The sequence below is a fragment of the Bacteroides uniformis genome, from assembly GCF_025147485.1.
Taxonomy (GTDB): Bacteria; Bacteroidota; Bacteroidia; order Bacteroidales; family Bacteroidaceae; genus Bacteroides; species Bacteroides uniformis.
The window spans coordinates 3,618,652-3,676,322 of the sequence record NZ_CP102263.1; the positions used below are offsets into that span (position 1 = coordinate 3,618,652).

Sequence of the window (57,671 nt, forward strand, 5' to 3'; positions counted from 1 at the left end):
AAACATTGGGAGAGGAGACTTGCCTTTCACATCTGCTGAATTCTCCGGGCAACTTCACGGCCTCCAAACTGGCTTGGATTAAGGAGAATGAGCCTTCCGTTTACGAAAAGATTCATAAGATAATGCTGCCGGGCGACTATATCGCCATGAAGTTGAGCGGTACCATCTGTACCACGGTGTCCGGTTTGTCCGAAGGGATGTTCTGGGATTTCAAGAACAACCGGGTTGCCGACTTTCTGATGGACTATTATGGATTCGACTCCTCTCTGATTGCCGACATCAAACCGACTTTCTCCGAGCAGGGACGTGTCAATGCTGCTGCAGCCGCAGAGCTGGGTCTGAAAGAAGGTACGCCTATCACTTACCGTGCCGGCGACCAGCCCAACAATGCCCTTTCCCTGAATGTATTCAATCCGGGTGAAATAGCTTCCACCGCCGGAACGTCCGGCGTGGTATACGGCGTGAACGGTGAGGTGAACTACGACCCCAAGTCACGTGTCAACACCTTTGCACACGTCAACCATGCTGCCGGGCAAACCCGTCTGGGTGTTCTGCTGTGCATCAATGGTACGGGCATTCTCAATTCATGGGTAAAACGCACCGTTGCTCCCGAAGGCATCTCCTACAGCGATATGAATCTGCTGGCGGCGCAAGCTCCCATCGGCAGTGCCGGTATCAGTATCCTGCCCTTTGGAAACGGTGCGGAGCGTATGCTGGAGAACAAGGAAATAGGCTGCTCCATTCATGGCATCAACTTCAACCAGCACGGCAAACAGCATATCATCCGTGCAGCGCAGGAAGGTATCGTTTTTTCCTTTAAATATGGAATCGACATCATGGAACAAATGGGCATTCCCGTGCAGAAAATTCATGCAGGCAAGGCTAATATGTTCCTCAGCCCGCTGTTCCGCGAGACATTGGCCGGTGTGACGGGAGCTGTCATCGAACTGTATGATACCGACGGCTCTGTAGGTGCCGCCAAAGGCGCCGGAATCGGTGTGGGCATATACAAGGACAACAACGAAGCATTTGCCACGCTTGAGAAGCTCGAGGTGATAGAGCCGAAAGTGGCAGACCGCCAGGCTTATGCCGACGCATATGCGCGCTGGAAACACTGGGTAATGTGCTAATGTGCACATTAAAACGTTAGCACGTTAAAACAATAAATTAATAATTAACCCCGTGATGAATGTGTCTGTCATTGGCACATTCTCACATTAAAACATTAAATTCTTATGGCAACAAAAGAGTATTTTCCCGGAATAGGAAAGATTAAATTCGAAGGTAAAGAGAGCAAGAACCCGATGGCATTCCGTTATTACGATGCCGATAAAGTAATCATGGGTAAGAAAATGAGCGAATGGCTGAAGTTCGCCATGGCATGGTGGCACACTCTTTGCGCAGAAGGTGGTGACCAATTCGGTGGCGGAACAAAGAAATTCCCCTGGAACGGTGAGGCTGACAAGGTTCAGGCTGCCAAGAACAAAATGGACGCCGGCTTTGAATTCATGCAGAAAATGGGTATCGAATACTACTGCTTCCACGATGTAGACCTCTGCGAAGAAGCCGAGACCATTGAAGAATACGAAGCCAACTTGAAGGAAATCGTAGCGTATGCCAAGCAGAAACAAGCAGAAACCGGCATCAAACTGTTGTGGGGTACTGCCAACGTATTCGGCCATGCCCGCTACATGAATGGTGCAGCCACCAATCCCGATTTCGATGTTGTGGCACGTGCCGCCATCCAAATCAAAAACGCCATCGACGCTACTATCGAACTGGGAGGCTCAAACTATGTATTCTGGGGCGGTCGCGAAGGCTACATGTCATTGCTGAATACAGACCAGAAGCGTGAGAAAGAGCACCTCGCACAGATGTTGACCATCGCCCGCGACTATGCACGTGCCCGCGGCTTCAAAGGTACCTTCTTGATTGAACCGAAACCGATGGAACCTACAAAACACCAGTATGATGTAGACACCGAAACCGTTATCGGCTTCTTGAAGGCTCACAATCTGGACAAAGATTTCAAGGTGAACATCGAAGTGAACCACGCTACTTTGGCGGGCCACACCTTCGAGCACGAACTCGCAGTAGCCGTAGACAACGGTATGCTCGGCTCCATCGACGCCAACCGTGGTGACTACCAGAACGGCTGGGATACAGACCAGTTCCCCATTGACAACTTCGAACTGACCCAGGCAATGATGCAAATCATCCGTAACGGAGGCTTTGGCAATGGCGGTACAAACTTCGATGCCAAGACCCGTCGCAACTCCACCGACCTGGAAGACATTTTCATTGCCCACATCGCCGGTATGGACGTGATGGCACGTGCACTGGAAAGTGCAGCCAAACTGCTTGAAGAGTCTCCTTACAAGAAGATGCTGGCCGACCGCTATGCTTCCTTCGACAGTGGTAAAGGCAAGGAATTTGAAGATGGCAAACTGACGCTGGAGGATTTGGTAGCTTACGCAAAAGCCAACGGTGAGCCGAAACAGACCAGCGGCAAGCAGGAATTGTATGAGGCAATCGTGAATATGTACTGCTAATAATGATCAATGTTTAGTGATTAGTGGTTAATAAGTTGCGCATGAGGTGTTTCAATATTAATCATTAATCGCTAATCATTAATCGCTAATCATTAACCATTAATCATTAATATCATGAATTATACAGAAAAAGGCAGTAAACTCTACCTCTTCTCTATTGTGCTGGTAGCCGTCATCGGGGGCTTGCTTTTCGGCTACGATACAGCAGTCATATCCGGTGCCGATAAAGGGCTTCAGGCATTTTTTATGGGTGCCTCCGATTTTGTCTACACAGATACGATTCACGGCATTACCTCTTCCAGTGCACTTATCGGATGTATCATCGGTAGTGCTCTTTCGGGATTCTTCGCATCCAATCTGGGACGTAAGAATTCTCTTTTCATAGCCGGCGTCTTGTTCTTTCTGTCGGCATTGGGCTCCTACTACCCGGAATTCCTTTTCTTCGACTATGGTGTTCCTTCCTATTCCTTGCTCGTGGCATTCAATTTCTACCGTGTATTGGGAGGAATCGGCGTAGGTTTGGCATCGGCCATCTGCCCGATGTATATTGCGGAAATTGCGCCGAGCAACATTCGCGGGACTCTGGTATCATGGAATCAGTTTGCCATTATCTTCGGCCAGTTGGTGGTTTACTTCGTGAATTTCCTTATTCTGGGCGAGAATTCAAATCCGGTGATAAAGGCCATTGAAGGAGTCAACCAGATTCTGAATCCCGAAGCGGCAGCATGGACCACAGAGATAGGATGGCGTCTGATGTTTGTCAGTGAGGCTGTTCCTGCAGGAGTCTTTGCGTTGCTCGTACTGTTTGTTCCCGAAACGCCACGCTATCTTGCCATGAGTGGCAAGGATGATAAGGCACTCCAGGTGTTAAGCCGTATCAACGGCTTGGCTCAGGCAAAGGTTATTCTGTCTCAAATCAAAGCCACGGCAGAGGAAAAGACGGAAAAGCTTTTCACTTATGGCTGGATGGTTATCTTTATCGGTATCATGCTGAGTGTATTCCAGCAAGCGGTAGGTATCAACGCCGTACTCTATTTCGCACCGCGTATCTTCGAAACGATGGGAATGGGCAACCCGATGGTTCAAACCGTCATCATGGGTATCATCAATATTCTGTTCACGTTGCTGGCTGTCTTTACAGTCGAGAAATGGGGACGTAAACCGCTGCTCATCTCGGGGTCTATCGGCATGGCGATAGGTGCTTTCGGAGTAGCTCTTTGCAACGTTGTGGCAGGGCTTCCTCCCATGTTGGCTGTTGTCAGCATCATGGTCTACAGTGCTTCGTTCATGTTCAGCTGGGGCCCCATCTGCTGGGTACTGATTGCTGAAATCTTCCCGAATACCATCCGTGGCGCTGCAGTAGCCATTGCCGTAGCCTTCCAATGGATATTCAATTTCATTGTATCTTCCACCTTCGTACCTATGTACAATATGAGTTTGGGAGATATGGGAGACAAGTTCGGGCACATGTTTGCTTATGGCTTATACGGAATCATCTGTGTGGTGGCTGCTCTGTTTGTCTGGAAGCTTGTTCCCGAAACGAAAGGCAAGACACTGGAAGACATGACCAAGCTGTGGAAGAATAGAAGAAACAATAGATAAGACCGTCATTGAAACTGTCCATATAAAACGGGAAAGAGGAGGCCTGATGAATGCCTCCTCTTTTTGTTATCAATTCCGTATCTTTTCCCTTATCCGTTCAAGATGGGAAAGAAAAATCTTCGGAGGGGAAGATAACATGTAAGGATAAACCGTACCTTTGCACTGTTTTTAATCAGGAATAGCAAGAAAGTTATGGATTCAATGAAAATCAATAAGGTGCAGATACGCAATCTGCAGATTGAAGATTATGACCAGTTGGCACAATCGTTTACGCGCGTTTATTCAGACGGAAGCGATGTGTTCTGGACGCACAAACAAATAGAAAAACTGATACGCATCTTCCCCGAGGGGCAGATTGTGACGGTGGTTGACGAGAAAATCGTGGGCTGTGCGCTTTCCATCATAGTGAACTACGATGATGTGAAGAACGACCACACTTACGCCCAGGTTACGGGCAAGGAGACTTTCAACACCCACAATCCGAAAGGCAACATACTTTATGGCATCGAAGTCTTTATCCATCCCCAATACCGTGGCCTGCGTCTGGCACGCCGTATGTATGAATACCGCAAGGAACTTTGCGAGACATTGAACCTGAAGGCAATCATGTTTGGCGGACGTATCCCCAACTACTACAAATATGCCGATCAAATCCGCCCCAAGGAGTACATAGATAAGGTGAAGCAAAAGGAAATCTTCGACCCGGTGCTGACCTTTCAGCTCTCTAACGACTTCCACGTGCGCAAGGTGATGCGCAACTACCTTCCCAATGATGAGGAGTCCAAGCACTACGCCTGCCTGCTGCAATGGGACAATATCTACTATCAGGCTCCCACACAAGACTATGTAAACCCCAAAACCACTGTCCGCGTAGGCTTGGTACAATGGCAGATGCGTACCTACAAGACACTGGATGACCTTTTTGAGCAAGTGGAATTTTTTGTGGATGCCGTGAGCGACTACAAGAGTGACTTTGTCCTTTTTCCCGAATACTTCAACGCACCGTTGATGGCAAAATTCAACAACGAGGGCGAGTCGCAGGCTATCCGCGGGCTGGCGGCCTATACCGAGGAAATCAAGGAGCGTTTCGTCAAGCTCGCCATCAGCTATAACATCAACATTATTACGGGCAGTATGCCGCTTATCAAGGAAGACGGGCTGCTATACAACGTAGGATTCCTCTGCCGACGTGACGGAAGTTATGAAATGTACGAAAAGATACATGTCACTCCCGACGAGATAAAGTCCTGGGGACTGAGCGGAGGCAAGTCCATCCAAACTTTCGATACGGACTGTGCTAAGATAGGCGTGCTGATATGCTACGATGTAGAGTTCCCCGAACTGAGCCGCATCATGGCGGACCAAGGCATGCAGATACTCTTTGTTCCTTTCCTTACCGATACGCAGAATGCTTACAGCCGCGTAAAGGTGTGCGCCCATGCTCGTGCCATCGAAAACGAGTGCTTTGTAGTGATAGCCGGCAGTGTAGGCAATCTTCCCCGCGTGCACAACATGGACATCCAGTATGCCCAGTCCGGTGTGTTCACTCCCTGCGACTTCGCTTTCCCCACAGACGGCAAGCGTGCGGAAGCCACTCCGAATACCGAAATGATTCTTGTGTCGGATGTGGATCTGGACTTGCTGAATGAACTGCATACCTACGGCAGTGTACGCAACCTGAAAGACCGGAGAGGCGATTTGTACGAGGTGAAGATGAAAAGATGACTTTCCCGAATGCCACACTCGGTTGCCTCCAATACCACACCTTATTCTCCGAAATGCCACACTTCATCGTCCGGAATGCCATAGGTTTCGGACAACGGAGTGTGGCATTTCAGCTGCTGAAGTGTGGCATCCGGGACGATGAAGTATGGCATTTCGGATGGTAATTCCATAGTTTATCCGTATCTTTACAAAACTTTTATTCTAAAAAACAGAAACAATGGCCAAGAAAGCTCTCTCTGCTCCCGAAATACCTCTCTGCATCAATGTGTTGCGATTACTTAACTACCGTCTGGCTCCCGACGAGCTGATTCTGTTCGACTGGCTTACAGTAAAACAGATTTCTTTTAAATACAAGCCTTTCCATTACTCCCAGGCGCGTGTAGAGGAAGAAACCCGTATCCGCCGTACCCGGCAGGAAGTCATCATTAAGCAATTCTCGGCCTTGGGCTTCCTGAAAACCGACATAAAGGTCAATTCCGTCACCCGTGGACGTGTCCGCTATTACTCCGTGGACTTCAGTGTACTTGCCGACGTGGATGTCCTGGTAGAAATCATCATGCCCCAAACCACGCTCTTCCGTGACTTCATCCTCTACTTTGCCTACCACGCCACTATGCAGAAGAAGAGCAAGGAAGAACAACTGAAGCCTGCCTCCGCCATAAATCACGAGGCTGCCGCCCGAATCTATCAACTGTTGAGCCAAGTCTATGACGAGCGCCGCCAATACTATAATGATGGGGGACTGACCGGAGATGTGAAGCCTGAACGCTCGAAATCTGCCATGCAATTGCAGCATAACAAACCCATAGAACGTAAACTGGCAAAGTTGGCAGACTACTACAACGATAACAGCATCAAAAACGCCTTTCTTGCCTATGTGGACGAAATCCTGACCCAAAAGAAAGAACCCGAAAACCTGATGTATTACTTTCTCTCTTTCGATGAGACATCGGATTGTTTCGGAGTGGTGAATCATTACCTTAATTATTTCACCTTGCATTATAGTTACAGCAGCAACAGTTGAAGTCTATCCGCTGATGATGCTGTTATTAATTCTTTTAATATAATACTTTATTATTCTTTCCCATGCTGTTCTCTGCACGCTTATTGCTGATTGCGGCAATAGCATTCGCAGAATTCTACATACCATTTGTTGAACTCAGCAAAATAGCCCTCTCATTTGTTGTTTTCAACGTAGTTTTCAGGTCGCTTGTTTGAGCTAAATTTACGTTTTTTGCCGTTTTTGCTTAGGGAACCCGTGGATTTTGGCTTATTTTGAGAAACGTGATTCGCTCAAACTAAAACGGCAAATCATAAATGGAGACTTCTTTTTCGTGTACTGACATTCTCTCTGCATTATTCAAAAGAGAAATATCTTTAATCTTTTTATGATATAGAGAAAATTTTGCAATTTGTTCTATTTCTTTTTTACGGTTTTTACTAAGGATTAGATATTCTTCTTCTCTATCAATTCCTAAAAAACGGCGTCCCAAAAGATTGGCTGCAATTCCTGTAGTGCTGCTGCCTGTAAATGGGTCGAGAATCCACGCACCACCACGAGTTGATGCCAAAATAATACGCGACAATACAGATAAGGGTTTCTGAGTAGGATGTTTGCCACATGATTTTTCCCAACGAGCTATGGCCGGTAATTGCCATACGTCCGTCATCTGCTTGTTGCTGTTGATTTGCTTCATGATACTATAATTATAGTAGTGTGTTATTTTAGCAGACTTGCGTGCCCAAATAATGAACTCTGTTGAGTGTGTAAAATAACGACATGAAATATTAGGTGGCGGATTGGTCTTTGCCCATGTCACTACATTCAAAATCTTAAATCCTAATTCAGTCAGGATATTGGCTATTGAAAAAATATTATGATATGTACCGCTAATCCATATTGTTCCATTTTCCTTCAGTTTATTTTGGCATTCGCTTATCCATGCTCGATTGAACGAATCTATGTATTCAGGAGTACCTCCTTTATCCCATTCCCCTTTATCCACGCATACCATCTTCCCACTTTGCACACTTATCCCTCCATTACTGAGAAAGTAAGGAGGATCGGCAAATATCATATCGAACTTGAAACTGAATTGCTTTAATAATTCGATGCAGTCACCATGCAGGAGGGTAAAGGCACGGTCGGAGGATTTGAAATAAGGAATCATAATTTAGCAATAATCTCTTGATATTCCTTCCAGGACATTAACCGACCTTCTCCAGTGGGATAATTGACATCTTCCTGCCCCCATATCCATTTATATACTTTTATTAAAGCCTCAGGAGTTTCACCGGAAGCGAAATTTAAAGCTCTTATTTCATTTATAAAATCGGAAGGTTCTTCTCCATTATATGTTTTTTCCATTAAAGTCAGAAATACTTTTGCTTTATCTTTGTTTTCCTGAACTTTATTTATTACATCTTCTAAGATTTGTTTGTGAGATATTTGCCATAGTGTATTATCATTGGGATTATAGATGAATACTAAAAAATCTTCTTTTTTAGGTCTTCCATATACAGATTTACCACCAGGCTTCGTGATAACGATTTTCCTACCATCAGAGAGTTCTTCGACTTCATAACCTCGATATGGTAAATCTATAAGTTTTTGTGAGAAAGTAGCTTTATCCGCATTGTTTATACGAATAGGCTCTAGTTCTATATTATGTTGATAGATGTTTTTCATCGTTCTATTTATTTCATGATTTTACTTATAATGCCGTTCTCCATATCATTAATATTGTATATATGTTCAAGTACATCAAAAGTTTCTTCCAAATTTCGACGCGCACTATTCCATCCTTTTCCATCCGTAAACCAGACAAATGTAAAATCTGTTAGGTCTTTGGTTTCCAAGGTTATCGTTTTGTAACTTCTTGCTGTTTCGTTAAGCTTAGAGCCACTACTTCCATAAAAATTGGTTTCTATACCATATACCATGGTAGGTGTTTTTACGACAAAATCAAATCGTTTCTCTGCCTTACCTTGGTTAGATATTGAAGATAAATCAATACCCCATTTCTTTTCGATAGCATGAATATACATTTCTTTGAAGTAGGTGATACCTTTTACAAACCCAGCCTTCTGTATATATGATTCGACGAGGTTCTCCATCAGGTGTCCACCTCTATTTTTTCTTCCATTAGAATCAAGCCCAGTTTCTATTCCTGTAACATAATCTACAAGACTTCCGATAATGCGATTCTCAATCAAGTTGAAAATACCAGTTTTGCGCATAAATATTTTATATTGCTCTACACTATAGTTCATTTTTTTGAAATTATAACAGAAGCTGCCTTCTTCATCTATAGCTTCTATATCCATTTCACGCTTTGCTATCAGAATAGGAATACACTTTAGAATACTAGGGTATTTACATAATAAATTATCAAAATCGTTTTCTATATTTTTGCTGCCAATAAGAGAATTCATAATATTCAATTCCACTTTAATAGCATCAACATTAGAGAAAACTTTGTCAAAGTATGTATAATATTGGTAGTTCGCAATACTTGTACGAAACAGTGCAAGCCATTGTTTAAAATCTCTTTCCATACAAATTTATCTATAATTCATGCTAATATTAGAAATCATAAGTTCGGACAGTTTCCCTCTTTTTTCAGGATTGGCATTAACCATTCGCGTAGCCATTACTCGCTGAATATGGTATTCGTTATAAATCTCATCAAAGAAATTATCATTTTCGTCTTTGCCTTTCACATCCGAATTACTTAAGATGAAATTAGTTTTATATTGAACTATCTTGTGACAAAAATCGCGTAGCCGTATTTGTTCATTATCGTCAAACTCATCTTTGGCATACGAGTTGAAAGAAGAAGTTTTGCTTAAAGGTTTATATGGAGGATCAAAGTAGAATAAAGCATCAGGAGAAGCGTAAGCTATTGTTTTCTCGAAATCCCCACACAAAATATCTACCTTTTGCAAAATCTTAGAATCTGCAAGAATTGTATCTTCATCACAAATTCTAGGATTGGCATATTTTCCATGGGGAACATTGAATTTTCCTTTAGAATTTACTCTATACAACCCATTGAAGCATGTCCTATTTAAAAAAATGAATAAAGCGGCGGTCTCTATTTCAGACAAGGATGAAGCGTTATATATGTCGCGCTTATTTAAATAATACTCTTTTCTGTCTTCTTCTCCCAAGGGGATATACTTTTCTTGAAGTTCTTTTAATTGTTCAATCAATTTATATGGTTGTTCCTTAATAACTTTATATGTAGTTATCAAATGGGGATTTATATCATTAATCACAGCTTTTTGAATATTGGGAAATTGCTGTAATATCCAAAATAAAACAGCCCCACCTCCAACGAAAGGTTCTACATAAATAACGTTTTTTTTCTGTGAGAAGTCAGATGGTAAGGTACGCTCTATATCTCCTAAAAGCTGCGTCTTTCCACCTACCCATTTTACAAAAGGTTTTGCAGTTCTATATATTCTATGTTGCATATTTGGTCTAAATATCATTCTTCTAATGGCAAAGATAGTGAATCTCTTCAAGTTGTGCGAATATATTAGGAGTCTTTCTTTTTATTTTTTGAATTCTATGTCTAAAAGGATATTAATCACTCTTATTATCCCTCTTTTCATCCTTAAATAAAACATTTTACTGCACTTATCCAGCTTTTTCTACCTAAAAAGTCTCTTGTATTTAAGTTTTTTGTAAATTTGCACCCTTAAAATGGAGAAGGTAGCTTTTGACGTACCAAATGCCTATCAAGAGTATCTTCAATCGTAAATTGTAAATTGTCAAATAGTAAATATCAAGATGGGTAAGAAGTTTGCCGAATATTCGAAGCTCGACCTTTCCGAAGTGAACGGAAAAGTGTTGAAGAAATGGGACGAAAACCAGGTTTTCGCCAAGAGTATGACAGAACGTGAAGGTTGTCCTTCTTTCGTATTTTTCGAAGGACCTCCCTCGGCCAATGGTATGCCGGGCATTCACCACGTAATGGCTCGCTCCATTAAGGACATTTTCTGCCGTTACAAAACGATGAAGGGGTTCCAAGTAAAGCGTAAGGCCGGATGGGATACTCATGGACTGCCCGTGGAACTGGGTGTGGAAAAAGCACTCGGCATTACGAAAGAGGATATTGGCAAGACTATTTCCGTAGCAGAATACAATGCTGCCTGCCGCAAGGACGTCATGAAGTTCACCAAGGAATGGGAAGACCTGACGCACAAGATGGGCTACTGGGTGGACATGACGGACCCGTATATCACCTACGACAACCGCTACATCGAAACCTTGTGGTGGCTGCTGAAACAGCTCTATAAGAAAGGACTCCTTTATAAAGGGTATACCATACAACCTTATTCTCCTGCTGCCGGAACCGGACTCAGCTCGCACGAGTTGAACCAGCCCGGATGTTACCGTGACGTAAAAGACACGACCATGGTGGCACAGTTCAAGATGAAGCATCCGAAACCGGAAATGGCAGAGTGGGGAACTCCTTACTTCCTGGCATGGACCACTACTCCGTGGACGTTGCCCAGCAACACTGCGCTCTGCGTCGGTCCCAAGATAGACTACGTGGCCGTACAGACTTACAACGGATATAGCGGTGAGAAGATGACTGTTGTCTTGGCAAAAGCACTGCTCTACACTCACTTCAACAAAAAAGCGGAAGGCATTGCATTAGAGGATTATAAGCCGGGTGATAAGCTGATACCTTTCAAGATAGTAGGTGAGTACAAAGGCCCCGATTTGGTAGGTATGGAGTACGAACAGCTCATCCCTTGGGTGAAACCGATAGACGTTGCCGAAGACGGTAGCTGGACTCCCAGCGACAAAGGTTTCCGTGTAATTTCTGGTGACTATGTGACGACTGAAGACGGTACGGGTATCGTACACATTGCCCCGACCTTTGGTGCGGACGATGCTTTTGTGGCACGCGCTGCAGGTATACCGTCCTTGTTCATGATAAACAAGAAGGGTGAGACCCGCCCGATGGTAGACCTCACCGGTAAGTTCTTCTTGATTGACGAACTGGACGAGGATTTCGTAAAGGCATGTGTCAACGTAGACCTCTATAAGGACTATCAGGGCAAGTGGGTGAAGAATGCCTACGACCCCCAATTCACTGTAGACGGCAAGTACGACGAACAAGTCGCACAAGCTGCCGAATCGCTGGATATTGAAATCTGCATGATGATGAAAGCCGCCCGCCAGGCATTCAAGATAGAAAAGCATGTACACAACTATCCGCACTGCTGGCGTACGGACAAACCCGTATTGTACTATCCGCTGGATAGCTGGTTCATCCGCAGCACCGCTTGCAAGGAACGTATGATAGAGTTGAACAAGACCATCAACTGGAAGCCGGAAAGCACCGGTACGGGACGTTTTGGCAAGTGGCTGGAAAACCTGAATGACTGGAACCTCAGCCGTTCGCGCTATTGGGGTACTCCGCTGCCCATCTGGCGCACGGAGGACAATAGCGAGGAAAAATGTATCGAGTCTGTAGAAGAGCTCTACAACGAAATAGAGAAATCCGTGGCTGCCGGCCTGATGCAGTCCAACCCTTACAAGGAGAAGGGCTTCCAGCCGGGTGTATATACCAAAGAGAATTACGACAAGATAGACTTGCACCGTCCTTACGTGGACGATGTCATCCTTGTTTCTAAAGACGGCAAGCCGATGAAACGCGAAACGGACTTGATTGACGTTTGGTTCGATTCCGGTGCCATGCCTTATGCACAGATACACTATCCGTTCGAGAATAAGGAACTGCTGGATAGCCACCAGGTATATCCTGCCGATTTCATCGCCGAAGGGGTGGACCAGACACGCGGTTGGTTCTTCACGTTGCACGCCATCGCTACAATGGTGTTCGACAGTATTTCTTATAAGGCTGTCATTTCCAACGGCTTGGTGCTCGACAAAAATGGTAACAAGATGTCCAAGCGTCTGGGCAATGCCGTAGACCCCTTCTCGACCATCGAGAAATACGGGTCCGACCCGTTGCGCTGGTACATGATCACCAACTCTTCTCCGTGGGACAATCTTAAGTTCGACGTGGATGGAGTGGAAGAGGTGCGCCGCAAGTTCTTCGGAACACTCTATAACACCTATTCATTCTTCGCCCTCTATGCCAATGTAGACGAATTTGACTACAAAGAAGCCGATGTGCCCATGGCAGAACGCCCTGAGATAGACCGTTGGATTCTCTCTGTACTGAATACGTTGGTGAAGAACGTGGATACCTGCTACAATGAATACGAGCCCACGAAAGCAGGACGTCTCATTTCCGAATTCGTGAACGACAACCTCTCCAACTGGTATGTCCGCCTGAACCGCAAACGTTTCTGGGGCGGTGGTATGACGCAGGACAAGCTCTCTGCATTCCAGACACTCTATACATGCCTCGAAACCGTGGCTAAGCTGATGGCACCCATCGCTCCGTTCTATGCTGATATGCTCTATTCCGACCTGATTGCAGCTACGGGACGCGACAATGTGGTTTCCGTACACCTTGCCAAGTTCCCCGAATATAAGGAGGAAATGATAGACAAGGAATTGGAAGTCCGCATGCAGATGGCACAAGACGTCACTTCCATGGTATTGGCATTGCGCCGCAAGGTGAACATCAAAGTCCGCCAACCGCTTCAGTGCATCATGATACCGGTAGTGGATGAAGAACAGCGTGCACACATCGAGGCTGTGAAAGCACTTATCATGAACGAGGTGAATGTAAAAGAAATCCAGTTTGTGGACGGTGCTGCCGGTGTACTGGTAAAGAAAGTGAAATGCGACTTCAAGAAGCTGGGACCGAAATTCGGTAAGCAGATGAAAGCCGTGGCTGCTGCTGTGGCGGAAATGTCCCAGGAAGCCATTGCCGAGCTGGAGAAGAAAGGCTCTTATACGTTCAATCTGGACGGTGCAGAAGCCGTGATTGAAACGGCAGATGTGGAAATCTTCAGTGAGGATATTCCGGGATGGCTGGTTGCCAACGAGGGCAAACTGACCGTGGCTCTGGAAGTTACCGTTACCGAAGAGTTGCGCCGTGAGGGTATTGCACGCGAGCTGGTAAACCGCATTCAGAATATCCGCAAGTCGAGCGGTTTTGAGATAACAGATAAAATAAAGATTACATTATCAAAAAATCCTCAAACAGATGATGCGGTAAATGAATATAATGACTATATTCGCAACCAAGTTTTAGGAACTTCACTGACGCTGGCAGACAACGTAGAAAATGGTACAGAACTGAACTTCGACGATTTCTCGCTGTACGTGAGCGTAGTGAAAGAATAATTAAATACTAACCCTGATTAACACGTAAAAGTTATGGCAGAAAAGACAAGATACTCAGATGCTGAATTGGAAGAATTCCGCGCTATCATTATGGAGAAGTTAGAGTTGGCACAACGTGACTATGAACTGTTAAAGGCCAGCCTGACGGGTGCAGACGGTAATGACACCGACGATACATCTCCTACGTACAAAGTACTGGAAGAAGGTGCCAACACCTTATCCAAGGAAGAAACCACACGTCTGGCCCAACGCCAGTTGAAGTTCATCCAAGGATTGCAGGCTGCTTTGGTGCGCATTGAGAACAAAACATATGGCATTTGCCGCGAAACCGGCAAACTGATACCGGCAGAGCGCCTTCGTGCAGTGCCCCATGCCACTTTGAGCATCGAAGCTAAAAACAACGGCAAGAAATAAAAATGGGTAAATTCTTTACGAAGGGCCGGATAGCCTGCCTTATCATATTTTCGGTATTGGTTATAGACCAAATTATCAAGATTTGGATAAAGACCCACATGTACTGGCATGAGAGTATCCGGATTACGGATTGGTTCTATATATACTTTACCGAGAATAGTGGTATGGCTTTCGGTATGGAAATATTCGCCAAACTGTTCCTGACCTTGTTCCGCATTGCTGCAGTCACGGTCATTGGCTGGTTTCTGTACAAGTTCGTGAAGCAAGGCATGAAGACCGGATTTATCATCTGTGTGTCTTTGGTCTTGACGGGAGCCTTGGGAAACATTGTCGACAGTGTGTTCTATGGCGTGCTGTTCAACGAAAGCACCCATTCGCAGATAGCCTCCTTCATGCCTGAAGGAGGGGGATATGCCCCGTGGTTCCATGGCAAGGTGGTGGATATGTTCTATTTCCCCATCATTGATACAAACTGGCCCGCATGGATGCCGTTTGTCGGTGGAGAACATTTCATTTTCTTCAGCCCGATATTCAATTTTGCGGATGCAGCAATCAGTTGCGGTATCATTGCTTTGCTGTTGTTCTACGGCAAGGACTTCAATGATGCCTATCATGCTGCCATAAAGAAATCATGAAAGGAATAAATCGAATTCAATGGTGTAGCGTAGTCCTTCTGGTGTTCAGTCTGACGGCTTGTAAGGTGAAAAGACCTGAAACCGTCCTTCCGGATGCCAAGATGGAAAACGTGCTTTATGATTATCACATAGCCAAAGCTATGGGTGAAGAAGTGCCGTATAACGAAAGTTATAAGCGGGTGCTATACATTGAATCGGTTTTCAAGAAATATGGCATTACTCAGGCCGATTTTGACTCTTCTATGGTCTGGTTTGCCCGTAACCCGGAAGTACTTACCAAAATCTACGAGAAAGTGAATGTACGGTTGAAAGCCGAGAGAGACGGTATCAACCACTTGATTGCCCTGCGTGACAACAAGCCGAAAGAATCACTTCCCGGAGACAGTATCGACGTGTGGATATGGCAGCATATCTATCAGTTGACGGGTATGCCCCTGGACAACAAGATAACGTTTACGTTGCCATCAGACACCAATTTCCACGACCGTGACACGCTGCGCTGGAGCGTGCGCTTCCGTTTCCACAACGGTGCACCGGACAGCATACATGCTCCGTTGATGGCGATGCAGATTCTTTACGAAAAGAATGACAGTGTCATCAGTGCCATTCGGAAAGTACAAGACACAGGTGTGGAAACGCTCACCTTGTTTGCCGATACTTTAGGAGAAATCAAGGAAATACGCGGGTTCATCTATTATCCGCAGCAGGAGACTCCACAGCCTTTGCTGGCAGACCGTATCTCACTGATGCGCTATCACGCCACGGACAGCTTGGTCATTGCCCCAAAGGACAGCCTTCAGCAGGCGACAGACTCCCTTCGCAAAGACAGTATCGGAAAACCTGAGAAATTGAAACCTCTGGAAATTCAGGAGCAGGAAAATACCACGACTCCCAGAACCATACGTCCCCGTCCGAAAGCATGAAACGCTACGCTTCCCATTTTCTGTTTCTTCCCGGGCATGGCTATCTGAAACAATATGTGGTGGAGATAGGTGAAGGACAATGTGTATCACGTATCTTCCCATTGACAGAAGAGGTGGAGAATACGGAATGGCTACCGGGAGTCATAGCTTTGCTTACGGAGGTGGAAACAGACTATCCTCATTTTGATACGTGCTGCAATATACTGACGGCAATCCCTCCGGTTATCGAGGAAGAATTGCCTTATTTGATTCCCTGGTTGTTTTTTCCTTTTGATTTTACTACAATGCAGCCTGGCGCCGGAACTCAGCGCAAACTACTGCTGTGGCAATAGCCACGTTCAATGACTCCGAGGTCTCACGGCTGGCGGGATAATTCGGTATGTATAGTTTGCGGTTGATGAGTGCCTCCACTTCTTTTCCGATGCCATTTCCTTCATTACCCATCACAATCAGCCCATTTTTCGAAAGCGGTTGTCCGTACATATTCTCTCCGTCCAGGAAAGTGCCGTAAACGGGAATATCCTTCAGTGAGCGGATGAACTCGGGTAGGGGAGTATAATGCAGTCTGACGCGTGCGATACCTCCCATCGTGGCCTGCACAGTTTTGGGATTATAGATATCCACCGTGTTGGGCGAACAGAAAATATGCTCTATCCCAAACCAATCAGCAAGGCGGACAATCGTTCCCAGGTTACCGGGGTCTTGCACATCATCCAAAGCCAGACAGAGGGAGTGACTGATGACGGAAATATCCGTCTCCTCATCCGGCTGCCGGAACACAGCCAGCACTTGTTGGGGAGTTTTCAGCAGGCTGGCACGCGAAAGTTCCTCCTCCGATACTTCCGTGGCATCCGCTACGGTGGAGAGAGGGCGGTTCCGGGAAAGCCATTCTGAAGTTGCCAGCAAGAACTGACAAGGAAAATGTCCCAACAAATCCCCTACGAGTTTAGGTCCTTCTGCCAGAAATACCTTGTCGGCCTTCCGGTTCTTTTTCTGCTCCAACGAGTGGATATATTTAATGCGATTTTTACTTAATGCCATAGGACACACATGTTATCATTTGACAAAAATACGTGATTATTTCAATATAATCAAAAACTCTGCACTCTTCCGGCGTTTTTTATTTCGGGAACAAAAAAATACAAGTATATTTGTAGCTGTTTATGCGCAATTAATGACTCGGTATGAATAAAGGTTTCCGCTACGCGATACTTACTACTATCGTACTTTTGTTGGCTTCCTGTTCTTCTACCAAATATGTGCCGGACGGCTCGTATTTGCTGGATGAAGTGCGCATACATACTGATAATAAGGAAGTAAAACCATCCAATCTCTCCATGTACATCCGCCAGAATCCCAATGCGAAGTGGTTCAGCCTGATAAAGACCCAGTTGTATGTCTACAACTGGTCCGGACGGGACTCTACACGCTGGATAAACCGTACATTGAGGAAATTAGGTGATGCCCCGGTCATATACAGTGAGGAGGAAACCAACCGGACCAGGGAAGAAATCACTAAGGCTGTGCAGAATATGGGCTATATGGGCGCCCTGGTGGAACCGGTACGCCAAGTCAAGAAGAAAAAGATGAAGTTGGTCTATAAAGTGACAACCGGCAAGCCCTATAAAGTTCGTACCTTGAAATATGATATCCAGGACAGTAAAATAAAGGAATACATGCGGCAGGATTCCGCAGTAACCTTATTATCCGAAGGCATGTATTTTGATGTCAATGTACTGGATGCAGAACGCCAGCGCATCACAAACAAACTGCTTCAGAATGGATATTACAAGTTCAATAAAGAGTACATATCCTATACTGCGGATACTGTCCGTAATTCTTATCTGGTAGATTTGACACTGCATTTGGCTCCATACAGACAGCATAACGAGGATACGCCGCAAAATCACCGGCAATACACTATCAATAAAGTGAGTTTCATTACCGATTATAATGTGTTGCAGGCATCCACCCAGAACAGCATCGAGGTGAATGATTCATTGCATTACAAAGGCTTTCCCATCTACTACAAAGACAAGCTTTATCTGCGCCCCAAAGTGCTGACCAACAATCTGCGCATCACTCCGGGAACTCTCTATAACGAGCAGAACGTGCAGCGTACCTACTCCAACTACGGACGCCTGCAAGCCCTGAAATATACCAATATCCGTTTTTTTGAAGTGCAACAGAGTGACAGTGCAAAGCTCAACGCCTATGTGATGCTGACCAGAGGCAAGCATCAGTCCGTATCTTTTGAGGTGGAAGGCACAAACTCTGCCGGCGATTTGGGAGCTGCCGCTTCGGTGGCTTTTCAGCACCGCAACATGTTCAAAGGTTCCGAAACATTCATGTTCAAGCTACGTGGGGCATACGAGGCTGTGTCCGGTTTGCAGAGCTCCTTGAATCAAGACTACATAGAATTAGGTGCGGAAGCAACCATCAACTTCCCACGGTTTATGTTTCCCTTTGTATCCAGCGATTTCAAGCGGAGGATAAGGGCTACTACAGAATTCGGATTGCAATATAACTACCAGATGAGACCCGAATTCACGCGCATTGTAGCATCTGCCGGATGGAGCTACAAATGGGGGGTACAACAACAGCGTTCGCAGCATCGCATTGATTTGCTGGACATCAACTATCTGTATATGCCCAGCATAGACCAGACATTCAAAGAGGATTATCTGGAGAAAGACGAGAACTACATCCTCAAATACAATTATGAAGACCGCTTTATTGTCCGCACCGGCTATAGCTATATCTACAACAGTGCCGGAAGAGCATTGATGAATAACTCCGGTATCGGAAATTCCTATACCATCCGCCTCAATTTTGAATCGGCGGGTAACTTGTTGTATGCTGTGGCAAAGCTCGGAGGAATGAAGAAGAATGCATCGGGGGAATACACTTTGTTGAACATTCCTTTTGCCCAATACCTGAAAGGCGATTTTGACTTTGCCAAGAATCTGGTCATTGACAACCGCAATTCATTGGCATTTCATTTTGGTGCCGGTATTGCCATTCCATACGGCAATGCAACAATGCTTCCATTTGAGAAGCGCTACTTCTCCGGCGGCGCCAACAGTGTGCGCGGATGGTCTGTACGTGATTTGGGGCCCGGTTCTTTCCCCGGCGATAATAACTTCATGAACCAGTCGGGAGACATCAAGCTGGATGCCAGCATTGAATACCGCACACGGTTGTTCTGGAAATTCAGAGGAGCCCTCTTTGTAGATGCCGGGAATATCTGGACAATACGGAATTATAAAGACCAGCCGGGAGGTCAGTTTGAATTTGACAAGTTCTATAAACAGATTGCCGTGGCATATGGTTTAGGATTGCGTCTTGACTTGGATTTCTTTGTATTGCGTTTCGACGGGGGTATGAAGGCCGTCAATCCGGCGTATGAGAAGAAAAAAGACCGTTATCCCATTATCCATCCTAAATTCAGCCGCGATTTTGCCTTCCACTTTGCTGTGGGATATCCGTTCTAATGGGAAGTGGAAAGGTGAAAATGGTTATTGGGCATCTATGCACCCAGCCATTTTCAACTTTCACCTTTCCATTTTCAACTTTTAATTAAAAGCGTAATAGCTGTCAATCATCGTCGCTTGACGTGCTGCTGCCACACCTTGGGCATCCAGCGTCACTGTCATTTCCTCACCGTTCGGAAGGGTCATTTGTGCAGTGCCGTCATTGTTCATTTGCAGCAATTCTGTGCTGACACCATCGGCAACAACATTCCAAGTATTCAACTCTTTGTTGTAAATGAGTTCCATAGAAGCAGTCTCACCTTCTTTGGTGATAGAATAGCCGTTTTCAAGTGTCTCTACCAGGTAGTCACCGTTTTCGCCTTTCACTTTCTTTACATCACCAATGCTGGCCATAGGGTTTGAACCACTCCAGAATTCGATGGAGTTGATGACCAATGCATCGGCCAGATAGCAAACGCCATATACCGGGATAATATTGAATGCCAGATAAACCAGTTCGTTTACAAACTTGGTACCAATACCTTGATTCCAGCTGACCAGTTTACTATGCAGTCCAAAAGAACCGATACAAGAACTGAAAAGAAACGAGCCGCAAATCATTACGGTCGCAGCCATCTTCAAATTGAACTTTTTCATAATCACTCTTTTTTATTTTACTGTGTTTAATTAGCTTTATAGCTCATCGAGTTATTTTAAGCATCCGCAAATATAGGATTTTTTACGAAAATACATCCTATTTGAGCTTAAAATCTGTTTTCAGTAAAACGGAAGTGTCTATTTACGAGCCTTTTGGAAAAGAGCTTTTCTTATCCAGCGGTCAACGGCAAACTTGCCCGGACCTATGATATACATCAATATGAACACTACCAGATATACAAAAGCCAACTCTTTCGTGGCAAACGGGTCATTGCCATGAATTACAAAAAAGGCAACAGCCATTGTAAACACCATTGGTATCATAGCCAAACGATAGAGAAAACCTATAATGAATGCCATGGAACATGCCAATTCACCAAAGATAGCCAGTCCTAAAGACAGCGGACTGCCTACACCCAGCGGGTCAGGGAAAACGGCCGACAGCTCTTGAAAGTTAGTCCACTTCTGGATACCGTGGTTCATTAATAATATACCGAATACAATTCTTGCAATCAATAGCATAGCAGATGTTGCCGTTCCGTCCGGTTTGGCGGGAAATAAAAGTTGTTTTAACATATTCATTCGTTTTTAAGTTCGTATATGAACTATAACAAATATTACTCAATAAAAGTTTACTCCCGCTTCAAGGGTTTGATGATAATCCGTAAAGACGGGTCATAGGTAAAGTAACTCCACATCCAGTCTACGAAGATGAAAAGACGGTTCTTTACACCCACAATACTCATCAAATGGATGAATAGCCACACAGCCCATGCCGGAAAACCGCCAAAACGCAGTTTCTTAAGCTCGACTACGGCATGATTGCGGCCAATGGTCGCCATGGAGCCTTTGTTTTGATATATAAACGGCTGTAACGGCAGGCCTGTTTCTGCACGCTGCAAGTTCCTTATCAAGTTGCGGGCCTGCTGGATGGCTGGTTGCACCACTTGCGGGTGTCCTTTGGGATACTCCTCAGAAATCATAAGGGCCGTATCCCCGATAGCGAAAATATTGGGATATTGAGAAAGACGGTTATAAGTGTCCACCTTCAAGCGGTTTCCCGGTCCATAGGCATCGGCAGGCAATCCTTGAAGGCTGTTTGCCTTGACACCGGCCACCCAGAATACATTTTTGGTATCGATGGCAGTCCCGTCATTCAATGCCAATTGATAATTCTCGTATCCCATCACCCGTTGGTTCAATTTGATTTCCACATCACGCTTCTTCAGATAATCGGCCACTTCTTTGGAAGACTCTTCTGAAAAAGCAGACAAGAGCCGGGAAGAGCCATCCAACAAGATGATACGCATCTCATTGATATTCAAGTCCGGATAGTCTTGAGGAAGGACAAACTTCCTCATCTCGGCCAAAGCACCAGCCAACTCTATTCCCGTAGCTCCACCGCCTACAATGGCAAAGGTCATCAGACGCCTGCGATCTTCTTTATTACCGGTGTTCTGGGCTTGTTCAAAACTATCCAATATCTGGTTTCGGTTGAACAAGGCTTCCGAAGTATTCTTTAGTGCCATGGTCTGTTTCTCCAGCCCGTCGTTTCCAAAATAATTTGTGTTGCAGCCGGTGGCAATGACCAAATAGTCGTATGCCAGCGTGCCGATGGAAGTCTCCAGCAGATTGTGTTCCGGGAAGACTTGCTGTGCTTCACAAATACGTATATGGAAATGCTCTCTTTTTTTGAAGATTTTTCGGTATGGGAATGATATGGCACTCGGTTCAATACCTGCTGTGGCCACTTGATAGAGTAACGGTTGGAAGATGTGATGGTTATTCTTATCCAGTAAAACTATCTGAAACTTGTTGCTTTTCAATTTTCGTGCCAGCTTTAATCCGCCAAAGCCGCCGCCTACGATTACCAGTCGTTTCTGTCCCTCTTTATCGGGAATGTCCATTGCTGTTTTCATAATTCAATATCATGTTGTTCTTTGTAATATTAAAATAACAGTATAAATCGAGGAAAGTTCTATAAATGATGTAGTTAAAAAGAGTAAACCCCACATGCAATGTAGAAATGAACATTAAAAGAGAAAAATTGGAAACAAAAAGAACAGTAACATTGTTGTAATGAAGAACATAAAAACTAACTTTGCCACGGAAGTTTTCTACAAGTAAATGGACACTAAATTGACAAAATGGATATTACCAATATTGATGCTGATTACAGAAACGGCTGTTCATGCACAAACACACCTTGCAGAAGCAAAAAACTCTGTGGACTCAATTTCTACGTATCCGATAGACTCGCTTCCCAAGAAACGCAGTTTTTTCGGAAAAATTTTGAATTACTTCAACGATGCCAACAAAGAAAAGAAAAACAAGAAATTTGATTTCAGCATTATAGGCGGGCCTCATTATTCCAGTGACACCAAATTTGGAATCGGACTGGTGGCGGCAGGACTCTACCGTACCGACCGGAACGATAGTATTCTCCCTCCGTCCAATGTCTCTCTGTATGGGGATGTCTCCACAGTGGGATTCTATTTGCTGGGAGTACGTGGAAACCATCTGTTTCCCCAAGACAAATACCGGTTGAACTACAATCTGTATTTCTATTCTTTCCCAAGCCTTTACTGGGGACAAGGATATGACAATGGAGCCAATGATGACAATGAGAGTGAATACGATCGCTTTCAGGCGCAGGTTAAGGTGGACTTCATGTTCCGGATGGCACGTAACTTTTATATCGGTCCGATGACAGCATTTGATTACGTGTATGGACATGACTTTGAAAAACCGGAATTATGGAAAGGAATGAAAGCGCGTAGCACCAACGTGAGCTTGGGGTTTTCCTTGTTGTATGATTCACGCGATTTTCTGACAAATGCCTATAAAGGATATTACCTACAGATAGACCAGCGCTTCAGTCCGGCCTTTTTGGGAAATAAATATGCATTCAGCAATACGGAACTGACGACCAGCTATTACCAGTCCGTGTGGAAGGGTGGGGTGTTGGCAGGCCAGTTCCATACTCTGCTGAACTACGGAAATCCGCCCTGGGGACTGATGGCAACATTGGGAAGTTCCTATTCTATGCGTGGCTATTATGAGGGGCGCTACCGTGACAAGTGTGCAATGGATGCCCAGCTGGAACTACGCCAACATGTATGGAAGCGAAATGGAGTTGCCGTATGGGTAGGGGCGGGAACCATATTCCCGAATTTCTCGGAATTGGAGGCCAGGCATATTCTTCCTAATTATGGTTTCGGCTACCGCTGGGAGTTCAAAAAGAGAGTAAACGTACGTTTGGATTTAGGTTTTGGCAAACACCAGACCGGATTTATATTCAATATCAATGAAGCTTTTTAGAGACATAAAAAAATGGTTCGACAATCAGGAACATTTGTTCTATCTGTTTCTGGTCATTCTGATAGTGCCCAATGTAGTGCTATGCTTTACAGAACCCATATCATGGACGGCAAAGATATGTAATATCCTGCTACCCCTTTCTATATATTATGCTGTAATGGCTTGGTCGAGAAACTGTGGCAGGACATTCTGGCTGCTATTTCCGTTCATCTTCTTCGGAGCCTTCCAGCTTGTATTGCTGTATCTTTTCGGTCAGTCCATTATCGCAGTGGATATGTTTCTGAATCTGGTGACAACCAATTCGAGCGAGGCGCTGGAACTGCTGGACAATCTGATACCTGCCATCGTTATTGTGGTAGTGCTCTATATACCTGCATTAATTCTGGCAACCATATCCATTGTACACAAACGCAGACTGTCCGAAGCATTCATCCGGCAAGCTCGCCGTCGCACTCTGTATGTGTTGTCTGCCGGAATATTATCCTTAGGCACTGCTTATTTGACAGATGACCGGTATGAGCCGAAATCCGAACTGTATCCTGCCAACGTATGCTACAACATAGCACTTGCTTTTCAACGGACGGCCCAGACGCGGAATTATCACAAGACCTCTAAAGATTTTACCTTTCATGCTAGAAGTACTCATCAGGCTGATGAAAGGGAAGTATATGTAATGGTGGTGGGAGAAACCTCACGGGCATGCAACTGGGCTTTGTACGGCTACGAACGGGAGACTAACCCGGGACTGTCGGGCATTGGCGGACTGACAGCTTTCAGCCATGTGCTGACAGAATCAAACACTACCCACAAGAGTGTTCCGATGTTGCTGTCACCGGTCAGTGCTTCCAGTTTTGATTCCATCTATTATCAAAAAGGGATTATCACAGCATTCAAGGAAGCCGGTTACCAGACCGCCTTTTTCTCGAACCAGCGCTATAACCACTCATTTATAGACTTCTTCGGCAAAGAAGCCGACACGTATGATTTCATTAAAGAAGATGTGGGGGATTCCAATTACAACCCCTCTGATAACGAACTGTTGAAACTGGTAGCAAAAGAACTGGGCAAAGGAGTTTCCAGGCAATTTATAGTTCTCCACACTTACGGTTCTCATTTTAATTATAAAGAGCGCTATCCGGCAGAGCAGGCTTTCTTCCTGCCGGACATGCCCGTTGATGCGGAAGTGAAATACAAAGACAACCTGATTAATGCCTATGACAATTCTATCCGCTACACGGATAATTTTCTGGTTCGTCTGATAGATATGCTTCGAGAACAACATGTCAATTCTGCCCTGATATACACTTCAGACCATGGAGAAGATATTTTCGATGACAACCGGCATCTCTTTCTGCATGCTTCACCGGTACCTTCCTATTATCAGATACATGTGCCATTCTTTATTTGGATGTCCGAAAACTACCGGCAGAGATACCCATCGTTATTGGAGGCCGCACAAGCCAATAGGCAGAAGAATGTATCTTCCAGTGCCTCATTCTTCCAGACAATGCTGGAAATAGGTGGAGTGGAGACCCCATACCGGAATGACTCTTTATCTGTCACCAGCGCTCTGTTTATCGAAAGACCCAGAGTCTATCTGAACGACCACAATGAAGCCCGCACACTGGATGATGTCGGTATGCTCAAGGAAGACTTCAAGATGCTGGAAGAGAAAGGCATTAGGTAATCAGGGAAAGAGAGCAGGCTGTTGCTATTTTGCCCTGATTCTTGATATAAAATTCTGAATCACCGGATACATCTCCTCTACCGTATTCAGCTCCATGCAAGCCGTCTCCAACGGGCACCAGCCGGTCTTGTCACGGTTAATGATATGGGGAACCTCTTGGGCAAAAGTCGTTTCAATTCCTGCTTCGCACAGCAATGCCAGCGCAGGAGTGCTGATTATATCGGCATAGACCGTTTTAAAGCCTCCCAGTACCATCAAAGCAGCGGCACCTTTCCCTATAACCTTATCGGCAATGGCAGCCCCCTTCATAAATGCAGAATCTGCCTGGTACAAATCATACAAATCCGCTACTCCCCGTTGGGTGAAAGTACGGACTTCCTCCCGGTTCTTCATAACACAAGAGTATCCTCCCTTGTGCAGTATGTCAATGATACTCTCCATTTTATAAAGTCTCTTGTTTCAACTGTTCTACAAATTTGTCAATACGATGCAGTTCTTTGGGAATATCAATCGTTTGCGGGCAATGCGGAGAACACTGGTTGCACCCGGTACAATGGTCGGCCTGCCTCAGTTTGGGTACACTTCGGTCATATCCTACGAGAAAAGCACGGCGTGCTTTCCGATAATTCTCATCCTGGCTGCTTTCCGGCACATTTCCTTCATTGACACATTTATTGTAATGTATCAATATGGCAGGAATGTCAATTCCATACGGGCAAGGCATGCAGTACTTGCAGTCGTTGCAAGGTATGGTGGGGTACTCCATCATCAAATCTGCCGTATCATACAGATACTGAGTTTCCTCTTCCGTGAGTGGTACCAATGGAGAGTAAGTACGGATGTTATCCTGCAAATGTTCCATATAAGTCATGCCGCTCAGCACTGTCAGTACATCCTGGGGAGAACCGGCATAACGGAATGCCCAAGACGCCACACTGCGTTCGGGTTCGCGCTGCTTCAGCCGTGCCACAATATGGTCGGGGACATTGGAGAGCCGCCCACCCAGCAGAGGCTCCATAATGACAGCAGGGATCTTACGCTTGGCCAGCTCGTCATACAGATACTCTGCCTTGAAGTTGCTGCCCGAAGCATGTTTCCAGTCCACATAATTCAACTGTATTTGTACAAAGTCCCAATGAACTTCACCACGGTCATGCATCTGCAAGGCATAGTCATAGACTTCGATATCTCCGTGGAACGACCATCCCAAACGGCGGATGCGTCCTGCTTCACGCTCCTTGACAAGAAAATCAATCATACCGTTGTCTATGTAGCGTTTGCGGAATTGCTCCATGCCACCGCCACCAATCATGTGTAGCAGATAGTAGTCTATATAGTCCACCTGCATATCCTCGAACGACTTACGGTACATGGCGATGGAACCCTCGCGAGTCCAGGTATCAGGATGAAAATTGGATAGTTTGGTGGCAAGATAGAACGATTCGCGTGGATGGCGTTTCAGAGCTATTCCCGTAGACTTCTCACTCCATCCTTGTACATACATCGGAGACGTATCGAAATAATTCACGCCATGGGCAATGGCATAATCCACCAGTTCGTTTACAGCATCCTGGTCTATCATTTCCCCTTTTCCATCCGGAGCAGGAACGGTAGGCCAGCGCATACAGCCATATCCTAAAATAGAAACTTTGTCACTCCCCAAACCAGGAAAACTACGATAGGTCATTTTATCCGTCGGAATGGGGCCCAATACTTTACTGCCTTCACTGCTTCCTTCCTTAGAACCACATCCATAGAGGGCAGCAGTAGATGTGGCGGCTGTAATTCCCACTATCTTCAAGAAATCACGACGGTTCATATTGTTTTTATGATGTTCTTCCATACTTATAGAAATTCTACTTTGTTATATAATTCGATGTCTTTCATGTCCTTCCACATAGATGGCACTGAACGGACGGGCCGGACAAAGATTCTCACATGCCCCGCAGCCGATACAACGCTCCACATTGATTACCGGAATCTTTGGAGAATCCTTGTCTTCAGGTATACTCGGCACCATTTGTATGGCTCCCGTCGGACAATGGCGTGCACAGTTGCCACACTGCACACCATCCGTCAGTGGTATGCAATTTTTCTTTACCCACACGGCATGCCCTATCTGAACGGATGATTTATCAGCTTTGGTTATCGGACGGATAGCCCCTGCAGGACATACCTCCGAACATTTTGTACATTCCGGTCTACAATAGCCGCGTTCGTATGACATTTCCGGTTGCATCAATTTCCTTAAGTCTGCAGAAGGACGAAGAACCTGATTGGGACATGCCGACACACAGAGCTGGCAGGCCGTGCAGTGTTGCGCCATATTGCAGGCACTCAATGAGCCGGGAGGAGTGAGGGGAGTGCTTCGCTCAGGAATCTTCTTATCTTCAATGGCTGCCAGTCCTCCGTCTACTTTCTTTTCCTGCGCTTTTAAAACAGAAGTGGCTGCAACCAGAGCCGTTGCTGTGAAAAAACTGCGGCGGGTTTCGTTTATCTGTTCCGAATCTGCCTTGCCCGCAGCAGGTTTACCGAAAGGATGATACTTGTAGGAAATGGCTCCATGCTTGCACTTCTCAATGCAGTTCATGCAAACCACACACCGGCTTGCATCAATCTGATGCTCCTTAAAGTTGATGCAGGCTGCCTTGCAGTTGCGTGAACAAAGACTGCATTGGTTGCACTTTTCCGAATCTATTGTGATGCGGAAAAGCGAATAACGTGAAAGGAAGCCCAAGACCGTTCCTACCGGGCAAATCGTATTACAATAGGTTCGTCCGTTGCGTCCGGCCAGAACAACAAGCACAGCCAAAGTAGCGGCAGCAATAATAAAAGTCGGCAGGCTCTTCAACCATACATCCGTTTCATAAAAGGCATAACTGTCTGCCCGTTCAGCCAGATAAGCAAGCAGATTGTTGCCCCATTGCCATATAGGTTGAAAAAGATTATTGGCAATACGTCCGTATGCACTATAGGGTGCAAGTAGAGCAGCCAATGAACCAATTCCGGCAATCAAAGCAATGATAAACACACCCAATACGCCATAGCGCAGCCAAGATAAGGCCGGAGAATAAGAGTAAGGAAGCTTCCTGCGTTTTTTAGGTTGCCGGCCCAGCCATGCCAGTATATCCTGAAATACCCCTAAGGGGCAAATCACAGAACAATAGATACGCCCGCATACCAAAGTGAGAATTACAAGAAACAATATCACTCCCACATTTAGCGCCAATACAGCCGGCAAAAACTGGATTTTGGCCAACCAGCCGAACCACCCATGCAACGTTCCCGTAAAATCAAGGAACAACAAGGTGATGAGTACAAAGCAAATCATTGCAAAAGTCAGTCTAATCTTCCGTAACATGATAATCCTTTATTTTGAGTTCCTAAACTATATCAGCGATATGAGTACAAAACAACTGCCGAAATAGTGAAATTTTATTTATGCAAAAATACATAAAAAAAGAAAGGTATCATCATTCAATGGAATTAAAAACGAAAGAAAGAAGGACAAATACAAAATGCTCCCATTTGCAGTATTAATTAAGTTCCCCTCCTCGTTACGGCCGGATAAAAGCCAATCTCTTATTTTCTTCTGCAAACAGAATAGCCGTATTGACTAATGCCAAATGCGAATAAGCTTGTGGAAAATTCCCCAGTTGTTCCTTCGTATTAAAATCAATATCCTCACTGAATAACCCCAAATGATTGGAATATGTCAGAACATCATCAAACAAACAACGGGCTTCTTCCTTTTCTCCGATAACAAAAAGCGCACGTATCAGCCAAAAAGTGCAAATGGTAAAAGCCGAAGAAGGAAGCCCGAAATCATCTTCGCTGTTATACCGGTACATCAATCCCTTATGCAAAAGAGCTTTTTTCACAGCCTTCACTGTCTTATGGTATCGGATATCGTCTGCTGCAATAAAACCGTAAGGTTCCATCAACAGCAAAGAGGAATCCATTGCCATATTATCATAAGTCTGCGAGAAACTTTGAAGTTCTTCCTTCCATCCATATGTCATTACATCCTGCCATACCTTGTCAGCTTCCTTTTGCCAACGTTCACTATAACCGTATTTATTGAGCATGGAAGCTATCTTTGCACCACGGTCCAAAGCCACCCAACACATCACTTTGGATGAAACAAAATGGCGGCTTTCTCCTCTGATTTCCCATATCCCCTTATCTGGTTTCTTCCAATCTTCCATTACCGTGGAAAGAATGCTCTTTACCATTTCCCACATATCCTCTATTTCGTCTAATGTACCGGGCATCAGCCGATAGTACTGGTAAATCAAATCCATCAGATAACCGAACGAGTCATTCTGCTTTTGATGGTAAGCATCATTACCTATCCGTACTGGTTTGGAATTCTTATATCCGGACAAATGCTCCAGAATAATCTCGGTCAGCTGCCTTTCTCCCCGAATGCCGTACATTATCTGATAGGATTCGTGCTTGGATACGAAAGTGGACTGTATGAACTTCATAAAACGTCTTGCTGCCCCTATATGGCCTATCTGGAACAAAGTTTCGATAGACATGGAGGCATCCCTCAACCAACAGAACCGATAATCCCAATTACGTACTTCGCCGACGGATTCGGGCAAACTGGTAGTAAGGGCGGCCAGTACGGCTCCGTTATAGTAAGACATCAGTTTCAAAACCAGCATGCTTCTTTCTATCACATCATTATAGAGAGAATATTTCTTAGTACGGTTGGTCCAATTAAGCCAATAAACCAAAGTACGGCAATATTCAATTTTTTCCCGTTCAATGTCCACCGGAATGACCTTTTCATTGTATGACAAAAGAAAGAACTCATCTTTTTCCAATATAATTTCTTTTTTCTGTTCGATGTTCTGCAAAGGAAGGGAAGAATACAAATATTGTCTATCTTTATTATCAGAAGAACAATAGCTTTCTATAAATTCAGAAGTGACATTATGAATCACTTTACCTTGCGCATAATTGGGAGCAGGGACATAGTTTACTTTGAAACGGGGCTTACCTTTTATCCACCTCACATATCGATACAATTCTGCCGGAAGATAATGGGCATTTTCGCAGGAACGGTAATAAGGCATGTAATCAAGTACGACAAATTCTCCCTCTTTCGAAGAAAAAGAAGTAGACAATATGTTAGTGTGAGGAACGTAAGATTGTGAGATATGATAGTCTTCTGTAACGTCAAATCCAAAACTTCCTCCTCTTTCCCGATCAAGTAGTGATGCAAAGATAGACGGAGAATCAAAATCGGGAAAACACAACCAGTCTATGCTGCCTTTTTCGGATATAAGTGCGGCAGTCCGACAATTGCCTACTACCCCATAATTTAAATTACTCATTTTTACTATTTTGTTTTTAACAAGTCTCTGAAAAAATCGAATACCCCTTTCAAGCTCGTTTTGACATTCTCGCCAATGGGTTGTTTCATGTCTTTCTTGTTCGCCAGAATTTGAAGAAAAGGCAGGACTTCCGTTTGTGATGGCATATTATAGCTTGCTGCCTCCGACACATATCCCACCTTGATTGTCACTGCATTCACCGGCAAAGCTTTGAACATATCTTCATCCGTAGTATCATCTCCCATAGCTATGATAAAGTCATAATGTTTCTTTTCCAACTGGCGTCTCACTTCGGAACCTTTATTATAATCGGGAGACTTAATCTCCACCACTTTATCTCCTTGTATGATTTGCAGCTTTTGCTGTATACAGATGTTAACCAGCACATTGATAAGTTGCTGTGCCCGCAAAGCTCCTAACCATGCATCACTTTCCCGGTAATGCCATGCCAAAGTCGTTTCCTTGACTTCAAGGTGGGAACGAGGCGTCTTTTCGACAAAAAGCTTCAAGATGGACACCAATCCGGAACTCCATTCCGCTTTGTTTATGTTTTTGTGCCAGATGCCATTTTCCTTATAGAAAGCACCATGTTCCGCAGCCATTGCAATAGGTAAATTTCCCAACCATTTTTCTAAAGTAAAATGGTCGCGACCACTATTCACAACAACATGGTTGGCCGGGTCGGAAACCAGCTTCTGCAATGTGGCAATGAGTTCAGGGGTGGGCTTAGCATTTTCCGGTCGTGTATTGAGCGACGCCAACGTTCCGTCATAATCCAGCAAGATAAGCCGTTGCTTAGCCTGGTTATATTTCATTTTGATGGCACCAATAATACCGGCGGATATCCTTTTCTTACGAAGCTGTTCATTCTTACGGCACGTATCGCTCCATTCACTTACAAAGTCTGCCGCCCACTTATTAACCGTTTGTACGGAAATAATTTTCTGCATGTGTTGCAAGCGTTTCAGTTGTTCCTGTTCGGGCATCTCCAAAGCCCGACAAATGGCCTGCTTTATCTCCTCAGTGTCATTGGGGTTAATCAACAATGCATCCGTCATCTCAATAGCTGCACCTGCCATTTCACTCAAAATCAAAACACCCGGATTATTATTTTTCGAGGCTACATATTCCTTGGCAACCAAATTCATGCCATCACGAAGTGGAGTTACCAAAGCTACATCAGCTATATAGTACATTGCCACCAGTTCTTCAAATGAAAAACCGTGATAGAAATAGCAAACCGGAGTCCAGTCCATCGTAGAATACTGTCCGTTTATAGAACCTATTTCTTCGTCAATCTTGGTTTTTAGCTCAGCATAACTATCTACATGGTCACGTGATGGAACAATGACCATTGCCAATGTAACTTTTCCACAATATTCAGGATGACATTCTAAAAAAGCAGCAAATCCCCATAAACGGTGCAGAATGCCTTTGCTATAATCCAAGCGGTCTACAGAAAGAATCAACTTATGATTCCCGAAAAATTTCCGTGTACGGTCTATCGCCCGCCGTACTTCCGGTCTGGAAGAAGCATTGTGATACAGTCCGTAGTTGATTCCCATAGGAAGAGCATCGGTCCTAACTACTCTATTCCCGAGTTGTGCTTCGTCCAGTTTAAAGTCAATACGCAATACCCGTTCGACAGCACTGATAAAATGCCGCATATAGTCATGAGTATGGAAAGCTATAAAGTCAGCACCCAATAATCCTTTCAGGATTTCTGCACGCTCCGGTAATATCCGGAAAAGTTCATAGGAAGGGAAAGGGATATGATGGAAATATCCGATATTCAAATCCGGGTAAACCTTCCGAAGCATTCCGGGAAGCAGCATTAGCTGATAGTCTTGAATCCACACCTTGTCACCTGGACGTATCACGCGGCAAATGGCATCGCAGAACAACTGGTTCACTTCCTGATACGATTGCCAGAAAGAGTTCCGATACAGCGTATAAACAAAAAAGTAGTGACATAATGGCCAAATAGTACTATTACTATAGCCTTCATAATAATTCTTTATCTGTATTTCGGACAAGAATACTGGGTGGAAATTTATTCCTTCCAATCTAGAAGTGATTTCCTCTTTACTTTCTTCGTTGTCAACGCATATTCCAGGCCATCCAATCCAATGTTTTTCGTAGGAAATCTGAAGTGAGTCCAAACCGGTAGCCAGTCCACCTTCACTTCGTGAAAACACGAACGTTTCATCCTCTTTGGTAACCTTAACGGGTAATCTGTTTGATATAATATAAAGTTTCATGTATGAGTTAACACAAGAAATATGCCAATTCATACAATATTTTATTTATTGCTTAAAATCAGTATTTTAGAAAAAGATAAAGAGAAAAACAAACATTCAAAAATGAAAAAGAATGTTCCATTTCGATATGGTCCTACTATTACCAATTATCACTGAAAATGTCTTTCTTCACCAATGCTTCAATTCTTTGCTTATAGCAATTTATCCCTTCTGCTATATTTTTACTAGCTTCCGAAGTCCCCATTCCATAGACTACAAGAGGAGTTTGCCATATCATTCCAGCATGTACAGCACTTGCTTGATAAGGTCTTAACAACTCATCCACCGTAAAACGATTTCTTCCTCCGCTTCTATAAGCATCATGTTCAGAGCCGGCAGTAGTGACCACCATCAATGTCTTACCAGCCACAGCAGGAGTTTTTGCCAGATAAGTAAATACTTCATCCAACCATCTCTTCAATAAAGAAGGAGCCGACATCCAATAGAACGGAAACTGAAATACAAGCGCAGATGCATGCGATATGATAGTGCTCCATATCTCTGCATTAAAAGCATCTTCCATACGCATCTCATATAAATTGTATATGGCTACCTCTCCCATGTCACTAATAGCATCCATCAATGCCTTGTTAGCTCGCGACTCTTTTATATTGGGATGTGTCAGAAGAACCACTACTTGCTTTGAATCTTTATCCATATTGTTTTTCTTTTAGTTTAAAATCATTGATGTGTGTACAAATATACAAAATATAGATATACGAGTAGGAGGAAATAAAAGTTTTCTTCCTACTTTCATTTTCTGACATATATTTTCGAATGTGACGAAAGAGGCGGAAAGCGGGTGAGGGCAAAGGTATAAAAACAAACTTCTGAAGAATTTATGATGCGGACTAACGAAAAATAATGTATCATCCCCATATAGATTTACTAGTGATTCCGTATGAGGAGCTTATACCCAACAAAGCATGTTCTTGTTAAAACAAATTAAAAAAGGAACAACTACTGTTGTTCCTTTTTTAAGTACACCCTCAGGGATTCGAACCCTGGACCCACTGATTAAGAGTCAGTTGCTCTACCAACTGAGCTAAGAGTGCATTCCTTATTTCTTGTTTGCGGGTGCAAAAGTAGTCCTTTTATTTTATTCGTGCAAACAAAACGGTGTATTTTTTGCGATGAAATGGGATTTTTTATTCAAACTCGTATAAATCAGAAGGAGTAGTACGCTTCAAAGCACACAACTGTACATCCTTTCCTACGATAATTCCTTTTTCCCTTAATTTCCATTCCACTGTTTTATATGCCAATTCAGGATGATTGTTGTCCTTGCTCAAATGACAAAGCCAAATATACTGTAAATGTTCCGTCATATTTTCCGAAAGAAATTCAGCAGTAGCAATATTACTCATGTGTCCGGTGCGGCTGGTAATCCGTTCTTTCAGGTATTGGGGGTAGGTACCCATGCGTAACATTTCCTCATCGTAGTTGGCTTCCAATATCAGATAATTGGCCTTTCTGATATATTCTGCGGCCGTAGGAGTAATTTCACCAAGGTCTGTAAGAAAAGCAAACACTTTTCCGCCTATCTCAATGCAATAGCCCACATTGTCCGTGCCATCATGAGGTACCTCGAAAGATTCGATATGAAAATCTTCCAACTGCATGGGTTGCTGCTTTTCCAGGTAACGGACAGACGAATATAACTTTTCTGTCATGCAATAGCTCCGGTTGATGCCCTCATGAATCCGGGCGGTTGTATAAATAGGAATATTCAGTTTTTCACCCAATCCGCCTACTGCTTTGATATGGTCCGCATGATCATGCGTAACAAATACCGCACGTATCATTTCCATGCTGATACCTGCTTCTTTCAGTCCTTTTTTTATCGTCCGTACTGCAATGCCGGCGTCGATGAGTATTCCATATTTTTCTGTGCCTATATAATAACAGTTACCGCTGCTTCCACTGGCAAGGCTTATAAATTTTACTTTCATCCTAATCTCCTTAATTACAAAAAAGCCGTCGCTTTTAAAAAAAGTGACGGCAAATATACAAAAAGTATGCAATATATAAACCTTATGCCTTCTTCTTTTTGTCGATGAATTCGGTAGTTTTGGCAAAAACGAATAATGCTATTGCTGCAACCAATCCTATAGCAGCGAAATAATACCAGATATAATGTGCATTGACACTGGCTGCTTCCCACGCTTCGCGGGTTTCAAACAAGACTGGATCAGGACAATATTTTGTCAGAAGCACCCCCGCAATACCAAACCCGAAAATAGAAGAGAGGAATGAATGAAGATGACTGAAACCGAGGTACATACCTTCTTCACCTTTGGGGGCCTGCAAAGAAAAGTACTCCAGATAACGCGGTGAGATAAAACATTCTGCCAAAGCTTGCACAACAATACCAAGTACCATCATTAAAGTAATATTGCTCATGCCGGAAATAATATCGTTGCCCAGCAAATTACCGCATGCCATCAGCAATGCCGATACCGGAATAAGAAACATGCCTATATTCATAGAAGTAATAGCTGTGCGCTTTGCCATCCACCGGGTGATAAAACTTACGCAGCAAACCACTACAAACGGGTTTACATTGGCTATCCACCCCGGTTTGGCTGTTTCACCCGCCATACGGATGACATATTTGGGCATAGTTGCATAGAGCTGTTGCTGCACCATCCAAAAGCCGGTTACGATGAGGATAAGAATCAACAAACGCCAATTAGTGATAATACGCAGAAAACCTTGCCCAATTTCACGCATGCTTTTCCCTTCACCTGCTGTATGTGCCGATTTATACAATAAGACGACAGCCAATAATGCAAGCACCGTCATGGCAGCCGAGAAGTAATTGATATAAATATAAGCCTGCTCACCGATAACATTCCGTAGAGGATCGACCACCGTTTTTCCGGTAAAAGCTCCTATATTCACCATCATATAGAAGATGGAATAGCCGCGAGCACGGGTAGCCTCTGTTGTTTCCTTAGCCACCGATCCCGATATGATAGACTTGATGAACGAGCCTCCTACCATGATAACAAACAATACGGGGATAATCATCCAACGGTCATTACTATCCGGCAATCCGGAAAAACGGGTTGTCTCACCATACTCCACCAGACCGGCTGCTTCCAGTAGGGTGGGAAGCAATCCCAAGCCCAAATACCCGATGGAAAGCAGTGAAAAAGCAATAATCATCGACTTTCGGAAACCTATCTTATCGGCATATGCGCCCGTAAAGATGGGCAACAAATAGAGCCCTCCCGAAAACAGACCGGAAATCATGCTTGACTCAAAATCATTGAAACCTAAAATATTGGAAAGATAAATGGTAAGAACAATAAATACGGCATAATATGCCATGCGTTCGAACAGTTCTACTGTACTGCTTACCCAAAAAGCTCTGCTGAAGCCTTTGGAAGCGGGTTGGGGTGATGTCATCATCCTTTTGTACGATTAAAATTTATGTATTAAATGAAAAAATAAGTGCAAAAATACGGAATTAATATCGTGTTTGCAAGATATTAATTTTCTGCAAACACAATATTAATAAGTTGCAGACAAGATATTAACTTCCCATTTATCACTATTTATCTTTTCATTTATATAGAATACTCCGTATCTTTGGACGCTTTTATAAAACGACCATTCATGAAAGATAAAATCGAATTTATAGCTTTTGACGCTGATGACACACTGTGGGAAAGCGAACTTTATATTCAGGAGTTCGAGCACAAATTCTGTAACCTTTTAAGGCAATATCTGCCTGCTTCATCCATATCACAAAGGTTTTTTGAAACAGAAATGAAGAATCTGCATATGTATGGCTATGGGCTGAAGAGCATAATGCTCAGTATGACTGAAACCATCTGCAAAGTGACAGACGGAAACGGGAATATGCATCTTATAGAAGAAGTAATAGGATGGGGACAAGAGCTTCTGCAGAAACCGGTTACACTACTGGAAGGCGTGAAGGAGACCATATCGTCACTTCATGGGAAATATAAATTGGTGTTGGCCACTAAGGGGGACTTGTTCGACCAGAAAAGAAAAATAGAAGCTTCCGGACTGCGAGAATATTTCCATCATATCGAAATTATGAGTGACAAGAAAATCGATGATTACCAGAGGCTGATTGATACATTGGGCTGTCCGCCTGAAAAACTCCTGATGATAGGTAATTCTGTAAAATCAGACATACTTCCGGTATTGGAACTTGGGGGATACGCTGCCCATGTACCATACCACGTGACTTGGGCATACGAGCAACATGAAGGGGAAATACGACATCCCAATTTTATACGATTGGATAGTATCAAAGGAATATTAGATAAGCTATAAGTTATGGGTGAAACTGCATAACTTATAGCTTACTATTGCTTTTTAGAATTGGAAGAAATTCTTAGCGTTATAATAGCTGATATCTTCAATCATCTGGTTTACGCGTTCCATCTCGGAAATAGGAATTTCACCATTTTCTACATCACGGCCTACAAGATTACACAATGTACGGCGGAAATATTCATGGCGCGGATAGGAGAGGAAGGAACGGGAATCGGTCAGCATACCAACAAATCGGCTCAATAAGCCCAGTACAGAAAGAGCATTCATCTGCTTTTCCATACCATCCTTCTGGTCAAGGAACCACCAACCGGAACCGAATTGAATCTTACCGGCAACCGTACCATCCTGGAAGTTACCCAGCATAGTAGCAATGACTTCGTTGGCGCATGGATTCAAATTATAAAGAATAGTCTTGGTCAGCTTACCATTGGAGTTTAAGCGGTCGAGAAATTTAGCCATAGCTTTTGCTGTAGTAAATTCGCCAATGGAATCAAAACCGGTATCAGGACCTAACAGTTTGAACATCTTACTATTGTTGTTGCGAATAGCACCATAATGGAACTGTTGTGTCCAACCTTTCTCCCAATCCATTTCGCCGAACACAACCAGCATGGCCGACTTGAATTTCAGAATTTCCTCCTTCGTCAATCCAGTACCGCCATATACCTTGTTAAAGATAGCCTTAACTTCCGCTCCTGTATAATCCTCGGCATAGAATTCTTCAATTCCGTGGTCAGACAGTTTACATCCTTGTTCCGCGAAAAAATCGTGACGCTTACGCAAGGCAGCAACCATATCGTCAAAGCAGGAAATAGCCACATCGCTCACTTCGGCCAACTTTTCTACATATGCGCGAAAATCGGCAGGAACTTCCACCGCCATTGCCTTATCCGGACGCCAAGTAGGCAACATCTTGATTTCAAAACCGCTCTCGCGTGTCTTGATATGATATTCCAAGGAATCAATAGGATCATCTGTAGTACAAACCACTTCCACGTGATAACGGCGCATCATGCCACGGGCGGAATATTCAGGCTGTTTCAGCTTCTCATTACATTCATCATAAATTTCACGGGCCGTATGAGGATTGAGAATTTTATCGATTCCAAAAGCGGTCTTCAATTCAAGGTGAGTCCAGTGGTACAACGGATTACGGAAAGTATAAGGTACCGTTTCGGCCCACTTCTCAAACTTTTCCCAATCTGTAGTATCCTTACCGGTACAGAAACGTTCGTCCACACCATTGGTACGCATGGCACGCCACTTGTAGTGGTCACCTCCCAACCAAATCTCAGTCAGTGACTTAAACTGATAGTCTTCCGCCACCATTTGAGGAATCAAGTGACAATGATAGTCGATAATCGGCATTTTAGCCGCATGCTCGTGGTACAACTTCTGTGCTGTTTCCGTTTGCAACAGAAAGTTTCCGTCCATAAAGTTTTTCATCTTCTTGTGTTTTAAGTATCTAAAAATATTACTTTCTATTTATTACACCTATATAGTATTGATTGTAAAGCTAATAGGTCGTATAATTGTTTTTAGTTTTATTAACCGTTATCGAACACAAAAGTAGAAATTTTACTTGGAGAAACAAAATAATTCGTATCTTTGCGGCGAATATTTATAATATTTAAGCTTCAGACGTCTCACCTTTACCGCCTTAGGCAGCATACCTCAAGATGGAAAACAAGAACTATACCATTAAAGACATAGCACGCATGGCCGGCGTCTCTGCCGGCACTGTAGACCGCGTACTGCACAACCGCGGAGACGTATCCGTTTCCAGTAGGGAAAAAGTCCAGAAAGTACTCGACGACATAGATTATCATCCCAATATGTTTGCCATCGGGCTGGCGGCTAAAAAGCGCTATCATATTGTCTGCATTATACCTTATTATATAGAACATGATTATTGGCATGCTGTAGCAGCGGGAATTGACCGTGCCGCACAAGAATTACGGCCGTTCAATGTTGAGGTTAGCTATCTGTACTATCGGCATGCGGACAAATCCTCCTATAAAGAAGCATGTGCTGTGCTCCGGGAGGAAAATGCCGACGCCGTACTTGTTGCCCCGAATTTCCGAGAGGAGACCATAAAACTCACTACTTATTTGGAGGAAGCGGATATTCCCTATGCATTCATAGACTTCAATATTGAACAGACGCATGCCTTGTGTTATATCGGACAAGACTCCAAAACCAGCGGATACATTGCTGCCAAGATTCTGATGCGTAGCTATGAAAAAGGGCAGGAGCTTGTGTTATTCCTGAGCAATCAGAAAAACAATCCGGCAGAAATCCAGATGCAACGCCGCCTCGAGGGGTTCATGCAATACCTTTCCGAGGAACATAAGGATTTGACTATCCATGACATTGTGTTGCACAAGGAAGATACTGACGGCAACAGACGGATATTGGATGCTTTTTTTAAAGAACATCCCCAAGCCGTACTGGGAGCTGTTTTTAATTCCCGTGTTTATCAAGTGGCAAGTTATCTGCACGAAAAGGGGTGGAAGCTGGCAGGACTTGTGGGATATGACCTTTTACACAAAAATACAGAGTTCCTGAAAACCGGTGAAGTAACCTTTCTCATCGGTCAACGTCCAGGCCTGCAAGGCTATTGTGGCGTAAAGACTTTATGCAACCACGTGGTATTTAAAAGACCGGTCACTGCAGTGAAATACATGCCTATCGACATATTGATGAAGGAAAACATAGACTTTTACTTTGAGTTTGAATAATTAAAAAATTACATATCAACCATTTAAATGAAAGCATTAAACAAAGAAACTGCTCCCAAAGCACAACGCCCGGAACGCATTATCCAGTTTGGCGAAGGTAATTTCCTTCGCGCATTTGTGGATTGGATTATTTATAACATGAATCAAAAGACCGATTTCAACAGCAATGTAGTAGTAGTCCAACCCATTGATAAAGGTATGGTTGACATGCTGAATGCCCAGGATGACCTTTATCATGTAAATCTGCAAGGTCTGGATAAAGGAGAAACCATCAACAGTCTGACTATGATAGATGTAATCAGCCGTGCCTTAAACCCCTATACTCAAAACGATGAGTTCATGAAATTGGCCGAACAACCGGAAATGCGTTTTGTCATTTCCAACACGACGGAAGCAGGTATAGCCTTTGACCCTGCTTGTAAGCTGACAGATACACCGGCGTCTTCTTATCCGGGCAAGCTGACACAGCTGTTGTATCACCGCTTCAAGACATTCAACGGCGACAAGAGCAAAGGACTGATTATCTTCCCTTGCGAACTCATCTTCCTGAATGGCCACAAGTTGAAGGAGACAATCTATCAATACATTGAATTATGGCAATTGGGTGATGAGTTCAGAGCTTGGTTTGAGGAAGCCTGCGGTGTGTATGCAACACTGGTGGACCGTATCGTTCCAGGATTCCCCCGCAAAGACATTGCCGCTATAAAAGAAAAGATACAGTACGATGACAATCTGGTAGTGCAGGCTGAAATTTTCCATTTATGGGTCATCGAGGCTCCGCAAGAAGTCGCCGAAGAATTCCCTGCCGACAAAGCCGGACTGAATGTATTGTTTGTTCCTTCTGAAGAACCTTACCACGAAAGAAAAGTAACCTTGCTGAATGGACCTCATACCGTATTGTCTCCAGTAGCCTATCTGTCGGAGGTAAATATTGTACGCGATGCCTGCCAGCATCCTATAATCGGACAATACATCCATAAAGTGATGTTTGACGAGCTGATGGAAACGTTGAACCTGCCGAAAAACGAATTGAAAAAGTTTGCAGAAGATGTATTGGAGCGCTTCAACAATCCGTTTGTTGACCATGCCGTAACCAGTATTATGCTGAACTCTTTCCCTAAATACCAAACCCGTGACCTTCCTGGCCTGAAAACCTACTTGAAACGTAAAGGAGAACTGCCGAAAGGTCTGGTATTGGGACTGGCTGCCATCATCACGTACTACAAAGGAGGTACCCGCGCAGACGGCACAGAAATCATCCCGAATGATGCTCCCGAAATCATGCAGTTATTGAAAGACCTTTGGGCAACGGGGGATACCCGCAAAGTGGCAGAAGGCGTATTGGCAGCCAAAGACCTTATCTGGGGGGAACACGGAGACTTGAATACCGTTCCAGGATTGACAGACATGATTACCTGCTTCTTAAAATCCATCCAAGAAAAAGGCATGCAGGAAACAGTAAAAGGTATTCTTTAATTCCTATGATTTTAAACAAGCAGACCGTACAAAAGGAGTTTTTATACGGTCTGCTTTATTTATACCACATTTGATGGGAAATAATTAAGCCACAGTTTTCTTTTTTGTCTAAAGGCTTTCCTGCTCTGCTGCCCGCAATATAAAAGTAGTGGCACCAATAGTTACAATGGCTCCATCCTCAATGCGAATACGGTCTTTGTCACCCAAAATTTCATTATTAAGGAAAGTTCCCGTCAGGCTGGGAGCATCGCGTAAGGTATAAATCAACACTCCCTGCTTATTACGCTTTACATTAATGATACAGTGACGCCGGTCCATACTCATATCCGAAGTCTCAATCGGCACATCGATAACATTCCCCACGCAACGCCGGCCTATGATATTGTCACCTTCTTGCAATGGAAGTACCTGCTTAAAACCAAACACGTTCTCAATGACCGTGATGCTGCCAAAAGCCTCTTTAAACTCCGCTTCATCCGGACGTTCTTCCTTTTGAGGGGCTTTCATCTTTGATTTACCTAAACGGATACTGAACTGCTTCTTACACTGGTCACATACAAAGACCAGTGATTGGCCTTCGGTATACTTGGTTTCATCGAATGTTAAGTAATTCTCACATTTGGGACAACGGATACGCTTCATGATAGTTAAAAATTAAAGAATTAAAAAATAAAGCAAGGGTAGATTACTTTCTACTTCTTTAATACCCAAGCGTTCTTATACGTTTCATTCTGGCGAACTCTGTTCAATGCCTGATATGCTTCTGTTTCTGTGCCACAAGACTCAATGCTGACACGCATTTTACCATCTCCAACAATTGCTTTTGCATGAGGGTAACCTTTTTCAATCAGTTGCTTTGCCATTGCTTCGGCATCCTTCTCAGTACCTACACTGGCAATGATGACGTGGTATTTCTGTGCAGAGACAAGTGACGGGGCGACAGTCCCTGCTGTGGTCTTTTGAATTTCACTCTTTGTTGTTACAGATGTTGAAGAGGACACTTCTGCCGCCTGCTGCTTAGGCTGAGAAACAACCGGAGCATTCTGCGCGTTAGCTTGGCCCACCTTAACCTCTCTTACGGCAACCGGAACCACCTTTTTCTTTGCCTTCTGCCCCGTGTTTTTTTGAGCCGACGCTTTCGGAGTGTCGGCCTTCCGGCTAACAACAATCGGATTAATGGCAAGGGATTCCTTTTCTATCATCTCAAAAAGTTCATTCGGAAGTAATTGCGCATAATTTCCTTCAACCACTTCCGTATTCTCTATCGGTGTAGACAAAAAGAAAAACAAGGCAACCACTGCAATCATGGCAACCGCATTCGACAAATAGGAACGGTTGAATTTAATCTCAAACCTTCGCTTTTTGTCTTCCGGCACAACTGGAACAGAATAACGGATGGTCTTTTCCATGTACGGTTTCTTCAGTTCCGCCAGTTCCTGCATTTCAAAACTATCCAACCCATATAAGTAAGGAGTGGTTATCTTGTGGTCATAGGGAACAAAGTCATAAATACCATGAATGGAGTAACGCAATTCGCCAATGTTGGGCAAATCCACCTTACCTTCTTCATGGAGAGCAGTGAATATATGCGCCACTTCTTTTTCTACAATCCGCGTAGCATCAGAAAAATCAGTATCATAGACAGCCATATAGGATTGTACAAGTAAGCCGTCATTCATCTTCAGTTGAGGATTGAAACCGATAATACGGGTAGGGGGCAGAAAAACATTCTCTTCCGCTACTCTCATTGCCGGAGTATAATGAGCTACAAATCCTCCCAAACCGGGAACAATGACACAATCGTTCTCCAATAACAATACTTCTATGTGCTGTGCTAATTCAATCATGCTACAAAAGTAGCGGAAATATCGGATATACGCTAGTTTCAGAGCTTTTTTCTTATCAACAAATTATGAACATTGCACATTGAAAATGTATTTGAAAAAGGTTTTTTGGCAAGAGAAGGAATTTTTACCGGAAAAATTTCTACTTTTGTACCGTTTAACTATACTCGTCAAGAATAGAAAGACAATTGTCCTCGCAAGAGTATACAAACCTAAACACTTAACAAAAGACTATTATGCGTATTATTTTCTGTCTGATGGTTTTCTTGTTCATAGGAAAGAACACGATGCTGGCACAGCAGTTGTCCTCATTCGTAGAATATGGAGCAGCCCTGCATACCGGTGACAATACTCCTCTTTGGCAGGTCAGCAACCAGCAAGGACTCACTTCGCTCGACAACAATACTTACATACGTGGAGGAATATCCTACAAACACCAACTTGGAAAATGGAAGTTTGAAGAAGCACTGGATTTGGTTGCAGCAGCCGGATTCAGCACGACCTCCTTCATTGTACAGCAGGCTTACGTAGACATCCGTTACAAGTGGTTTGGATTCTTTGCCGGAAGCCGGGAACAGAATTCTCCATTGCTGAATCAAGAGCTGAGCAGTGGCGGCATGACCTGGTCGGGTAATGCGCGTCCCATCCCACAAGTACAGATAGGCATACCCGAGTATGTACAGTTGCTACCCCGTTTAGGCCTGAAAGGAGAAATCTCGTACGGATGGTTTACAGATAACAAATACCAGCGGGAGCAAGTCGGAGAAAAATACTGGTACACCAAGAGTATCAAATACCATCATAAAGAAGGGTTCCTGCGTATCGGTATACCCAAAGGAAAATGGCAACTGGAACTCGGAATGACCCTCGACACCCAATTCGGAGGATACAAGATTGGAGGTTCCGAATCGGGAGACTTGGGCAACGGATGGAAGGATTACGTACGCGTATTCTTCCCCGGCCACGGGCGTGAGGACGGACCGGTAGGTGAACATCTGGCTTTCCAAGGCAATTTTCTGGGTAGCGAATATATCAAAATGACTTATCGTCCTAAGGAAGATTTCTCCATCAGCGCCTATCTGGACAATCATTTTGATGACTTCTCCGCCATGGCCAAACTCAACGGTTGGGATGGCTTATGGGGTGTGGAATATAAATCCAACCATAGACAAGCCATCAACGAAATCGTTATCGAATATCTCCAGACTACCAATATGAGCGGTCCACTGCACGGTTTGCAAAATTCTGTAGTAGGTAAGACCGGAGGAGCCGACAACTACTACAACAACGGTTACTACCCAGGATGGGCACATTGGGGTATGGCGATAGCCAATCCGTTGATAGCATCGCCTATCTATAATAAGGATGGCGATATGAGTTTCAAGTACAATCGCGTTAAGGCCCTGCATCTGGGATGGAGCGGCGACATCAGCAGTGAGTGGAGATATGTGGCAAAATTGTCCCACAACAGAACTTGGGGAACTCCTCATCGTCCAATACCCGATATATTAGAAAATTTTTCTACTTTTGCATCGTTTTACTATATTCCCCGTAAATGGAAGGGCTGGTGCTTCAACGCGTCCCTTGCATTGGATATGGGAGAGATATATGGAGACAATTTTGGATTCCAACTGAAAGTACATAAAACATTTTAAGAAAATGAACTACATACAAACAGAGATTGACGGCGTATGGCTGATTGAGCCGAAAGTATTCCATGATGCCCGCGGATACTTTATGGAAGCATTTAAGGAAGAAGAGTTCCGTGCACATGTCGGAAACGTTCACTTCATCCAGGACAATGAGTCCAAATCCTCTTTCGGTGTATTACGTGGTCTTCATTACCAGAAGGGTGATTGCAGCCAGGCCAAACTGGTACGTGTCATTAAGGGAAAAGTGCTGGACGTGGCTGTCGACTTAAGAAAATCTTCTCCCACTTTCGGAAAGTATGTCAGTGTGGAGCTAAGTGAGGAGAACAAAAGACAATTCTTCATTCCGCGTGGTTTTGCCCACGGTTTTCTGGTGCTGAGCGATGAAGCTGTCTTTACATACAAGGTAGACAACGTATACGCACCACAATCCGAGGCATCCATCCGTTTTGACGACGAAACCATCGGTATTGAATGGCCCGTTGCTACGGAACAGCTTCTATTATCAGATAAAGACGGACATGCCGTATCGTTCAAGGATGCGGTCTATTATGAATAAAATATGAAAATAGCCATTGTCGGTACAGGATACGTCGGTTTGGTAACCGGAACCTGCTTTGCGGAAATCGGTGTCAACGTTATTTGCGTAGACACGAACAGTGAAAAGATAGAGTCACTGAAAAAGGGTGTTATTCCTATCTATGAAAATGGACTGGAAGAAATGGTTAGCCGGAATGTGAAAGCAGGACGCCTACAATTCACCACGTCTCTGGAGAGTTGTCTGAATGAGGTGGAAGTGGTATTCAGTGCCGTAGGTACACCACCCGATGAGGATGGAAGTGCCGACTTGAGCTATGTGCTGGAAGTTGCCCGCACCATTGGACGCAATATGCAGAAATATGTGTTGGTGGTAACCAAAAGTACCGTTCCCGTAGGTACTGCCAGAAAAGTGCGGGCTACCATTCAAGAAGAACTTGATAAGAGAGGGATGAACATTGACTTCGATGTCGCTTCGAATCCCGAGTTTCTGAAAGAAGGTAATGCTATCAACGATTTTATGAGTCCCGACCGTGTAGTGGTGGGAGTAGAGTCCGAACGAGCCAAGAAGATAATGAGCAAGCTCTACAAACCATTCCTGCTGAACAACTTCCGTGTCATCTTTATGGACATCCCTTCTGCAGAAATGACAAAGTATGCAGCTAACTCCATGCTTGCCACCCGCATCAGCTTCATGAACGACATTGCCAATTTGTGCGAATTGGTGGGAGCGGATGTAAACATGGTGCGCAGTGGTATCGGTTCGGATACCCGTATCGGACGCAAGTTCCTCTATCCGGGGATAGGTTACGGCGGTTCATGCTTCCCTAAGGATGTAAAGGCACTGATTAAAACGGCTGAACTGAGCGGCTACAAGATGCGTGTACTCCATGCAGTAGAGGAGGTGAACGAGAAACAGAAGAGTATCTTATTCGAAAAGTTGCAGAAGCATTTCAATAATGATTTGGAGGGAAAGACCATTGCCATTTGGGGGCTGGCCTTTAAACCCGAAACAGATGACATGCGTGAAGCCCCGGCTCTGGTATTGATTGACGAGTTGCTGAAGGCCGGTTGTAAAGTACGTGCCTACGACCCGGCTGCCATGAACGAATGCCGACGCCGCATAGGAGAAAGTATTTATTATGCGACAGATATGTATGATGCTGCGCTGGATGCAGATGCACTGATGCTGGTGACCGAATGGAAAGAATTCCGCCTGCCTTCATGGGCAGTCATCAAGAAAACTATGGAGCAGCCGTTGGTATTGGACGGACGTAACATTTATGACAAGAAAGATATGGAAGAACAAGGTTTCACATATCATTGCATCGGAAAATAAAGTTGCAGAAAAAAGAAAAGAAATAAATAGGGACGTTATGACAATAAAAGGAAGTGCGATTCTCATTGTACTTGTTGTCTCATTGGCCTCATGCAGCAACAGACAAACAGGAGAGGTTTCCGTAAAGGAAGACCTCATTGCAAAACAACTGTTACAAGGCATCTGGGTGAACGATGAAACAGAAATGCCGTTGATGCGCATCGAAGGGGATACGGTATATTATGCCAACCCGCAAAGCGCTCCCGTACCTTTCAAGGTTGTTCACGATACAATCTACATATACAGCAATGAACCGGTGGCCTATAAGATAGACCGTCAAACGGAATACAGCTTCTGGTTCCACTCGCTGGCCGACGAAGTAATTAAACTGCATAAATCAGAGAATGCGGAAGATTCTTTGGTTTTCACCAGTCGAGAAGTGGAGGTCATTTCTACTACTCCGGAAGTGATAAAGAAAGACAGTATCGTAACATACAAGAATACAAGATATAGGGGATATGTATATATCAACCCTTCAAAGATGAAGGTTTTCAAGACTTCCTATTCTGAAAATGGAATCAGTGTGGACAATGTGTATTATGATAATGTAATCCACATCTGTGTATACGAAGGGAAGAAGATGCTTTATGGCCAGGACATCACTAAAAAGATGTTTGCGGATATATTCCCTGCCGAAATGCTGGACCAGGCCATTCTTGCCGATATGAATTTCATGGGTGTGGATAGTAAGGGGTACCATTATCAGGCAACCCTCGGCATACCCGAAAGTTCCGTATACAATTTGGTAAATATGATTATTGGTTTTGACAATACAATGAACATAGAAAAAGCGGAATAAATCCGCTTTTTCTATTTCTTTTCTTCACCACAATGTTTATTTCTTCTCGCCGCCATTCTGTGGACGTTTGGCTCTGGGCTTTCCACCTTTACTATTGTTACGGCCGTTCTTGTTTTCTCCTGGCTTACGTCCGTTTCCACGGCCGCCCCGTCTTCCTCCGTCAAATGCTCTCGGCTTGTATTCGGGGGCTTCGCCCAGCTCCTCGGGAACCGGTATTTTATAGATGTCCCTATCCAGGAATTTTTCGATATTCTTAAAGTTCCCCTGCTCCTTTTCGGAAACGAAAGTGATGGCTACGCCGTCATTATTGGCACGCGCCGTACGTCCGATGCGGTGCACATAATCTTCACTGTCGTGGGGAACGTCATAGTTTATCACCAGACGGATGTCATCGATATCAATACCTCTCGCAACGATATCTGTAGCTACCAGGATATTGATACGTCCTGCCTTGAATTCGTACATCACTTCTTCGCGCTGTGCCTGCTCTAAATCGGAGTGCATTTCACCAACGTTCAGTTTCATCTGCTTCAAGGCTTTGGTCACTTCCTTCACTTTCAGTTTGGAAGAAGCAAAGATGATGACGCGTTCCGGCGTCTCCTCTGCAAAGAGGCTACGGATGATGCCCAGCTTCTGATTCTCGTAGCAGACATAGGCTGCCTGCACAATCTTTTCCGCTGGTTTGGAAACCGCCAACTTCACTTCGGCGGGATTGTTCAGAATGTTGCCAGCCAACTGTTGTATCTTGGCAGGCATGGTAGCAGAGAACATAATGGTCTGCCGCTCTTTAGGGAGAAACTTGACAATCTGCATAATGTCATCATAGAATCCCATATCCAGCATCCGGTCTGCTTCATCCAAAATAAAATAAGAGACACGCGAAAGGTCTACATAGCCAAGACTGAGGTGGGCTATCAGACGTCCCGGAGTGGCAATGACAACATCTGCACCCAATGTCAAACCTCTTTTCTGCTGTTCGAACAGAACTCCGTCATTACCGCCATACACTGCCACACTGGAAACCGGCATGAAGTAGGAGAAGCCCTCCATCTGCTGGTCTATCTGTTGTGCCAACTCACGGGTAGGAGCCATGACAATGCAATTGATAGCATCGGCAGGGTGTCCACCTTCTGAAAGCTTGTTCAATATAGGCAACAAATATGCAGCTGTTTTTCCCGTTCCGGTTTGTGCCACCGCTATTAAATCTCGGCCTTCAAGTATAACGGGAATTGATTGTTCTTGTATGGGGGTGCACTCTTCAAAGCGCATGGCATCCAGTGCCTCCAGCACATTGCCATTCAAATGTAGTTCTGAAAACTTCATGTATCTCTTTTAAATTTGAGCACAAAGATAGGACTTTTTTTTGAATGTACTAATGAATTAATGGATATCAATGTATGAATCCTTGAAACCTAAGAAGTAAAGTACCCCGTCCAAACCAATGGTGTTGATGGATTGCTTGGCATTGGCAACTACTTTGGGCTTTGCATGGAAAGCGATTCCAAGGCCGGCAATTCCCAGCATGGGCAGGTCGTTGGCACCGTCGCCCACAGCAATAGTCTGCGCAATATCCACTTTCTCCACCTGAGCTATCAAACGCAGCAACTCTGCCTTACGCTTACCGTCGACTACATCACCGAGATAGCGGCCGGTCAGTTTGCCATCCTCTATTTCCAACTCGTTGGCATACACATAGTCTATACCGTACTTCTTCTGGAGGTACTGCCCGAAGTAGGTAAACCCTCCCGAAAGAATAGCTATCTTGTAACCGTATTTCTTCAAAACATACATCAGGCGATCCACACCTTCCGTAATGGGAAGATTTTCTGCAATCTCCTGCATCACGGACTCATCCAATCCTTTCAATAAAGCCACTCGTTCGCGAAAGCTCTCAATGAAATCTATCTCACCACGCATGGCGCGTTCGGTAATGGCCTTTACCTGGTCGCCCACACCCGCACGTATGGCCAATTCATCAATCACTTCTGTTTCAATCAGCGTAGAGTCCATATCGAAGCAAATGAGGCGGCGCATCCGGCGGTACATATTGTCCAACTGGAAAGAGAAATCCATTTCCAGTTCGGTTGCCAGTTTCATCAACTGTTCTTGCATGGCAATACGGTCTTTCGGAGTGCCACGAACGGAAAATTCGATGCAGGCGCGTGTACGCGATTCGCATTCGTCCAGCGGGATACGTCCTGTAAGGCGCTTGATGGCATCGATATTCATGCCTTGCTCTGCAAGAATACGGGTAACGGCAGATATTTGACGGGCAGACAACTTACGCCCCAATAAAGTAAGAATATAGCGGTTCTTTCCCTGCATATTCACCCAATCCTCGTACTCTTTGGTAGTAATGGGGTAGAAACGGACAGTCACGCCCAGGGAGGAAGCCTTGAAAAGCAGTTCCTTCATAATGAACCCCGAGTGTTGTTCTTCCGTCTTGCACAAAATGCCCAACGAAAGAGTATTGTGAATATCTGCCTGGCCAATATCCAGAATGGTAGCATCATATTTCGCCAGAATTTCCGTCACGGAAGCTGTCAGTCCCGGACGGTCTTCACCCGTAATACGTATTAGGATGAGTTCAGTGTTCAATGGTTGCATAAGTCATCTTTTTGATAGAATAATAGGCTACAAAAGTAAGGAAAATTCCCACTATTTATGCTAAATAACATAAAAATATGCCTCTAAAAAGTGAGAAAAATGCTTGTTTATTTGGAAGTTTGTTTAGGAATTACTTACCTTTGCACCCGATTTCACAATTAAAAGCTTTGATTATCAGTGTATTTATCACTATTCAAGGCTTTGACAAGACGATGTTCCGGGAAGAAATCACTGTTGAAGGACAGTCCCGGATAGTATTAACCAAAACCGTGCCGCATGAAATATGCAAAATGGATTTTTGTTGTATTACTAATAAGTTCCTTGACTTCTTTTGTAGAAAAAGACAAACCTACCGGAGGTTTGAATGTGGGTGACATGGCCCCGGATTTCAAAATCCAAACCATGTCGGCAGAGCAATCCCAAACCGAACTTTCAGACTTGAAAGGAAAGTATGTATTGCTCAGTTTTTGGGCAAGTTACGACGCGCAGTCCCGGATGCAAAACGCAAGTTTGAGCAATGCGCTTCGCTCTACTGCCCGCAACAATGTGAAGATGGTTTCAGTTTCATTCGATGAGTATCAGTCAATCTTTGAAGAAACCATCCGTAAGGACCAAATAGTTACGCCCACTTGTTTCGTGGAAACTAAAGGCGAATATTCCGGCCTCTTTAAGAAATATCGCTTGGGTCGCGGATTCACTAACTATTTACTGGATGATAATGGTGTAATTATTGCCAAAAACATCTCTGCTGCAGAACTTTCCGCTTACTTGAATTAAGCTTGCTGATGCCCGGTGCATGCAACAGCAACTTAAAGAACCTGTAAGACGAAAGTGAGGGTGTTCCCCGGAAACCGACGTCTCTTTCCGGCAAAAAAGGGAACAGAACAAAAGAGGAAAATGAATACAACAAAAAGCCCCTCCCGCACTTGTACAACGCAAAAGTGGGAGGGGCTTCTTATTTTAATGGGCTTCCAGAGACAAACATCCTAAACCTCTGCTTTAGTACGCCAAACCTCAACTTGAGCAAGCTGAAGTAGAGGTTTAGAATGCTTATTTCGGCGCTTTCCTATATAGATAGAATGCAATGAAGGCATACATTATATTCGGTATCCACACAGCGATGACCGGAGGCATGTTGCCGTTCACGGCAAATGTGGAAGCAATGGTCTGAAACAGAATATAAGAGAAACTCAATGCCAAGCCTATACCTAAATGCAATCCCATTCCACCTTTCGTTTTCTTGGAAGACAAAGACACTCCAATCAGCGTCAGGATAAAGGAGGCAAACGACATGGCAATGCGTTTGTGGTACTCTATCTCAAATTCCTTAATGTTGGCAAAGCCGCGTTGCCGCTGCCTGTTGATGTACTCGCTTAGCTGAGGGCTGGTCAACATCTCCTGCTGGTTCTTCATAATCAGGAAGTCGGCAGGCTCCATAAAAAGGGTAGTGTCTATGCGGTCACCCTTCGTGATACTCTCCTTCATGCCATCCATCTGGCGAATCATATAATCCTTGATTTTCCACTTATGCACGGCCGTCGTGTCGTAGGTAATGGAACGGGCTGTAAGGTGGGAGACCAGTTGCTTGTCATTGAACTTGTCCAAAGAAAAGCGATAACCGGTCTTGCTGTAGTCTTCAAAACGTTCGATATAGGCAATTACCCCCGAATCCACTTCCAGCTGGATGTTCCGTGCCGTATTCGCCTTACGGGGTTTGTAGTACTTGTCCTCAAAATTGATACGTGTCACACTGCCTTTGGGAATGACATAAGACCCGAGGCAGAACGTCACTACCGCAATGATTGCCGCAGATACCATATAAGGACGCAACATACGCTTGAAGCTCATTCCCGTAGAGAACATGGCAATAATTTCCGAGTTCTCCGCCAGTTTGGAAGTAAAGAAGATTACTGCGATAAACACGAACAGCGGACTGAACAGATTGGCAAAGTAGGGGATGAAGTTCAGATAATAATCAAAGACAATAGCATTCCACGGCGCTTCATGAGACATGAAGCGGTCCATCTTCTCGTTGAAGTCGAACACCACCGCAATGGAGATAATCAATGCGATGGCAAAGACATATGTACCCAGGAACTTCTTAATAATGTACCAGTCCAGCCGCTTCAGGAATTTACCTCTCGGCAGCTTTATATTCTTCCATATCCTCCAGTTCATTTTTCTCATAATCTTGTCGATACGCGTTTCACCATCATCGGTTTCCAGGTAGCAAAGTCGCCTGCAATGATATGCTTACGTGCCTCGCCTGCCAGCCACAGATAGAAAGCCAAGTTGTGGATAGATGCTATCTGCATGGCAAGCAGCTCTTGTGCATGGAACAGATGGCGCAAATACGCCTTGCTGTACATGGTATCCACGTAGGAGGCGCCATCCGCTTCAATGGGAGAGAAATCCATCTCCCATTTCTTGTTGCGCATGTTCATGATGCCGTCTTTGGTAAACAACATCCCGTTGCGTCCGTTTCGGGTAGGCATCACACAGTCGAACATATCGACACCGCGTTCAATGCCCTCTAGAATGTTTACCGGGGTCCCGACTCCCATCAGATAGCGAGGCTTGTCTTTGGGAAGAATACCGTTCACCAGCTCAATCATCTCGTACATCTTGTCTACAGGCTCGCCCACAGCCAGACCACCAATGGCATTACCGTCAGCACCTTTAGAGGCAACAAACTCTGCTGACTGCTCGCGGAGGTCGCGATAGACGCACCCCTGCACAATGGGAAATAAGGATTGCTGATAACCGTATTTCGGTTCTGTTTCGTTGAAACGCTTGATACAACGGTCCAGCCAGCGATGTGTCAATCCCAGTGATTTTTTGGCATATTCGTAGTCCGAATCCCCCGGAGGACATTCATCAAAGGCCATCATGATGTCTGCACCGATAGTCCGTTCTATATCCATCACCTTCTCCGGTGTAAAGATATGCTTGCTACCGTCGATGTGTGAACGGAATTCCGCACCTTCTTCGCGCAACTTGCGGATACCGGACAACGAGAATACCTGGAAACCGCCGCTGTCTGTCAGCATAGGACGGTCAAAGCCGTTGAACTTATGCAGTCCACCGGCTTTCTCTATCACTTCCAGTCCCGGACGCAGATAAAGATGATAGGTATTACCCAATATAATCTGCGCCTTTATATCCTCTTTCAGCTCAGGCAGATGCACGCCTTTCACTGTTCCCACTGTACCTACCGGCATAAAGATAGGTGTCTCAATCTGCCCGTGGTCAGTAGTAATCAGTCCGGCACGTGCATTGGTCTTGCTGTCTGTATATTGTAACTCGAATGTCATTCCTCTTTCTTTTCGGTCTTTTCTTTCTTTACGGACAAGTCGATGGCATCGGCTACTTTTTCATCAGTCAGCGCAATGGCAAACACTTCCTTAATATCTTTCACATAGTGGAAAGTCAGTCCTTTCAGATATATATCCTGTATCTCTTCTATATTCTTGCGGTTCTCGTCGCTCAAGATAATCTCCTTGATACCGGCACGCTTGGCAGCCAGTATCTTCTCCTTGATGCCTCCTACCGGAAGTACCTTACCGCGAAGTGTTATCTCTCCCGTCATGGCAAGATTGGCCTTCACCTTTTTCTGGGTGAGGGCAGAAGCGAGGGAGGTAGCCATCGTGATACCGGCAGACGGACCGTCTTTCGGAATGGCGCCTTCGGGCACATGGACATGGATGTTCCAGTTATCAAAAATCTCTTCGTCAAGATTCAGCAGGGAGGCATGCGCCTTGATGTATTCCAATGCCAGCATGGCCGACTCTTTCATTACATCACCCAAATTGCCGGTCAATGTCAAACGTCCACCCTTGCCACGGCTCAGGCTGGTTTCCACGAAAAGTATTTCACCACCTACGGCAGTCCACGCCAGACCGGTCACCACCCCTGCATACTCATTACCCTGATACTTGTCCCGGGTATATTCGGGTGCACCCAGGAATTCATACAAGTCTCCCGGTTTTATTTCGGTCTTCGCAAAATAACCGTCCGTAGCATATTGGCGTGCAGATTTACGGAGTATCTTTCCGATTTTCTTTTCCAGTTCGCGCACGCCGCTCTCACGGGTATAATTCTCTATAATGGCTTCCAGTGTGTTCTTCGGAATCTTGATATCATTCTTTTTCATACCGTTTGCCTCCAATTCCTTCGGAACCAGATGGCGGCGGGCAATCTCAATCTTTTCTTCCGTGATATAGCCGCTTACCTCAATCAGCTCCATACGGTCCAGCAACGGTCCGGGGATGGTATTCAGATTATTGGCAGTAGCGATGAACATCACTTTAGACAAATCATAGTCCACATCCAGAAAGTTATCATGGAATGTAGTGTTCTGTTCCGGGTCGAGCACTTCGAGGAGGGCAGAGGAGGGGTCTCCCTGGCGGTCAGCACTCACCTTGTCTATTTCATCCAGAATAAATACCGGATTGGAGGAGCCTGCCTTTATCAGATTCTTGATAATCCGTCCCGGCATGGCACCGATATAGGTTTTACGATGACCGCGAATCTCAGCTTCATCATGCACGCCTCCCAGCGACATACGGATATACTTACGCTTCAAAGCGGCAGCAATGGAACGCCCCAAAGAGGTTTTTCCCACACCTGGAGGGCCATACAGACAGATGATGGGGGACTTCATATCGCCCTTCAGCTTTAATACAGCAAGATGTTCCAGAATGCGTTCCTTCACCTTCTCCAAACCATAATGGTCTTTGTTCAGTGTCTTTTCTGCATTGACAAGGCTCAGATTATCCGTCGTATAAATGCCCCACGGTAAACTAAGCATCGTCTGCAGATAGTTCAGCTGCACGCTATAGTCGGGAGACTGGGGATGGGTACGTTCCAACTTATCCACCTCTTTCAGGAACGTAGCCTTCACCTCATCATTCCATTTGATGGTCTCCGCCTTCTTACGCATCTCCTCTATTTCCTGCTCTTGACCGCCGCCACCCAGCTCATCCTGAATGGTTTTAATCTGCTGCTGCAGGAAATACTCACGCTGCTGCTGGTCTATATCCTCACGTGCACGCATCTGGATAGACTCTTTGATTTCGGCAAGCTGCACTTCACGATTCAGAATCTCAAGCAGGCGGTAGGTACGCGCCCGCAAAGAGTCGATACGGAGCAGTTCTATCTTTTCGTCTTTCTTGAGTGGCAGGTTCGTACAGATAAAGTCTACCAAAAACATTGGATTGGTAATGTTCTTGATGGCAAATGCCGAATCCTGCGGAAACATATCGGATGACTTGATGTAGCGTACTGTCAAGTCTTTACACGCCTCTACCAATGCATGGAATTCCTTGTCATTCTTCTCCGGAAGTTCTTCATTCAGCGTAGCTATCCGTCCCTTCAGATAAGGAGTCGTATCCGTAATCTCCTTCAGTTCCATACGTTTGGAGCCTTGCAGAATGACTGTAGTTGTCTGGTCTGGCATTTCAAGCACACGTACTATCTTGGCAACTGTACCGATGGTATGTAAATCCTCAAACAGAGGTGTCTCTGTTTCAGCCACCTTTTGGCATACAACAGCTATATAAGAATTTTTCTTTTCTGCTTCACGCACCAATTTGAGGGAAGATTTTCTTCCTACAGATACCGGCATAAACACCCCAGGGAACAATACCATATTTCGGAGAGGCAATATCGGTAAAACCTCTTCTACCTCAATGTCCATCAATTGTTCTTCATTCCCCTCAAAATCAGCAATTACAGAGAAAGCGTTTCCGCTTCTATCTTCGACATCACTCAGGTAATTTCTTTTCTTCATTTCTTTCTTTTTAGTTTATGTCATATTGGCAGGCCAATAAAGCGCCTGCAAAGTTAAGCTATTTCTTCATAAATAAACGTTCTTCACCCTTTAAAAAGACAAAAACAGTGCCAATTTTATGACAAATATGCAGGCTTTGATTATTTTTGAGCCCAATTAAAGAAGATAAACATGCCAAAATCATCTTTTAAGTTTAAACAATTTACCATATTTCATGATAAATGCGCCATGAAGGTCGGCACAGATGGTGTACTACTTGGGGCATGGGCCCCGGCAGACAAAGCAAAGCGTATACTGGACGTTGGAACCGGTACCGGATTAATAGCCTTACAGTTAGCGCAAAGGAATCCGCATGCCCGGATTACTGCAATCGAGATAGATGCGGCTGCAGCCGGACAAGCCACAGAAAATGTATCTCACTCTCCATGGGCCGATAGAGTAGAGGTCATATGTCATGATTTCCGAGATTATCAGCCGGAAAACAGATTTGACCTCATCGTTTCCAATCCTCCCTATTTTATAGATGCGTTGAAATGTCCTGACGAACAAAGGTGCACAGCACGGCATGCGGGCAATTTGAATTACGATTTACTGTTTCATCGTTCGGCATCTTTGCTTGAAGAGCAAGGAGTCGTAAGCATCATTATTCCAGCGGAAGCTGAAAAAACGGTTGTGGATACAGCTTGGAACCATAAGTTGTTTCCATTGCATCGTGTGCAAGTCTTCACCAAGCCCGGAAAACCGTGCAGACGGGTATTGCTGAACTTTGGTTTTGAAGCAAAAGAGTGTAGAGAAGAGAAACTCTGTATTGAGGTGAATCACAATGAGTTTACCCCTGAATATGTAGCTTTAACGAAGGATTTCTATCTGAAAATGTAATTTTAATTGCATAAAACTTGCCTAAATGTTTGGTTGGTATCAGAATTGTTTTTACCTTTGCAATCGCTTTTCAGAAGTAAAGTATTCGGGGTGTAGCGCAGTCCGGTTAGCGCACCTGCTTTGGGAGCAGGGGGTCGTGGGTTCGAATCCCGCTACCCCGACGGATGAGAGTCAAGGAGTTACGGTAAAATGTAGCTCCTTTTTTTTATTCTCCGAATGGGGCGGTTTACCTTTGGTTTAACCGAGTGAGTTAAACCGAGAGTTAAACCAAAAATGAACATGGATGCTACAATTTCAGTGGTTTGTTACAAATCCAAGACCCTATCTAATGGCGAACACCCTCTAATGCTTCGTATCAGTAAAGACGGAAAGAAGAAATATCAGAGTTTGGGAATATCTGTAAATCCCAAGTTTTGGGACTTTCAGAAAAATAAACCGAAACCTAAATGTCTGGAAAATCCAGTGTAAGCTGCCCCCTAAAACCAAGCGATTCTGCCCCCTTAAAACATTCAACAATGCCCCCTTAAAAAGTCTTGACCGATGGGGTTATTATTATTTTAGTTTATTTCCCTCTGTATGCAGCCATTTTACGGACACTTTCTCCTGTCAGCTCAATCCGGTGCGCCGTATGTATAATACGATCCATAATGGCATCTGCTACTGTAGGGTCTCCGATTGCATCATACCAATTGTCCGTTGGCAGTTGCGAGGTGATGATGATGGACTTGC

General features: G+C 44.4%; 48 protein-coding genes, 2 tRNA genes and 1 pseudogene (2 of these 51 only partly in view). 24 read left to right on the plus strand and 27 right to left on the minus strand.

Translation table 11 applies throughout. The annotated features are described in order from the left end of the window. The 4 genes from NQ510_RS14625 to NQ510_RS14640 form a co-directional block, all read left to right on the plus strand. Positions 1 to 1,130, plus strand: partial view of a xylulokinase gene (locus NQ510_RS14625; RefSeq protein WP_005825540.1) — the 3' portion only. The gene continues 349 nt to the left of window position 1, outside the view; only the last 1,130 of its 1,479 coding nucleotides appear in the window; its start codon lies off the left edge, out of view; its stop codon occupies positions 1,128 to 1,130. Between the two features lie 105 nt (positions 1,131 to 1,235). Beyond that, positions 1,236 to 2,552: a xylose isomerase gene (gene xylA, locus NQ510_RS14630; protein WP_005825539.1), complete on the plus strand. Its 1,317-nt coding sequence runs from the start codon at positions 1,236 to 1,238 to the stop codon at positions 2,550 to 2,552. Between the two features lie 114 nt (positions 2,553 to 2,666). Continuing rightward, complete coding sequence (gene xylE, locus NQ510_RS14635; RefSeq protein ID WP_005825537.1) at positions 2,667 to 4,154, plus strand: D-xylose transporter XylE; 1,488 nt, start codon at positions 2,667 to 2,669, stop codon at positions 4,152 to 4,154. A gap of 192 nt (positions 4,155 to 4,346) precedes the next feature. Continuing rightward, on the plus strand, positions 4,347 to 5,879 hold the full coding sequence (locus tag NQ510_RS14640) for a carbon-nitrogen hydrolase family protein (RefSeq protein ID WP_005825535.1): 1,533 nt from the start codon (positions 4,347 to 4,349) through the stop codon (positions 5,877 to 5,879). Positions 5,880 to 5,920: 41 nt separating this feature from the next. Here the strand turns inward: NQ510_RS14640 and NQ510_RS14645 are convergent, their stop codons facing one another. Then, complete coding sequence (locus NQ510_RS14645) at positions 5,921 to 6,049, minus strand: hypothetical protein (protein ID WP_005837113.1); 129 nt, start codon at positions 6,047 to 6,049, stop codon at positions 5,921 to 5,923. Between the two features lie 47 nt (positions 6,050 to 6,096). On the opposite strand from NQ510_RS14645, the gene NQ510_RS14650 reads away from it, so the two are divergent. Then, positions 6,097 to 6,903, plus strand: a complete 807-nt coding sequence (locus NQ510_RS14650) for a hypothetical protein (RefSeq protein WP_005825533.1) — start codon at positions 6,097 to 6,099, stop codon at positions 6,901 to 6,903. Positions 6,904 to 7,177: 274 nt separating this feature from the next. On the opposite strand, the gene NQ510_RS14655 is transcribed toward NQ510_RS14650, so the two are convergent. The 4 genes from NQ510_RS14655 to NQ510_RS14670 are packed head-to-tail and all read right to left on the minus strand — an operon-like array spanning position 7,178 to position 10,358. After that, complete coding sequence (locus tag NQ510_RS14655) at positions 7,178 to 8,050, minus strand: DNA-methyltransferase (protein ID WP_005825531.1); 873 nt, start codon at positions 8,048 to 8,050, stop codon at positions 7,178 to 7,180. Next, the gene (locus NQ510_RS14660) at positions 8,047 to 8,568 is read right to left on the minus strand and encodes a hypothetical protein (protein WP_005825529.1); all 522 of its coding nucleotides are present in this window, start codon (positions 8,566 to 8,568) and stop codon (positions 8,047 to 8,049) included. Before NQ510_RS14660 ends, NQ510_RS14655 begins: the two co-directional genes overlap by 4 nt. An 8-nt stretch (positions 8,569 to 8,576) precedes the next feature. Beyond that, positions 8,577 to 9,437, minus strand: a complete 861-nt coding sequence (locus NQ510_RS14665; RefSeq protein WP_005825528.1) for a type II restriction endonuclease — start codon at positions 9,435 to 9,437, stop codon at positions 8,577 to 8,579. Between the two features lie 6 nt (positions 9,438 to 9,443). Further along, positions 9,444 to 10,358: a DNA adenine methylase gene (locus NQ510_RS14670; RefSeq protein ID WP_008664601.1), complete on the minus strand. Its 915-nt coding sequence runs from the start codon at positions 10,356 to 10,358 to the stop codon at positions 9,444 to 9,446. Between the two features lie 319 nt (positions 10,359 to 10,677). Here NQ510_RS14670 and ileS point away from each other — a divergent pair, with 319 nt between their 5' ends. Genes ileS through NQ510_RS14695 form a run of 5 tightly spaced genes read left to right on the plus strand, consistent with a single transcriptional unit; the run spans position 10,678 to position 16,470 of the window. Further along, on the plus strand, positions 10,678 to 14,166 hold the full coding sequence (gene ileS / locus NQ510_RS14675) for an isoleucine--tRNA ligase (RefSeq protein ID WP_005825526.1): 3,489 nt from the start codon (positions 10,678 to 10,680) through the stop codon (positions 14,164 to 14,166). Between the two features lie 33 nt (positions 14,167 to 14,199). After that, on the plus strand, positions 14,200 to 14,580 hold the full coding sequence (locus tag NQ510_RS14680; RefSeq protein ID WP_004290962.1) for a TraR/DksA family transcriptional regulator: 381 nt from the start codon (positions 14,200 to 14,202) through the stop codon (positions 14,578 to 14,580). A gap of 2 nt (positions 14,581 to 14,582) precedes the next feature. Continuing rightward, the gene (locus NQ510_RS14685) at positions 14,583 to 15,215 is read left to right on the plus strand and encodes a lipoprotein signal peptidase (protein ID WP_005825525.1); all 633 of its coding nucleotides are present in this window, start codon (positions 14,583 to 14,585) and stop codon (positions 15,213 to 15,215) included. Next, positions 15,212 to 16,138, plus strand: a complete 927-nt coding sequence (locus NQ510_RS14690; protein WP_005825524.1) for a DUF4296 domain-containing protein — start codon at positions 15,212 to 15,214, stop codon at positions 16,136 to 16,138. Before NQ510_RS14685 ends, NQ510_RS14690 begins: the two co-directional genes overlap by 4 nt. After that, positions 16,135 to 16,470 (plus strand): hypothetical protein, encoded by a 336-nt coding sequence (locus tag NQ510_RS14695; protein ID WP_005837115.1) that lies wholly within the window; start codon positions 16,135 to 16,137, stop codon positions 16,468 to 16,470. The genes NQ510_RS14690 and NQ510_RS14695 overlap by 4 nt, the downstream gene beginning before the upstream one ends. Here the strand turns inward: NQ510_RS14695 and NQ510_RS14700 are convergent. Then, positions 16,418 to 17,179 (minus strand): TrmH family RNA methyltransferase, encoded by a 762-nt coding sequence (locus NQ510_RS14700; RefSeq protein WP_005825522.1) that lies wholly within the window; start codon positions 17,177 to 17,179, stop codon positions 16,418 to 16,420. The genes NQ510_RS14695 and NQ510_RS14700 overlap by 53 nt on opposite strands. 143 nt (positions 17,180 to 17,322) lie before the next feature. Between NQ510_RS14700 and tamL the strand changes: the two genes are divergently transcribed. Next, complete coding sequence (gene tamL, locus NQ510_RS14705; RefSeq protein ID WP_005825520.1) at positions 17,323 to 19,632, plus strand: translocation and assembly module lipoprotein TamL; 2,310 nt, start codon at positions 17,323 to 17,325, stop codon at positions 19,630 to 19,632. 81 nt (positions 19,633 to 19,713) lie between these two features. Here tamL and NQ510_RS14710 read toward each other — a convergent pair whose 3' ends face one another. From NQ510_RS14710 to NQ510_RS14720, 3 genes are all read right to left on the minus strand, one after another. Beyond that, positions 19,714 to 20,268 carry a DUF3332 domain-containing protein gene (locus NQ510_RS14710; RefSeq protein WP_005825518.1) on the minus strand — a complete coding sequence of 185 codons (555 nt, stop codon included), beginning with the start codon at positions 20,266 to 20,268 and terminating at the stop codon, positions 19,714 to 19,716. A gap of 138 nt (positions 20,269 to 20,406) precedes the next feature. Then, entirely contained in the window at positions 20,407 to 20,844 is a 438-nt protein-coding gene (locus tag NQ510_RS14715) for a DoxX family protein (RefSeq protein ID WP_009038432.1), read from the minus strand. 56 nt (positions 20,845 to 20,900) lie between these two features. Beyond that, positions 20,901 to 22,187 carry an NAD(P)/FAD-dependent oxidoreductase gene (locus tag NQ510_RS14720; RefSeq protein ID WP_005825516.1) on the minus strand — a complete coding sequence of 429 codons (1,287 nt, stop codon included), beginning with the start codon at positions 22,185 to 22,187 and terminating at the stop codon, positions 20,901 to 20,903. A gap of 208 nt (positions 22,188 to 22,395) precedes the next feature. Between NQ510_RS14720 and NQ510_RS14725 the strand changes: the two genes are divergently transcribed. Further along, positions 22,396 to 23,589 (plus strand): BamA/TamA family outer membrane protein, encoded by a 1,194-nt coding sequence (locus NQ510_RS14725; protein ID WP_005825515.1) that lies wholly within the window; start codon positions 22,396 to 22,398, stop codon positions 23,587 to 23,589. Continuing rightward, entirely contained in the window at positions 23,576 to 25,276 is a 1,701-nt protein-coding gene (locus NQ510_RS14730; protein WP_005825514.1) for a lipid A phosphoethanolamine transferase, read from the plus strand. The genes NQ510_RS14725 and NQ510_RS14730 overlap by 14 nt, the downstream gene beginning before the upstream one ends. A gap of 24 nt (positions 25,277 to 25,300) precedes the next feature. Here NQ510_RS14730 and NQ510_RS14735 read toward each other — a convergent pair whose 3' ends face one another. The 9 genes from NQ510_RS14735 to NQ510_RS14775 form a co-directional block, all read right to left on the minus strand. Next, positions 25,301 to 25,717 (minus strand): DUF1893 domain-containing protein, encoded by a 417-nt coding sequence (locus NQ510_RS14735; protein WP_005825513.1) that lies wholly within the window; start codon positions 25,715 to 25,717, stop codon positions 25,301 to 25,303. Between the two features lies 1 nt (position 25,718). Beyond that, complete coding sequence (locus tag NQ510_RS14740) at positions 25,719 to 27,119, minus strand: aldo/keto reductase (RefSeq protein ID WP_005825512.1); 1,401 nt, start codon at positions 27,117 to 27,119, stop codon at positions 25,719 to 25,721. Positions 27,120 to 27,140: 21 nt separating this feature from the next. Continuing rightward, positions 27,141 to 28,637: a 4Fe-4S binding protein gene (locus NQ510_RS14745; protein ID WP_005825508.1), complete on the minus strand. Its 1,497-nt coding sequence runs from the start codon at positions 28,635 to 28,637 to the stop codon at positions 27,141 to 27,143. A gap of 196 nt (positions 28,638 to 28,833) precedes the next feature. Then, positions 28,834 to 30,624, minus strand: coding sequence for a glycoside hydrolase family 15 protein (locus tag NQ510_RS14750; RefSeq protein ID WP_005825506.1), 1,791 nt, complete (start codon positions 30,622 to 30,624; stop codon positions 28,834 to 28,836). Positions 30,625 to 30,629: 5 nt separating this feature from the next. After that, positions 30,630 to 32,885 (minus strand): bifunctional alpha,alpha-trehalose-phosphate synthase (UDP-forming)/trehalose-phosphatase, encoded by a 2,256-nt coding sequence (locus NQ510_RS14755; RefSeq protein WP_005825504.1) that lies wholly within the window; start codon positions 32,883 to 32,885, stop codon positions 30,630 to 30,632. Positions 32,886 to 33,024: 139 nt separating this feature from the next. After that, positions 33,025 to 33,582: an NAD(P)H-dependent oxidoreductase gene (locus NQ510_RS14760; RefSeq protein ID WP_005825500.1), complete on the minus strand. Its 558-nt coding sequence runs from the start codon at positions 33,580 to 33,582 to the stop codon at positions 33,025 to 33,027. Positions 33,583 to 33,906: 324 nt separating this feature from the next. Next, positions 33,907 to 33,979 (minus strand) — tRNA-Lys (locus NQ510_RS14765). Positions 33,980 to 34,072: 93 nt separating this feature from the next. After that, positions 34,073 to 34,876, minus strand: a complete 804-nt coding sequence (locus tag NQ510_RS14770; RefSeq protein WP_005837132.1) for an MBL fold metallo-hydrolase — start codon at positions 34,874 to 34,876, stop codon at positions 34,073 to 34,075. Between the two features lie 82 nt (positions 34,877 to 34,958). Further along, positions 34,959 to 36,341 carry an MFS transporter gene (locus NQ510_RS14775; protein WP_005825496.1) on the minus strand — a complete coding sequence of 461 codons (1,383 nt, stop codon included), beginning with the start codon at positions 36,339 to 36,341 and terminating at the stop codon, positions 34,959 to 34,961. Positions 36,342 to 36,548: 207 nt separating this feature from the next. On the opposite strand from NQ510_RS14775, the gene NQ510_RS14780 reads away from it, so the two are divergent. After that, complete coding sequence (locus NQ510_RS14780; protein ID WP_005825494.1) at positions 36,549 to 37,238, plus strand: HAD family hydrolase; 690 nt, start codon at positions 36,549 to 36,551, stop codon at positions 37,236 to 37,238. Between the two features lie 42 nt (positions 37,239 to 37,280). On the opposite strand, the gene uxaC is transcribed toward NQ510_RS14780, so the two are convergent. Then, a complete protein-coding gene (uxaC, locus tag NQ510_RS14785; RefSeq protein ID WP_005825492.1) occupies positions 37,281 to 38,687 on the minus strand; it encodes a glucuronate isomerase in 1,407 nt (468 codons plus the stop codon). 233 nt (positions 38,688 to 38,920) lie between these two features. On the opposite strand from uxaC, the gene NQ510_RS14790 reads away from it, so the two are divergent. Together NQ510_RS14790 and NQ510_RS14795 are read left to right on the plus strand one after the other, a co-directional pair. Further along, positions 38,921 to 39,982, plus strand: coding sequence for a LacI family DNA-binding transcriptional regulator (locus NQ510_RS14790; RefSeq protein WP_005825489.1), 1,062 nt, complete (start codon positions 38,921 to 38,923; stop codon positions 39,980 to 39,982). A 27-nt stretch (positions 39,983 to 40,009) separates the two neighbouring features. After that, complete coding sequence (locus NQ510_RS14795) at positions 40,010 to 41,458, plus strand: tagaturonate reductase (RefSeq protein WP_005825488.1); 1,449 nt, start codon at positions 40,010 to 40,012, stop codon at positions 41,456 to 41,458. A 108-nt stretch (positions 41,459 to 41,566) separates the two neighbouring features. Here the strand turns inward: NQ510_RS14795 and NQ510_RS14800 are convergent, their stop codons facing one another. Then, positions 41,567 to 42,100, minus strand: a complete 534-nt coding sequence (locus NQ510_RS14800; RefSeq protein WP_005825486.1) for an FHA domain-containing protein — start codon at positions 42,098 to 42,100, stop codon at positions 41,567 to 41,569. Positions 42,101 to 42,150: 50 nt separating this feature from the next. Then, positions 42,151 to 43,305, minus strand: coding sequence for an HU domain-containing protein (locus tag NQ510_RS14805; RefSeq protein WP_005825483.1), 1,155 nt, complete (start codon positions 43,303 to 43,305; stop codon positions 42,151 to 42,153). Between the two features lie 233 nt (positions 43,306 to 43,538). Between NQ510_RS14805 and NQ510_RS14810 the strand changes: the two genes are divergently transcribed. From NQ510_RS14810 to NQ510_RS14825, 4 genes are read left to right on the plus strand one after another with little or no spacing between them, the layout of a single operon-like run. Continuing rightward, the gene (locus NQ510_RS14810; protein ID WP_005825482.1) at positions 43,539 to 44,957 is read left to right on the plus strand and encodes a capsule assembly Wzi family protein; all 1,419 of its coding nucleotides are present in this window, start codon (positions 43,539 to 43,541) and stop codon (positions 44,955 to 44,957) included. A 4-nt stretch (positions 44,958 to 44,961) separates the two neighbouring features. Continuing rightward, positions 44,962 to 45,510: a dTDP-4-dehydrorhamnose 3,5-epimerase gene (gene rfbC / locus NQ510_RS14815; RefSeq protein ID WP_005825481.1), complete on the plus strand. Its 549-nt coding sequence runs from the start codon at positions 44,962 to 44,964 to the stop codon at positions 45,508 to 45,510. A 3-nt stretch (positions 45,511 to 45,513) separates the two neighbouring features. Beyond that, positions 45,514 to 46,827 carry a UDP-glucose dehydrogenase family protein gene (locus NQ510_RS14820; RefSeq protein WP_005825480.1) on the plus strand — a complete coding sequence of 438 codons (1,314 nt, stop codon included), beginning with the start codon at positions 45,514 to 45,516 and terminating at the stop codon, positions 46,825 to 46,827. A 37-nt stretch (positions 46,828 to 46,864) separates the two neighbouring features. Beyond that, positions 46,865 to 47,665 carry a DUF4738 domain-containing protein gene (locus NQ510_RS14825; RefSeq protein WP_005837141.1) on the plus strand — a complete coding sequence of 267 codons (801 nt, stop codon included), beginning with the start codon at positions 46,865 to 46,867 and terminating at the stop codon, positions 47,663 to 47,665. 36 nt (positions 47,666 to 47,701) lie between these two features. Here the strand turns inward: NQ510_RS14825 and NQ510_RS14830 are convergent, their stop codons facing one another. Continuing rightward, a complete protein-coding gene (locus NQ510_RS14830; protein ID WP_005825475.1) occupies positions 47,702 to 48,988 on the minus strand; it encodes a DEAD/DEAH box helicase in 1,287 nt (428 codons plus the stop codon). Positions 48,989 to 49,045: 57 nt separating this feature from the next. Further along, a complete protein-coding gene (gene serB / locus NQ510_RS14835; RefSeq protein ID WP_005825474.1) occupies positions 49,046 to 50,272 on the minus strand; it encodes a phosphoserine phosphatase SerB in 1,227 nt (408 codons plus the stop codon). 276 nt (positions 50,273 to 50,548) lie between these two features. On the opposite strand from serB, the gene NQ510_RS14840 reads away from it, so the two are divergent. Then, complete coding sequence (locus NQ510_RS14840) at positions 50,549 to 51,049, plus strand: thioredoxin-like domain-containing protein (protein ID WP_005825473.1); 501 nt, start codon at positions 50,549 to 50,551, stop codon at positions 51,047 to 51,049. 273 nt (positions 51,050 to 51,322) lie between these two features. Here NQ510_RS14840 and NQ510_RS14845 read toward each other — a convergent pair whose 3' ends face one another. Genes NQ510_RS14845 through lon form a run of 3 tightly spaced genes read right to left on the minus strand, consistent with a single transcriptional unit; the run spans position 51,323 to position 56,063 of the window. Then, positions 51,323 to 52,459, minus strand: coding sequence for an LptF/LptG family permease (locus NQ510_RS14845; protein WP_005825471.1), 1,137 nt, complete (start codon positions 52,457 to 52,459; stop codon positions 51,323 to 51,325). Next, positions 52,456 to 53,586: a tRNA guanosine(34) transglycosylase Tgt gene (gene tgt / locus NQ510_RS14850; RefSeq protein WP_005825470.1), complete on the minus strand. Its 1,131-nt coding sequence runs from the start codon at positions 53,584 to 53,586 to the stop codon at positions 52,456 to 52,458. The genes NQ510_RS14845 and tgt overlap by 4 nt, the downstream gene beginning before the upstream one ends. Then, on the minus strand, positions 53,583 to 56,063 hold the full coding sequence (gene lon, locus NQ510_RS14855; protein WP_005825468.1) for an endopeptidase La: 2,481 nt from the start codon (positions 56,061 to 56,063) through the stop codon (positions 53,583 to 53,585). The genes tgt and lon overlap by 4 nt, the downstream gene beginning before the upstream one ends. 171 nt (positions 56,064 to 56,234) lie before the next feature. On the opposite strand from lon, the gene NQ510_RS14860 reads away from it, so the two are divergent. From NQ510_RS14860 to NQ510_RS14870, 3 genes and pseudogenes are all read left to right on the plus strand, one after another. After that, positions 56,235 to 56,942: a tRNA1(Val) (adenine(37)-N6)-methyltransferase gene (locus NQ510_RS14860; protein ID WP_005825467.1), complete on the plus strand. Its 708-nt coding sequence runs from the start codon at positions 56,235 to 56,237 to the stop codon at positions 56,940 to 56,942. Between the two features lie 86 nt (positions 56,943 to 57,028). Then, positions 57,029 to 57,103, plus strand: a tRNA-Pro gene (locus NQ510_RS14865). A 118-nt stretch (positions 57,104 to 57,221) separates the two neighbouring features. After that, a pseudogene (locus tag NQ510_RS14870) lies at positions 57,222 to 57,392 on the plus strand (Arm DNA-binding domain-containing protein); the annotation flags it as partial. A 112-nt stretch (positions 57,393 to 57,504) separates the two neighbouring features. On the opposite strand, the gene istB reads toward NQ510_RS14870, so the two are convergent. Then, positions 57,505 to 57,671 carry the end of an IS21-like element helper ATPase IstB gene (gene istB / locus NQ510_RS14875; protein ID WP_005824105.1) on the minus strand. The gene runs 616 nt beyond the window's last position, so 167 of the gene's 783 nt are visible here — the last part of the coding sequence; its start codon lies beyond the right edge, outside the window; it ends in the stop codon at positions 57,505 to 57,507.

Excerpts from the sequence above, each read along its gene's own strand:
- xylA (WP_005825539.1), top strand. The coding sequence starts at position 1,236 with ATGGCAACAAAAGAGTATTTTCCCGGAATAGGAAAGATTAAATTCGAA.
- xylE (WP_005825537.1), top strand. The coding sequence starts at position 2,667 with ATGAATTATACAGAAAAAGGCAGTAAACTCTACCTCTTCTCTATTGTG.
- NQ510_RS14640 (WP_005825535.1), top strand. The coding sequence starts at position 4,347 with ATGGATTCAATGAAAATCAATAAGGTGCAGATACGCAATCTGCAGATT.
- NQ510_RS14645 (WP_005837113.1), bottom strand. The coding sequence starts at position 6,049 with ATGGAATTACCATCCGAAATGCCATACTTCATCGTCCCGGATGCCACA.
- NQ510_RS14650 (WP_005825533.1), top strand. The coding sequence starts at position 6,097 with ATGGCCAAGAAAGCTCTCTCTGCTCCCGAAATACCTCTCTGCATCAAT.
- NQ510_RS14655 (WP_005825531.1), bottom strand. The coding sequence starts at position 8,050 with ATGATTCCTTATTTCAAATCCTCCGACCGTGCCTTTACCCTCCTGCAT.
- NQ510_RS14660 (WP_005825529.1), bottom strand. The coding sequence starts at position 8,568 with ATGAAAAACATCTATCAACATAATATAGAACTAGAGCCTATTCGTATA.
- NQ510_RS14665 (WP_005825528.1), bottom strand. The coding sequence starts at position 9,437 with ATGGAAAGAGATTTTAAACAATGGCTTGCACTGTTTCGTACAAGTATT.
- NQ510_RS14670 (WP_008664601.1), bottom strand. The coding sequence starts at position 10,358 with ATGCAACATAGAATATATAGAACTGCAAAACCTTTTGTAAAATGGGTA.
- ileS (WP_005825526.1), top strand. The coding sequence starts at position 10,678 with ATGGGTAAGAAGTTTGCCGAATATTCGAAGCTCGACCTTTCCGAAGTG.
- NQ510_RS14680 (WP_004290962.1), top strand. The coding sequence starts at position 14,200 with ATGGCAGAAAAGACAAGATACTCAGATGCTGAATTGGAAGAATTCCGC.
- NQ510_RS14685 (WP_005825525.1), top strand. The coding sequence starts at position 14,583 with ATGGGTAAATTCTTTACGAAGGGCCGGATAGCCTGCCTTATCATATTT.
- NQ510_RS14690 (WP_005825524.1), top strand. The coding sequence starts at position 15,212 with ATGAAAGGAATAAATCGAATTCAATGGTGTAGCGTAGTCCTTCTGGTG.
- NQ510_RS14695 (WP_005837115.1), top strand. The coding sequence starts at position 16,135 with ATGAAACGCTACGCTTCCCATTTTCTGTTTCTTCCCGGGCATGGCTAT.
- NQ510_RS14700 (WP_005825522.1), bottom strand. The coding sequence starts at position 17,179 with ATGGCATTAAGTAAAAATCGCATTAAATATATCCACTCGTTGGAGCAG.
- tamL (WP_005825520.1), top strand. The coding sequence starts at position 17,323 with ATGAATAAAGGTTTCCGCTACGCGATACTTACTACTATCGTACTTTTG.
- NQ510_RS14710 (WP_005825518.1), bottom strand. The coding sequence starts at position 20,268 with ATGAAAAAGTTCAATTTGAAGATGGCTGCGACCGTAATGATTTGCGGC.
- NQ510_RS14715 (WP_009038432.1), bottom strand. The coding sequence starts at position 20,844 with ATGTTAAAACAACTTTTATTTCCCGCCAAACCGGACGGAACGGCAACA.
- NQ510_RS14720 (WP_005825516.1), bottom strand. The coding sequence starts at position 22,187 with ATGAAAACAGCAATGGACATTCCCGATAAAGAGGGACAGAAACGACTG.
- NQ510_RS14725 (WP_005825515.1), top strand. The coding sequence starts at position 22,396 with ATGGACACTAAATTGACAAAATGGATATTACCAATATTGATGCTGATT.
- NQ510_RS14730 (WP_005825514.1), top strand. The coding sequence starts at position 23,576 with ATGAAGCTTTTTAGAGACATAAAAAAATGGTTCGACAATCAGGAACAT.
- NQ510_RS14735 (WP_005825513.1), bottom strand. The coding sequence starts at position 25,717 with ATGGAGAGTATCATTGACATACTGCACAAGGGAGGATACTCTTGTGTT.
- NQ510_RS14740 (WP_005825512.1), bottom strand. The coding sequence starts at position 27,119 with ATGGAAGAACATCATAAAAACAATATGAACCGTCGTGATTTCTTGAAG.
- NQ510_RS14745 (WP_005825508.1), bottom strand. The coding sequence starts at position 28,637 with ATGTTACGGAAGATTAGACTGACTTTTGCAATGATTTGCTTTGTACTC.
- NQ510_RS14750 (WP_005825506.1), bottom strand. The coding sequence starts at position 30,624 with ATGAGTAATTTAAATTATGGGGTAGTAGGCAATTGTCGGACTGCCGCA.
- NQ510_RS14755 (WP_005825504.1), bottom strand. The coding sequence starts at position 32,885 with ATGAAACTTTATATTATATCAAACAGATTACCCGTTAAGGTTACCAAA.
- NQ510_RS14760 (WP_005825500.1), bottom strand. The coding sequence starts at position 33,582 with ATGGATAAAGATTCAAAGCAAGTAGTGGTTCTTCTGACACATCCCAAT.
- NQ510_RS14770 (WP_005837132.1), bottom strand. The coding sequence starts at position 34,876 with ATGAAAGTAAAATTTATAAGCCTTGCCAGTGGAAGCAGCGGTAACTGT.
- NQ510_RS14775 (WP_005825496.1), bottom strand. The coding sequence starts at position 36,341 with ATGATGACATCACCCCAACCCGCTTCCAAAGGCTTCAGCAGAGCTTTT.
- NQ510_RS14780 (WP_005825494.1), top strand. The coding sequence starts at position 36,549 with ATGAAAGATAAAATCGAATTTATAGCTTTTGACGCTGATGACACACTG.
- uxaC (WP_005825492.1), bottom strand. The coding sequence starts at position 38,687 with ATGAAAAACTTTATGGACGGAAACTTTCTGTTGCAAACGGAAACAGCA.
- NQ510_RS14790 (WP_005825489.1), top strand. The coding sequence starts at position 38,921 with ATGGAAAACAAGAACTATACCATTAAAGACATAGCACGCATGGCCGGC.
- NQ510_RS14795 (WP_005825488.1), top strand. The coding sequence starts at position 40,010 with ATGAAAGCATTAAACAAAGAAACTGCTCCCAAAGCACAACGCCCGGAA.
- NQ510_RS14800 (WP_005825486.1), bottom strand. The coding sequence starts at position 42,100 with ATGAAGCGTATCCGTTGTCCCAAATGTGAGAATTACTTAACATTCGAT.
- NQ510_RS14805 (WP_005825483.1), bottom strand. The coding sequence starts at position 43,305 with ATGATTGAATTAGCACAGCACATAGAAGTATTGTTATTGGAGAACGAT.
- NQ510_RS14810 (WP_005825482.1), top strand. The coding sequence starts at position 43,539 with ATGCGTATTATTTTCTGTCTGATGGTTTTCTTGTTCATAGGAAAGAAC.
- rfbC (WP_005825481.1), top strand. The coding sequence starts at position 44,962 with ATGAACTACATACAAACAGAGATTGACGGCGTATGGCTGATTGAGCCG.
- NQ510_RS14820 (WP_005825480.1), top strand. The coding sequence starts at position 45,514 with ATGAAAATAGCCATTGTCGGTACAGGATACGTCGGTTTGGTAACCGGA.
- NQ510_RS14825 (WP_005837141.1), top strand. The coding sequence starts at position 46,865 with ATGACAATAAAAGGAAGTGCGATTCTCATTGTACTTGTTGTCTCATTG.
- NQ510_RS14830 (WP_005825475.1), bottom strand. The coding sequence starts at position 48,988 with ATGAAGTTTTCAGAACTACATTTGAATGGCAATGTGCTGGAGGCACTG.
- serB (WP_005825474.1), bottom strand. The coding sequence starts at position 50,272 with ATGCAACCATTGAACACTGAACTCATCCTAATACGTATTACGGGTGAA.
- NQ510_RS14840 (WP_005825473.1), top strand. The coding sequence starts at position 50,549 with ATGAAATATGCAAAATGGATTTTTGTTGTATTACTAATAAGTTCCTTG.
- NQ510_RS14845 (WP_005825471.1), bottom strand. The coding sequence starts at position 52,459 with ATGAGAAAAATGAACTGGAGGATATGGAAGAATATAAAGCTGCCGAGA.
- tgt (WP_005825470.1), bottom strand. The coding sequence starts at position 53,586 with ATGACATTCGAGTTACAATATACAGACAGCAAGACCAATGCACGTGCC.
- lon (WP_005825468.1), bottom strand. The coding sequence starts at position 56,063 with ATGAAGAAAAGAAATTACCTGAGTGATGTCGAAGATAGAAGCGGAAAC.
- NQ510_RS14860 (WP_005825467.1), top strand. The coding sequence starts at position 56,235 with ATGCCAAAATCATCTTTTAAGTTTAAACAATTTACCATATTTCATGAT.